This window comes from Amycolatopsis sp. NPDC005961 (assembly GCF_040629235.1).
GTDB classification, from domain to species: domain Bacteria; phylum Actinomycetota; class Actinomycetes; order Mycobacteriales; family Pseudonocardiaceae; genus Amycolatopsis; species Amycolatopsis camponoti.
Window position 1 is genome coordinate 1 of the sequence record NZ_JBEXVF010000070.1, and the last position, 49257, is coordinate 49257.

51 protein-coding genes are annotated in these 49257 nt (G+C 72.5%); 28 read left to right on the forward strand and 23 right to left on the reverse strand.

What is annotated here, in order from left to right; all coding sequences use genetic code 11:
- Positions 1–95: 95 nt before the first annotated feature.
- Positions 96–992 (reverse strand): SDR family oxidoreductase, encoded by an 897-nt coding sequence (locus tag ABZ342_RS39840; RefSeq protein WP_360484586.1) that lies wholly within the window; start codon positions 990–992, stop codon positions 96–98.
- A gap of 119 nt (positions 993–1111) precedes the next feature.
- Between ABZ342_RS39840 and ABZ342_RS39845 the strand changes: the two genes are divergently transcribed.
- Positions 1112–1699: a helix-turn-helix domain-containing protein gene (locus ABZ342_RS39845; RefSeq protein WP_360484589.1), complete on the forward strand. Its 588-nt coding sequence runs from the start codon at positions 1112–1114 to the stop codon at positions 1697–1699.
- Here the strand turns inward: ABZ342_RS39845 and ABZ342_RS39850 are convergent.
- A complete protein-coding gene (locus ABZ342_RS39850; protein WP_360484592.1) occupies positions 1675–2445 on the reverse strand; it encodes a methyltransferase in 771 nt (256 codons plus the stop codon). The two genes, ABZ342_RS39845 and ABZ342_RS39850, sit on opposite strands and share 25 nt — an antisense overlap.
- 169 nt (positions 2446–2614) lie before the next feature.
- Between ABZ342_RS39850 and ABZ342_RS39855 the strand changes: the two genes are divergently transcribed.
- Both ABZ342_RS39855 and ABZ342_RS39860 read left to right on the forward strand, forming a co-directional pair.
- The gene (locus ABZ342_RS39855; protein WP_155541639.1) at positions 2615–3004 is read left to right on the forward strand and encodes an STAS domain-containing protein; all 390 of its coding nucleotides are present in this window, start codon (positions 2615–2617) and stop codon (positions 3002–3004) included.
- Positions 2994–3782, forward strand: a complete 789-nt coding sequence (locus ABZ342_RS39860) for a GAF and ANTAR domain-containing protein (protein WP_360484595.1) — start codon at positions 2994–2996, stop codon at positions 3780–3782. The genes ABZ342_RS39855 and ABZ342_RS39860 overlap by 11 nt, the downstream gene beginning before the upstream one ends.
- Before the next feature lie 34 nt (positions 3783–3816).
- On the opposite strand, the gene ABZ342_RS39865 is transcribed toward ABZ342_RS39860, so the two are convergent.
- Positions 3817–4185, reverse strand: a complete 369-nt coding sequence (locus ABZ342_RS39865) for an STAS domain-containing protein (protein ID WP_360484598.1) — start codon at positions 4183–4185, stop codon at positions 3817–3819.
- A 117-nt stretch (positions 4186–4302) separates the two neighbouring features.
- Between ABZ342_RS39865 and ABZ342_RS39870 the strand changes: the two genes are divergently transcribed.
- From ABZ342_RS39870 to infA, 9 genes are all read left to right on the forward strand, one after another.
- Positions 4303–5112 carry a MerR family transcriptional regulator gene (locus ABZ342_RS39870; RefSeq protein ID WP_360484601.1) on the forward strand — a complete coding sequence of 270 codons (810 nt, stop codon included), beginning with the start codon at positions 4303–4305 and terminating at the stop codon, positions 5110–5112.
- Positions 5113–5216: 104 nt separating this feature from the next.
- Positions 5217–7199: an amino acid transporter gene (locus ABZ342_RS39875; RefSeq protein WP_360484604.1), complete on the forward strand. Its 1983-nt coding sequence runs from the start codon at positions 5217–5219 to the stop codon at positions 7197–7199.
- 150 nt (positions 7200–7349) lie between these two features.
- Positions 7350–8135: a hypothetical protein gene (locus tag ABZ342_RS39880; RefSeq protein ID WP_360484607.1), complete on the forward strand. Its 786-nt coding sequence runs from the start codon at positions 7350–7352 to the stop codon at positions 8133–8135.
- A complete protein-coding gene (locus ABZ342_RS39885; RefSeq protein WP_360484610.1) occupies positions 8135–8569 on the forward strand; it encodes a phage holin family protein in 435 nt (144 codons plus the stop codon). The genes ABZ342_RS39880 and ABZ342_RS39885 overlap by 1 nt, the downstream gene beginning before the upstream one ends.
- Positions 8566–9207, forward strand: a complete 642-nt coding sequence (locus ABZ342_RS39890; protein ID WP_360484613.1) for a DUF3618 domain-containing protein — start codon at positions 8566–8568, stop codon at positions 9205–9207. The genes ABZ342_RS39885 and ABZ342_RS39890 overlap by 4 nt, the downstream gene beginning before the upstream one ends.
- A gap of 97 nt (positions 9208–9304) precedes the next feature.
- Positions 9305–10807: a phosphodiester glycosidase family protein gene (locus ABZ342_RS39895; RefSeq protein ID WP_360484616.1), complete on the forward strand. Its 1503-nt coding sequence runs from the start codon at positions 9305–9307 to the stop codon at positions 10805–10807.
- 37 nt (positions 10808–10844) lie between these two features.
- The gene (locus ABZ342_RS39900; protein WP_360484619.1) at positions 10845–11456 is read left to right on the forward strand and encodes a TMEM175 family protein; all 612 of its coding nucleotides are present in this window, start codon (positions 10845–10847) and stop codon (positions 11454–11456) included.
- A 175-nt stretch (positions 11457–11631) separates the two neighbouring features.
- On the forward strand, positions 11632–12408 hold the full coding sequence (locus ABZ342_RS39905; protein WP_360484622.1) for a GNAT family N-acetyltransferase: 777 nt from the start codon (positions 11632–11634) through the stop codon (positions 12406–12408).
- Positions 12398–12619 carry a translation initiation factor IF-1 gene (gene infA / locus ABZ342_RS39910; protein WP_155541630.1) on the forward strand — a complete coding sequence of 74 codons (222 nt, stop codon included), beginning with the start codon at positions 12398–12400 and terminating at the stop codon, positions 12617–12619. Before ABZ342_RS39905 ends, infA begins: the two co-directional genes overlap by 11 nt.
- 74 nt (positions 12620–12693) lie before the next feature.
- Here the strand turns inward: infA and ABZ342_RS39915 are convergent, their stop codons facing one another.
- Together ABZ342_RS39915 and ABZ342_RS39920 are read right to left on the reverse strand one after the other, a co-directional pair.
- Entirely contained in the window at positions 12694–13056 is a 363-nt protein-coding gene (locus tag ABZ342_RS39915; RefSeq protein ID WP_360484625.1) for a VOC family protein, read from the reverse strand.
- A 76-nt stretch (positions 13057–13132) separates the two neighbouring features.
- Positions 13133–14020, reverse strand: coding sequence for a LysR family transcriptional regulator (locus ABZ342_RS39920; RefSeq protein ID WP_360484628.1), 888 nt, complete (start codon positions 14018–14020; stop codon positions 13133–13135).
- 73 nt (positions 14021–14093) lie between these two features.
- On the opposite strand from ABZ342_RS39920, the gene dapA reads away from it, so the two are divergent.
- Entirely contained in the window at positions 14094–14969 is an 876-nt protein-coding gene (gene dapA / locus ABZ342_RS39925; RefSeq protein ID WP_360484631.1) for a 4-hydroxy-tetrahydrodipicolinate synthase, read from the forward strand.
- On the opposite strand, the gene ABZ342_RS39930 is transcribed toward dapA, so the two are convergent.
- On the reverse strand, positions 14917–15645 hold the full coding sequence (locus ABZ342_RS39930; RefSeq protein WP_360484722.1) for a methyltransferase domain-containing protein: 729 nt from the start codon (positions 15643–15645) through the stop codon (positions 14917–14919). The two genes, dapA and ABZ342_RS39930, sit on opposite strands and share 53 nt — an antisense overlap.
- Before the next feature lie 96 nt (positions 15646–15741).
- On the opposite strand from ABZ342_RS39930, the gene ABZ342_RS39935 reads away from it, so the two are divergent.
- Positions 15742–16014: a hypothetical protein gene (locus ABZ342_RS39935; RefSeq protein ID WP_360484634.1), complete on the forward strand. Its 273-nt coding sequence runs from the start codon at positions 15742–15744 to the stop codon at positions 16012–16014.
- A 31-nt stretch (positions 16015–16045) separates the two neighbouring features.
- The gene (glmS, locus tag ABZ342_RS39940) at positions 16046–17869 is read left to right on the forward strand and encodes a glutamine--fructose-6-phosphate transaminase (isomerizing) (protein ID WP_360484637.1); all 1824 of its coding nucleotides are present in this window, start codon (positions 16046–16048) and stop codon (positions 17867–17869) included.
- Between the two features lie 355 nt (positions 17870–18224).
- Here glmS and ABZ342_RS39945 read toward each other — a convergent pair whose 3' ends face one another.
- The 7 genes from ABZ342_RS39945 to ABZ342_RS39975 form a co-directional block, all read right to left on the reverse strand.
- Positions 18225–19397, reverse strand: coding sequence for an FAD-dependent oxidoreductase (locus ABZ342_RS39945; protein ID WP_360484640.1), 1173 nt, complete (start codon positions 19395–19397; stop codon positions 18225–18227).
- On the reverse strand, positions 19394–19594 hold the full coding sequence (locus ABZ342_RS39950) for a ferredoxin (RefSeq protein ID WP_155541623.1): 201 nt from the start codon (positions 19592–19594) through the stop codon (positions 19394–19396). The genes ABZ342_RS39945 and ABZ342_RS39950 overlap by 4 nt, the downstream gene beginning before the upstream one ends.
- Positions 19591–20247, reverse strand: coding sequence for a TetR family transcriptional regulator (locus ABZ342_RS39955; protein WP_360484643.1), 657 nt, complete (start codon positions 20245–20247; stop codon positions 19591–19593). The genes ABZ342_RS39950 and ABZ342_RS39955 overlap by 4 nt, the downstream gene beginning before the upstream one ends.
- Positions 20248–20254: 7 nt before the next feature.
- Positions 20255–21454 (reverse strand): cytochrome P450, encoded by a 1200-nt coding sequence (locus tag ABZ342_RS39960; protein ID WP_360484646.1) that lies wholly within the window; start codon positions 21452–21454, stop codon positions 20255–20257.
- Positions 21455–21575: 121 nt separating this feature from the next.
- Positions 21576–22007, reverse strand: a complete 432-nt coding sequence (locus tag ABZ342_RS39965) for a pyridoxamine 5'-phosphate oxidase family protein (RefSeq protein ID WP_360484649.1) — start codon at positions 22005–22007, stop codon at positions 21576–21578.
- Positions 22008–22011: 4 nt separating this feature from the next.
- Positions 22012–23115 carry a cytochrome P450 gene (locus ABZ342_RS39970; protein WP_360484652.1) on the reverse strand — a complete coding sequence of 368 codons (1104 nt, stop codon included), beginning with the start codon at positions 23113–23115 and terminating at the stop codon, positions 22012–22014.
- The gene (locus ABZ342_RS39975; RefSeq protein WP_360484655.1) at positions 23112–23651 is read right to left on the reverse strand and encodes a TetR/AcrR family transcriptional regulator; all 540 of its coding nucleotides are present in this window, start codon (positions 23649–23651) and stop codon (positions 23112–23114) included. Before ABZ342_RS39975 ends, ABZ342_RS39970 begins: the two co-directional genes overlap by 4 nt.
- Before the next feature lie 90 nt (positions 23652–23741).
- Here ABZ342_RS39975 and ABZ342_RS39980 point away from each other — a divergent pair, with 90 nt between their 5' ends.
- A complete protein-coding gene (locus ABZ342_RS39980; RefSeq protein ID WP_360484658.1) occupies positions 23742–24761 on the forward strand; it encodes an aldo/keto reductase in 1020 nt (339 codons plus the stop codon).
- Positions 24761–25618 carry an LLM class flavin-dependent oxidoreductase gene (locus ABZ342_RS39985; RefSeq protein WP_360484661.1) on the forward strand — a complete coding sequence of 286 codons (858 nt, stop codon included), beginning with the start codon at positions 24761–24763 and terminating at the stop codon, positions 25616–25618. Before ABZ342_RS39980 ends, ABZ342_RS39985 begins: the two co-directional genes overlap by 1 nt.
- 28 nt (positions 25619–25646) lie before the next feature.
- Here ABZ342_RS39985 and ABZ342_RS39990 read toward each other — a convergent pair whose 3' ends face one another.
- On the reverse strand, positions 25647–26330 hold the full coding sequence (locus ABZ342_RS39990; RefSeq protein WP_360484664.1) for a class I SAM-dependent methyltransferase: 684 nt from the start codon (positions 26328–26330) through the stop codon (positions 25647–25649).
- Positions 26327–26749, reverse strand: a complete 423-nt coding sequence (locus ABZ342_RS39995; protein ID WP_360484667.1) for an SRPBCC family protein — start codon at positions 26747–26749, stop codon at positions 26327–26329. Before ABZ342_RS39995 ends, ABZ342_RS39990 begins: the two co-directional genes overlap by 4 nt.
- A 35-nt stretch (positions 26750–26784) precedes the next feature.
- Between ABZ342_RS39995 and ABZ342_RS40000 the strand changes: the two genes are divergently transcribed.
- Positions 26785–27201, forward strand: coding sequence for a MarR family transcriptional regulator (locus ABZ342_RS40000; protein ID WP_360484670.1), 417 nt, complete (start codon positions 26785–26787; stop codon positions 27199–27201).
- A 512-nt stretch (positions 27202–27713) separates the two neighbouring features.
- On the opposite strand, the gene ABZ342_RS40005 is transcribed toward ABZ342_RS40000, so the two are convergent.
- The 4 genes from ABZ342_RS40005 to ABZ342_RS40020 form a co-directional block, all read right to left on the reverse strand.
- Positions 27714–29684, reverse strand: a complete 1971-nt coding sequence (locus tag ABZ342_RS40005) for a cellulose binding domain-containing protein (protein WP_360484673.1) — start codon at positions 29682–29684, stop codon at positions 27714–27716.
- A gap of 81 nt (positions 29685–29765) precedes the next feature.
- Complete coding sequence (locus ABZ342_RS40010) at positions 29766–33071, reverse strand: error-prone DNA polymerase (protein ID WP_360484676.1); 3306 nt, start codon at positions 33069–33071, stop codon at positions 29766–29768.
- A 135-nt stretch (positions 33072–33206) separates the two neighbouring features.
- Positions 33207–34778 (reverse strand): DNA polymerase Y family protein, encoded by a 1572-nt coding sequence (locus ABZ342_RS40015; RefSeq protein ID WP_360484679.1) that lies wholly within the window; start codon positions 34776–34778, stop codon positions 33207–33209.
- A gap of 344 nt (positions 34779–35122) precedes the next feature.
- Entirely contained in the window at positions 35123–35818 is a 696-nt protein-coding gene (locus ABZ342_RS40020; RefSeq protein ID WP_360484682.1) for a hypothetical protein, read from the reverse strand.
- Between the two features lie 175 nt (positions 35819–35993).
- On the opposite strand from ABZ342_RS40020, the gene ABZ342_RS40025 reads away from it, so the two are divergent.
- Positions 35994–36485: a MarR family transcriptional regulator gene (locus ABZ342_RS40025; protein ID WP_360484685.1), complete on the forward strand. Its 492-nt coding sequence runs from the start codon at positions 35994–35996 to the stop codon at positions 36483–36485.
- Positions 36486–36632: 147 nt separating this feature from the next.
- Positions 36633–37799 (forward strand): glycosyltransferase, encoded by a 1167-nt coding sequence (locus ABZ342_RS40030; RefSeq protein ID WP_360484688.1) that lies wholly within the window; start codon positions 36633–36635, stop codon positions 37797–37799.
- A gap of 42 nt (positions 37800–37841) precedes the next feature.
- Here ABZ342_RS40030 and ABZ342_RS40035 read toward each other — a convergent pair whose 3' ends face one another.
- Entirely contained in the window at positions 37842–39347 is a 1506-nt protein-coding gene (locus tag ABZ342_RS40035) for an alpha/beta hydrolase (RefSeq protein ID WP_360484691.1), read from the reverse strand.
- A 244-nt stretch (positions 39348–39591) separates the two neighbouring features.
- On the opposite strand from ABZ342_RS40035, the gene ABZ342_RS40040 reads away from it, so the two are divergent.
- The 6 genes from ABZ342_RS40040 (at position 39592) to ABZ342_RS40065 (ending at position 45696) form a co-directional block, all read left to right on the forward strand.
- Positions 39592–39987 (forward strand): GntR family transcriptional regulator, encoded by a 396-nt coding sequence (locus tag ABZ342_RS40040; RefSeq protein WP_230862366.1) that lies wholly within the window; start codon positions 39592–39594, stop codon positions 39985–39987.
- Entirely contained in the window at positions 39984–40865 is an 882-nt protein-coding gene (locus tag ABZ342_RS40045) for an ABC transporter ATP-binding protein (protein WP_360484695.1), read from the forward strand. Before ABZ342_RS40040 ends, ABZ342_RS40045 begins: the two co-directional genes overlap by 4 nt.
- A complete protein-coding gene (locus ABZ342_RS40050) occupies positions 40862–41845 on the forward strand; it encodes a transporter (RefSeq protein ID WP_360484698.1) in 984 nt (327 codons plus the stop codon). The genes ABZ342_RS40045 and ABZ342_RS40050 overlap by 4 nt, the downstream gene beginning before the upstream one ends.
- 19 nt (positions 41846–41864) lie before the next feature.
- Positions 41865–42977, forward strand: coding sequence for an alpha/beta hydrolase (locus tag ABZ342_RS40055; protein WP_360484701.1), 1113 nt, complete (start codon positions 41865–41867; stop codon positions 42975–42977).
- The gene (locus tag ABZ342_RS40060) at positions 42974–45091 is read left to right on the forward strand and encodes an esterase (RefSeq protein ID WP_360484704.1); all 2118 of its coding nucleotides are present in this window, start codon (positions 42974–42976) and stop codon (positions 45089–45091) included. Before ABZ342_RS40055 ends, ABZ342_RS40060 begins: the two co-directional genes overlap by 4 nt.
- A 128-nt stretch (positions 45092–45219) precedes the next feature.
- On the forward strand, positions 45220–45696 hold the full coding sequence (locus ABZ342_RS40065) for a hypothetical protein (protein WP_360484707.1): 477 nt from the start codon (positions 45220–45222) through the stop codon (positions 45694–45696).
- Here ABZ342_RS40065 and ABZ342_RS40070 read toward each other — a convergent pair whose 3' ends face one another.
- Together ABZ342_RS40070 and ABZ342_RS40075 are read right to left on the reverse strand one after the other, a co-directional pair.
- A complete protein-coding gene (locus ABZ342_RS40070) occupies positions 45697–46239 on the reverse strand; it encodes a ferritin (protein ID WP_360484710.1) in 543 nt (180 codons plus the stop codon). It abuts the gene before it with no gap.
- Between the two features lie 38 nt (positions 46240–46277).
- Entirely contained in the window at positions 46278–46808 is a 531-nt protein-coding gene (locus ABZ342_RS40075; RefSeq protein ID WP_360484713.1) for a hypothetical protein, read from the reverse strand.
- Positions 46809–46875: 67 nt separating this feature from the next.
- Between ABZ342_RS40075 and ABZ342_RS40080 the strand changes: the two genes are divergently transcribed.
- On the forward strand, positions 46876–47637 hold the full coding sequence (locus tag ABZ342_RS40080) for an SDR family NAD(P)-dependent oxidoreductase (protein WP_360484716.1): 762 nt from the start codon (positions 46876–46878) through the stop codon (positions 47635–47637).
- Between the two features lie 30 nt (positions 47638–47667).
- The gene (locus tag ABZ342_RS40085) at positions 47668–48291 is read left to right on the forward strand and encodes a PaaI family thioesterase (RefSeq protein ID WP_360484719.1); all 624 of its coding nucleotides are present in this window, start codon (positions 47668–47670) and stop codon (positions 48289–48291) included.
- 41 nt (positions 48292–48332) lie between these two features.
- Here the strand turns inward: ABZ342_RS40085 and ABZ342_RS40090 are convergent, their stop codons facing one another.
- On the reverse strand, positions 48333–49115 hold the full coding sequence (locus ABZ342_RS40090) for an MHYT domain-containing protein (RefSeq protein ID WP_196425417.1): 783 nt from the start codon (positions 49113–49115) through the stop codon (positions 48333–48335).
- Between the last annotated feature and the right edge of the window lie 142 nt (positions 49116–49257).

Genomic DNA, 49257 nt, shown 5'->3' on the forward strand with positions numbered 1-49257 from the left:
GCCTTCGCCCTGCAGCACCTGGACGATCTCGCCGGAGAGCTCGTTGACGTCGTTCGGCGACAGCGCCTGGAACAGCGGCTTGAAGCCGTTGAACATCACGACCCCGAGTACGCGCCGGTGTCGAGGTCCTCGATCAGCGTCTTGCCGGTCGGGGTCCACCCGAGCAGCTCCTGCGTGGCGGTGCTCGTCGCCGCCAGGTCCATCGCGAAGAACCCGCCGATCCACCCCCAGTGCTTCTGCGCGTCGGCCGCCGGGATCGAGGCCACCGGCAGGTCGAACGCCCGCCCGATCGCCTCCGCGATCTCCTTCGTCGGCACGCCTTCCTCGGCCACCGCGTGCAGGCGGCTGCCCGCCGGTGCCTTCTCCAGACCCAGGACGGCCATGCGCGCCGCGTCCGTCACGTGGACCGCCGCCCAGCGGTTCGTGCCGTCGCCCGGGTAGCCGGACACCCCCTTCTCACGGGCGATCGCCGACAGGATCGCGATGAACCCGTGGTCGCCCGTGCCGTGCACGGTCGGCGAGAACCGCAGGCTCACCGGGTGGACGCCGCGGTCGGCGAACCCGAGCGCGAGGTTCTCCGCGCCGCCGCGCGGGGAGTCCGGGCCGTGGAACGGGGACGCATCGGCTTCGGTGACCGGCTGGCCCTGCACCAGGCCCGCCACCCCCGAGGCCAGCAGGAACGGGCGGCCGCTGCCCGCGAGCGCGTCGCCGATCGTCTGGACGGCGGCCCGCTCGGCCGCGTTCGACACGGCCTGGTTCGCGAAGTCGTGCTTGTTCGCCAGGTGGATGACCGCGTCGGCCGCTTCGGCGCCGGCGCGGAGGCCGGCCAGGTCGTCGAGGTCGCCGCGCCGGACCCGGACGCCCTTCGCCTCGAGCTTCGCGGCGGACCCGTCCGACCTGGCCAGCCCGGTGACCTCGTGGCCCGCGGCGAGCAGCTCGCCGACGACGGCGGTGCCGATCCAGCCGGAGGCTCCGGTGACGAAAACGCGCATGGCGTGAACTCCTTCGAGTGGCTGTGCTTCCCAAAACTGATGTCAGTGACCGACGTCAGTCGCTGACATCCACACCGTACGCCTTTATGTCAGCCGCTGCCATCACTAGACTCGGCCGCATGGTGCGCTGGGAACCCGGGACCGCGGAGCGGCTGCAGAAGGCCGCGCTCGAACTGTTCGCCACGCGCGGGTACGAGCAGACGACCGCCGCGGAGATCGCGCAGTCCGTCGGGCTGACCGAGCGCACCTTCTTCCGGCACTTCAGCGACAAGCGCGAGGTGCTCTTCCAGGGACAGGAACTGCTGGTCCAGGCGTTTCTCGACGGTATCGACGCCGCTCCGCCGGAAGCGTCGCCGCTCGAGGTCGTCGCCTCCGCGCTGGCGACGGCCGCGACGTTCTTCCCGGACGAGCGCCGCCCGCACTCCCGCGCGCGGCAGTCCGTCATCGACCGGAACCCGGCGCTGCAGGAACGGGAGCAGCACAAGCTGACCACCCTGGCGACGACAGTCGCTGACGCCCTGCGTGCCCGCGGCGTCGACGAACTCGCGGCCACGCTGGCGGCGGAGTCGGGCGCGACCGTGTTCGGGATCGCGTTCGCGCGGTGGTTGCGCGAGGAGAAGTCACTGGCTGACATCGCGGCGGACGTGCTGGCCGAGCTGCTGCTGCTGGCCGAAACGGCCGCTCAGGCCTTGCGCCCGACCAGGTGAAAGACGCGGCTGAGCCGGCGGTAGGGGTCTCGACGGCCGGCTTCGAGCTCGACGGCCGCCACGCGCTCCGCGTCGGCCGGATCCACCTCGGCGCCGCCGAACCCGAGCCAGTCGACGAACAGCCAGACCCCGTACCACCGCACGGGCTCCACGCCCCGGTCGCGAAGGAGCTCGCTCAGCTCCTCGACGGTGTCGGCCCGGGTCGGAACGCCCAGCACGCCGATCTCCGTGTCCGCGTCGAACGCCGCGAGGGCGTCCTCCCACCGCTGCTCCAAGGCCGGCCGCACCGCCATCGCGTGGGCGTTGCCGGTCATGATCGAGACGACGCCCCCGGCCGCGGCGCACCGGCACAGCCGGTCGAGCACCGGTTCCGGCCGCTCGAGGTAGCCGAGGACGCCGTGGCAGAGGACGGCGTCGAAGCGCCGCCCGCCGACCGCCTCCTCGGCGTGCTCCCCGTCGGCTTCCACGAACGTCACGCGGCCGCGGATCCCGGGTGACAGCCGCTGCCGCGCCTTGTCCAGCATCGCCGGGGACGGGTCCAGCAAGGTGACGTCGTACCCGGCCCCGGCCAGCGGAAAGGACTGGTGGCCGGCGCCGCCGCCGACGTCGAGCACGGTGGCCGGGGGCGCTGGGAGGTGCTCCAGCAGCTGGCGGTGCAGGACGTAGGTGCGCACGCGCCCCTTCACCGACGCGTAGGCGTCGTCGGCGAAGTGGCCGGCCAGCGCGGCCCAGGCGTCGTCACCCACGCGGACCACCGTACCGGCGCGGGCGTGGTGACTCGGGGCCCGCGCGCGGGGTAATGTCAGCGTCGCTGCGGTTGAGCACAGCAGCCGCCCCTGGAACCCATTCGCCGCGCGATTCCCCGCGCCGGCCGGGACGGCGGGCTCGACCCGCCTCACCGAGGTGAGGACGCTCATGCACGACACCATCACCCGCCCAGGCGTGGCCTTCCTGGTGGAAGCACCGCCCCGGATCGCCATCACGACGACGGCCGAGCGCACGGTCGTGGCCGTCACCGGCGAGCTCGACCTGTCGGCGACCGGCCGGCTCGCCGCCCGGCTCGGCGAAGAGCTCGACCTCGCGCCGCGAGCGCTGGTCATCGACCTGACGCGCCTCGACTTCTGCTCGGTGCGCGGGCTGAGCGTGGTGCTGGACGCGGTGGCCGCGGCCCGCGCGGCCGGGATCCCGGTGGCCGTCGCCGCCGACGGGCGGGCGGTGCGGCGTCCGGTCGAGGTCCTGGGCCTCGGCGACGCGCTGCCGCTGTACCGCACGCTCGCCGACGCGGAGGAGCACCGTGTCCGCTGAGCAGGAGTGGCAGCGCGCCAAGGAGACGTTCGTCGCCGGCGAAGACCGGCCCACGGCCGGCCCCCTGGCCGGGGAGTTCGCCCGGCTGACGAGCCGGCTGCTCACCGCCCTCAGCGTCGAAGACGTCCTGGAGCGGGTTCTCGAAGCGACCACGCTCATGGTGCCGTCGGCCGACCTGGCCAGCTTCACCCTGGTCGACGCGGACGGCCGGTTCCACACCCCCGCCGAGACCGACGCGGTCGCCATCGAGCTGGACCTGCTGCAGTACCGGTTCCGGGAAGGGCCGTGCGTCGAGGCCGCCGTGCCGGCCGGCCCGGCCGTGGCGATCGCCCCGAACCTGGCCGACGAGCCCCGCTGGCCGCAGTGGGCGCCGGCCGCCGTCGGGCTGGGCGTGGGCGCGGTCCTCTCCACCGCGCTCATCCCCGGCGCGCCGACCGGCCGGTCCGTCGGCGCGCTCAACGTCTACTCGCGCTCCGCGGGCGGGCTGGACGACGCCGACCGCGACGTCCTGCTGCTGCTGGCCACGCACGCGTCGCTGGCCATCGCCACCACCGACGCCGTGACGCGCAGCGAGCTGCAGGCGGCCCACCTGCGCACGGCGATCGAGAGCCGGGACGTGATCGGCCAGGCCAAGGGCATCATCATGGCGCGCCGGGGCGTTTCGGCGGAGGAGGCGTTCGACGTCCTGCGGCGCACCTCCCAGGACCTGAACGTCAAGCTGGCCGAGCTGGCGCGGACGCTGGCCGAACGGCACGCCGAGATCGACCTGCCCGGCTGACGCCGTCGCCTCGGCTGTCCACAGTGGAGCGAACTCAGCGCCCGGGCTGCCGCCGGATCCAGTCGCGGGCGTCCTCGACCGTCGCGTGCAGGGTGAACGCCTCGTCCAGGTGGCTGAGCCGCACCGCGCGCACCACCGCGCGGTGGCCGGCGACCACCGCGAGCGGCACGCCGCCGTCGGCCGTCTCCGCGACGAGCTCGGCCAGCACCTGCAGGCCCGCCGAACCGCAGAACCCGATCCCGGTCAGGTCGACGACGAGCGCCGCCGGCCGGTCGTCCAGCACGGCACGGGCCCGCTCCCGCAGCACCGGCGCCGACCCGAGGTCCAGGTCGCCGGAGGCCGCGACGACGACGGCTTCGGGCACGGTGCGCACCCGCACGCTCAACGTCCGCTCGCCGGTCACCGCGCCTCCCTTCGCCGGTGCCGACCTTAAGCCGCCCGCATCGTTTTGTCATCGATTCGCCGCGCGACCGGGGCGCGGAGCGCGGCGGCCCGCGCCCCGCGGGTCCATCATGGGGAGATGAACCAGCCGGTCACCGCCCCCGCCGTCACCTGGACGGCGGGAGCGGTCGCCCGGATGCTGGACCTGCCGCCGTCCACCCTGCGCGCGTGGCACCGGCGCTACGGCCTCACGCTGTCGGCGCCGCAGACCGGCACCCACCGCCGCTACGGACGCGCCGACGTCGACGCGCTGTTCCGGATGAAGCACCTGATCGAGCAGGGGCTCGGCACCGAGACCGCGGCCGCCCGCGCGTTCCACGCCGACGGCACCACCGACGCCGGGACGCTGCTGGCCGCGGTGCGCGGCCTCGAGCTCGACACCGCGACCGCGCTGCTGGACGCGTACCTCGTCGACCACGACGTCGTCGACACCTGGGAGCACCTGTGCCGGCCGGTGTTCGGCGCGCTGTGCGGCCCGGACGCCGACCACTGCGTCGACCTGGTGCACGGGCTCGCATGGGCCGTCGCCGCGGCCCTGCACCGCATCCCCGCTCCCCGCAGCGCCGCCCCGCCGGTACTGCTCGCGTGCGCCGACGGGGACCGGCACACCCTGCCGCTGGAGGCACTGCGCGCGGCGCTGGCCGAGCACGGCCGCGCGGCCCTGTTCCTCGGCGGGTCCATTCCGGACACCGCGCTGCGCGACGCCGTCGCCCGCACGCACCCGGCGGCGGTCGTCCTGTGGAGCAGCCGCCCGGCGGCTCCCCCGCGCCGGATCCGCGCGCCCCGGCTCGTCCTCGCCGGCCCCGGCTGGCCGCGCCGGACCGGACGCGCCCTGCGCCCGGCCTCCCTCGGCGAAGCCGTCGCACTGCTGAGCACCGGGACGCGGTAACTGGCGGAAAACGCCCAAATCGGCCAACGGTGAGCCCGCGGAAAAGGGCATCTCGCGCGTCCGGCATCCTGGGGACCGCTGTGTCCAGGGACGAGGGGACGACGATGGCTGCTTCACCCGAAGTGACCGTGCCGGCGAGTGTCGACAGCCCGGTACCGCCGAAGCCGCCGGCCTCCGGGCTCGCCCGCTGGCTGCTGGAACACCGGGTGGCCCCGGTCGGCCGCCAGGGCGGCGAGGACCACGGCACGCCGCAGGCCTGGTGGAAGGTCATGTGCCTGACCGGCGTCGACTACTTCTCCACCCTCTCCTACCTGCCCGGGATCGCCGCGCTCGCCGCCGGCGCGCTGTCCCCGCTGGCGACGCTGCTGATCGTCGCGCTGACCCTGCTCGGCATGCTGCCGATGTACCGCCGCGTCGCCCGCGAAAGCCCGCACGGGCAGGGCTCGGTGGCGATGCTGGAGGACCTGCTGCCGTTCTGGCGCGGGAAGCTCTTCGTCCTCACCCTGCTGGGCTTCGTCGCGACGTCGTGGATCATCACGATCACGCTGTCGTCGGCCGACGCCACCGTGCACATGCTGGAAAACCCGTACGTGCCCGGCTTCCTGCACGGCCACGCCGTGCTCATCACCGTCGTGCTGCTGCTGATCCTCGGCGGGGTGTTCCTGCTGGGCTTCAGCGAGGCGGTCGGCGTCGCCATCCCGCTCGTCGCGGTCTTCCTGCTGCTCAACGCCGTGGTCACCGTCGCCGGCGTGGTCGACCTGCTCGGCAACTCGGCCGACCTCTCCCGCTGGACCGACGCGCTGACCGCGGGCGGCGGCGGGTTCTTCGGCGTGGTCGGGCCCGCCGTGGTCGCGTTCCCGCTGCTGGTGCTGGGCCTTTCGGGCTTCGAAACCGGTGTCAGCATGATGCCGCTGGTCGCCGCGGACGGAAAGACCGCCGAGGAGCGGCTGGAGTCGCGCATCCGCAACACGCGCAAGCTCCTGACCGCCGCCGCGCTGATCATGTCGGTGTTCCTGATCGCGACGAGCTTCATCACGACGGTGCTGATCCCGGCGGACGCGTTCAAGGAGGGCGGCGAGGCGAACGGCCGGGCCATGGCCTACCTCGCCCACCGCGAGCTGGGCGAGATCTTCGGTACCGCCTACGACATCAGCAGCGTCCTGATCCTCTGGTTCGCCGGCGCGTCGGCGATGGCCGGGCTGATCAACATCGTCCCGCGGTACCTGCCCTCCTACGGCATGGCCCCGGAGTGGGGCCGCGCGGTGCGGCCGGTGGTGATCGTCTACACGGTGATCAGCATCCTGATCACCGTCGCGTTCGGCGCCGACGTCAACGCGCAGGCCGGGGCCTACGCGACCGGGATCCTCGCGATGATGGTGTCGGGCGCGGTCGCGGTGACCATCTCGGCGATCCGGCGTAGCCAGCGCGGCGCGGCGATCGGGTTCGGCGTCCTGACGCTGGTGCTGCTGTACGCGCTCGTCGAGAACGTCATCGAAAAGCCGGACGGCATCGCCATCTCGGCCCTGTTCATCCTCGGGATCATCGTCGTCTCCCTGGTTTCGCGGGTTTCGCGGACGACCGAGCTGCGGGCCGAGCGCATCGAGTTCGACGAGGAAGCGCGCCGGTTCATCGCCGATTCCCTGGCCCACGACGGCAACCTGCACATCATCGCCAACCGGCGCCAGGGCGGCGACGAAGCCGAGTACTCGGCCAAGGAAGCCGAACAGCGCTCGATGAACCCGGTCCCCGGCGCCGCCGACGTCATCTTCCTGGAGATCGACGTGGTCGACCCGTCGGAGTTCTCCAACGTGCTCGAGGTGCGCGGCGTGGAGATCGACGGGTACCGGATCCTGCGCGCGGACAGCCCCGCGGCGCCGAACGCGATCGCCGCGATCCTGCTGGCGCTGCGCGACGTCACCGGCGTCCGGCCGCAGTGCCACTTCGAGTGGGCCGAAGGAAACCCGCTCGGGCACCTGTTCCGCTACCTGATCCTCGGCCGCGGCGACACCGCGCCGGTGGTCCGCGAAATCATCCGCAGCGCGGAAAAGGACCCGGCCCGCCGGCCGGGCATCCACGTCGGCGGCTGACGGCCCCAGCTCGATCTCGACGGCACGCGCGCCGGGACTACCCCCGTTCGCGCCGGACACGCATGCCGGTTTATTGCCGGAATGCCCGGGTAGCCCGCCGCTCTACGCAGCCGTGGGCACCGGAAGTGCCTCGCCCGCAAGGAGGTCGAGATGACACAGGGATCCGGCGGTCAGTCACCGCCGTCGACGACGGACACCGCGAAGGACGAAGCCCGCGAGGTGGCCACCACGGCCGCCGACCGCGGGGGTGCGGTGGCCCAAACCGCCGCGCAGGAAGCGAAACACGTCGCGGAGCACGCCCAGCGCGAAGCGCGCGATCTGCTCCGCGAGGGCCGGGACCAGCTCGAGGCCCAGGCCAAGGACGGCCAGCGGAAGGCGGCGCAGAGCCTCCACCAGCTGGCCGGTCAGCTGGACCGGATGGCCGAGCAGACCGACTCCCCCGGCGTCGCCGCCGACGTCGCGCGGCAGGTGTCCGGCCGGACCAGGACGGTCGCGGACTGGCTGGAGCACCGCGAACCCGGGGACCTGCTCGACGAGGTGCGGCGCTTCGCACGCCGCCGTCCGGGCGCGTTCCTGGTCGGTGCGGCCGTGGCGGGCGCGGTCGTCGGACGGCTCACGCGGGGTGTCGTCGCGCAGCAGCAGGAGGATTCCGGGAGCTCGCCGAACGGGCGGGCGGCCGCGGCCGTCCCGCCGGCGCACCCCGGGCCGGCCGGGATCCCGCCGGTGCCGCCGGAACCCGGGCCGGGCGGGACGGGGTATCCGCCGCCGGTCGCCCCGGGCGGGTACAACGCACCGCAGCCCGGGTACGACGCGCCGCAGCCGGGCGGGCCGGCCGCTCCCGGCGGTACCGAAGCGCCGGTCCCGGGCGGTTACGCCGCGCCGGCGGAACCCCTTCCCCAGCCCACCCGCTACTCCACGCCGGGGCAGGTGCCGTGATGACGCAGACCCCCGGCCCCGCGCCCCGGCCGGCGGTACCCCCGCCGGTCGACGTCGCCGGCTCCTCCGTCGGCGAGCTGTTGTCCAACGTCATGAAGGACGTCTCCACGCTGCTGCGGCAGGAGGTGGCGCTGGCCAAGGCCGAAACGAAGGCCGAAGCCACCAAGGCCGCCAAGGGCGCGGGCCTGTTCGGCGGCGCCGGGTTCGCCGGCTACCTGGTCCTGCTGTTCCTGTCCGTCGCGCTCTGGCAAGGCCTGGAGAACGTGATGGACGGCGGCTGGGCCGCGCTCATCGTCGCGGCCCTGTGGGCGGTCATCGGCACGGTCCTGTACGCCACCGGGCGCAGCGAGTTCCGCCGGATCAACCCGAAACCCGAACGCACCGTCGAGACCCTGCAACGGGTTCCGGACGCACTGAAAGGCGAGCGCTCATGACCGACCCCGACCGGATCCGCCGGGAAATCGAAGGCACGCAACGGAACCTGAGCACCGACGTCAACGCGCTGACCGAAAAGGTGAGCCCCGGCCGCATCGTGGAGCGCCGCGTCGGCCGGCTGCGCACGGCGTTCGGCAGCGCGAAGGACCGCGTGATGGGCACCGCGAACGACCACGCGTCGACAGCGGGCGACAAGGTCGGCTCGGTTGCCTCCACCGCGCAGGACAAGGCGAGCTCGGTCGCGTCCACGGCCCAGGACAAGGTGAGCGCCGCGGCCGACGCGGTCTCCGACGCCCCGGAGCAGATCCGCCGCGGCACGCAGGGCAACCCCTTGGCCGCCGGGCTGATCGCGTTCGGCGCGGGCTGGCTCGTCTCGTCCCTGCTGCCGGCGAGCGAGCCCGAGCGCAAGCTCGCGGGCCAGGCGACCGACCTGGCGCGCGAGCAGCTGGCCCCGGTGGCCAAGCACGCGGCCGAGGAGCTCAAGGACAACCTGCGCGAGCCGGCCCAGCACGCGGCCGAGTCGGTGCGGTCCGAAGCCGCGGACAGCGCGTCGACCGTCAAGGACGAGGCGCGGTCCGCGGCCGGCGAGGTCACCGACCGGGCGCAGGAGGCCCGGCAGAACGTCCGTTCGTCGTGATACCCGGGGCACGGCGCGCACCGCGGGGTCGCGCCGTGCCCCGGAAGTTCAACCGGAACTCCCGCGCGGTCCACCCCGGCGGGGTAGCTTGCTCCGCGTGAAGACTCCGGCGCCGTTCGTCCTGGCCCTGTCCGCCGCGCTCACCCTGGCGCTGAGCACGCCGGCCTCGGCCGCCGGTGCCGTGCTCGCGCCGGGGCTGACCGTCTCCACGACCGTCACCGGGGAAGGCACCGGGCACAACACCTGGACCGTCACCGCGCAGGTACCCGGCGGGTCAAGCCCCGATCCGGACGCGCCGCCGTCCGCGCTCGGGAGCCGTGACCACGCCGAGGCGCTCGTAACCTCCTTGCGAGGCAAGGGTTTCGCCGCGCGCGCCGAGCAGGTCGACTGGCCCGCGTTCGCCGACACGCCCCGGGGCGCCCTGGGCTGGCGGGTGCGGGTCGGCTCGTTCGCCGACCGCGCGCAGGCCGCGGCCACCGCGAGCGCCATGACCGCGAACGGCTTCACCGGCGCCGTCGAATGGACCGGGCAGGACGGCCCGGAAGCACAAGGCCCGCAACGCGTTCGCGTCGCGGTCGTCGACCCGCGGCGGTTCCGCGGCGAGGTCGTCGCGTCCCACGGCGATTCGGTGGCGGGGCGGCGCACGACGTCGGCGCTGTCGGCCGCCGCGGGGGCGCTCGTCGGGACCAACGGTGGCTTCTTCGTCATCGACCCGCGCGACGGCATCCCCGGCGAACCGGCGGGCATCGGTGTCTACCAGGGCCTCCTGCAGAGCGAAGCCACCACCGGGCGGCCCGCGCTGCTGCTCGGGGACCGGCCGTCGATCGGCGTGCCGCGGACGGCGCTCACCGTCGGCGGCCACGACGTCAACGGGGTCAACCGCAAGCCCGGCCTCGTCCGCAACTGCGGCGAGCCCGGCGACGTCCCGACGGACCGGCCGCTGCACGACACGACCTGCACCCACGCAGGAGAGCTGGTGCTCTTCACGCCGCAGCTCGGCACGCCGACTCCGGCCGGTACCGGCGTCGAAGCCGTGCTGGACGCCCACGACGTCGTCACGGCGGTGCGTCCCGCGGGCGGCGACGTGCCGGCGGGCGGGCACACCGTGCAGGGCATCGGCGCGGCGGCGACCTGGCTGAGCGACCACGCACGGCCGGGCACGAGGCTGCCGGTCGGGACGCGGATCTTCGAAGCGGGCCGGCCGATCCACCCGGCCGGCGTCGTCAACGGCGGCCCGTGGCTGGTCCGCGGCGGGCGGGGCGCGGTGAACGCGGCGGCGGACGGCATCGTGCACCCGGGCGACCCGTCGTTCGTGTACGGCTGGGGCGTCAAGCGCAACCCGCGCACGATGGTCGGCCTCGACCGCCAGGGGCGGCTGCTGATCGTCACCGCCGACGGCCGCCAGCCGGGCTTCGCCGAGGGCCTGTCCCTGATCGAGGGCGCGCAGCTGATGGCCCGGCTGGGCGCGGTGACCGCGATCAACCTCGACGGCGGCGGCTCGACGGCGATGGCGATCGACGGCGAGCTCGTCAGCTCCCCTTCGGACGCGACGGGAGAACGCCCGGTCGGCGACGCGCTGCTGGTGCTGCCGCGGCGCTGATCCGGGAGCGCGCGGCACGGGTGGTTTGATGTTGCCCGTGGAGCAGAAGAAATCATCCGAGCGGCTGGTGTTCTTCACCGACGCCGTGGTCGCGATCGCGCTGACGTTGCTGGTCCTGCCGCTCACCGAGCTGGTGCCCGAGCTGATCGCGGAGCACCGGCCCGCGCTGGAGGCCGTGAGCGACAACTGGCCGAAGATCTTCAGCTTCCTGCTGAGCTTCGTCGTCATCGGCCGGTTCTGGTCCGTTCACCACACCATTTTCGAGCACGTGCGCTCGTACAGCCCCGCGCTCGTGCGCGTGAACTTCTGCTGGCTGCTGACGATCGCCGTGCTGCCCTTCCCGACCGAGCTGATCGGCGCGTACCAGACCGAGCGCTTCACCGCGGTGTTCTACCTGGGGACGCTGCTGGCCAGCGGGTTGGCCAGCACCGCGCTGGTGGTCATCGTCCGCCGTGACCCGCAGGTCCGCGGGGACGCCGAGCCGGTGACGGACGCGTCGTTCTGGAACTACGTGGTGAGCACGGCCGTGTTCGCGCTCGCGGTCGTGGTGGCGCTCATCAAGCCCGGTTTCGGCTATTACGTGCTGTTGCTGCTGCTGTTCCCGTGGAGGCTCGTCCTCCGGGGGCGGGGCCGCCGCACCGCCCGGTAAATCGGTGGGCGGGACCGCCGCGGCCCGCTATCGTGCCGGTGACCGTGACTCGACGCCGGGAGGTGAGACCCATGAACGCTGTTTCGATGTGGGTGCTCCCCTCGTCGTCACGGTCGGGCGACTGACGTAGGGGTCGCCGGGAGCGCTTCGAGCACTCCCGAAAGGTACGAACCTCATGGAAACTTTTCTCTCGGGCGAACCCGCGGTGGTGATCACGCGGATCGCGCCGGGGCGTTGGCACGCGCTGGACGACGACCGGGTGGCCGGCCGCAGCGAAGCCACGACGCGGCCCGACGGGCGGATCTTCGTCAGCATCGACGCGTGGCACCGCTCGGTCTTCGACCAGCTCGCCGACGCGATGGTGGCGGAGCTTCGGGGCCCGCTCCACACGATCGTCGACGAGCCCGACGCCGAGCTGACGGCCGGCTGGCAACGAGCCGGCTTCACCCTCCGGCGTCGCGAGTGGGAGTACTCGGTGCCCACCGGCGCCGGCCCGGTGCTCGCGCCGCCGGGCGTGACGATCGTCCCCCGCGGCTCGGCTTCGGAGGGCCCGCTGCGCGCGTTGGACCGCGTGGTGCGCGCCGAGGTCGAGGCGACGGTCGGCTGGCAGGAGATGCCGGCCGAGGTCCTGCCGCACCCGCCCGGGGACACCGTCGTGGACCCGGCGTTGTACGCGGCCGCGGCCGACGCCGGCGAGTACGTCGGCCTGGTCCGGGTGGTCCAGGTGCCGCGGCTGCCCCGGATCGGCCTGATCGCGGTCCGCGCGGACCACCGGCGCCGCGGCATCGCCCGGGCGCTGCTGGCCGAGGTGCTGGGCTCGTTGCACGCGGCGGGGATTCCGGCGGCGTCGGCGGAAGTCAACGAGGCCAACCCGGCGGCGACGGCGTTGTTCGAGGGCGTCGGCGCCCACCGGGTGAGCAGCAACCTGGAGCTGGTGCGCCATGGCGAATAAGGGCGGCATCGAAGTCGAGGGCACCGTGCTCGAGTGCCTGCGCAACGCCATGTTCAAGGTGGAGCTGCCGAACGGGCACCAGGTGCTGGCGCACATCAGCGGCAAGATCCGGAAGAACTACATCAAGATCATGCCGTACGACCGGGTCCTGGTGGAGCTGAGCCCGTACGACCTGACCCGAGGCCGGATCCTGTTCCGCTACCGGAACTAGTCCGGGCGCGATCCGGGAGCCCGCGCTCCCGGATCGCGCTCACCCCGGCCGGCTTCCGTGGCGTGGCAAGGAGATCAGCCGCGCGGGCTCCGGTCGGCGAACTCGACCGTGAAGCCGTCCGGGTCCCGCAGCTGCAGCTGCCGTTCGAAGCCGCGGTCCCGCGGCGGCCCGGTGACCGGCACCCCGCGGGCGACGAAGTCGGCGTACAGCTCGTCGAGGTCGTCGGCGAGCAACTCGACCTGCACGAACCGGCGCAACCGGTCGGCCTCGCGTAACACGACGGCGCCGAGTTCCAGCAGCCCGAGCGTGCCGCTTTCCAGGCGCAGCAACACGAACCGGCCGTTGCGGACTTCGGTCGTGAACCCGAGTGACTCGTAGAACGGGACCGAACGGCCCAAGTCGGTGACGGGCAGGCTCATCCCGGCGAACGTGATCAAGGCGCACTCCTTCGGCTCAGTGCGCCAAAGGGAGTCGCGGGCGGGCGTTCCGACGCTGCACCCACTCGCGGCCAGCCTAGCCGAACTCGGCCAGCACTGCCCGGATCGCCGGGCTCGCGTCCGCGCTCCGCCGCCATGCCGCGTACACCTCGCGCTTCGGCTGCCGACGCAGTGGGCGCGCGATCAGGTCCTCCCCCAGCGGCGGCCGGGCCAGCCGGGGGATCAGCGCGATCACCTCGCCGGACGCGACCAGCGACAGCTGCGTCGCGAAGTCGTCGACCAGGTGACGCACGTCCGGCTCCTCCGGTGCCTCCGCGAACAAGCGCCGGAACCATTGGTGGCACACGGTTCCCGGCGGGCTGGTCACCCACGCGTGGCCCGCGAGATCGGCCCGGCCGAGCGGTTCGGTGGCCGAGGCCAGGGGGTGCGACCGGCTCAGCACCACGTCGCCGACGTCGGTGTGGACGAGCCGCTGCGTCAACGACGGCGGTTGCGCGGCCGGGAGCCCGTCGGCGTCGTGGACGAGCGCGAAGTCGGCCGTTCCGGCGTCGACGCTGTGCAGCGCTTCCTCGGGGTCCTGCTCGGTGATGTGGACGCGCAAGCCGGGACAGCGCACCGACAAGCCGCGCAGCAGCGGCGCGAGCAAGCCGCGGATGGCGGTCGAGAACGCCACCACCCGGAGCGTGCCGCGCGGTGCGCCCTCCGAGACCGACCGCGCCGCTTCGCCGCACCGCTCCAGCGCCTGGAACACCTCCGGCGCCGCGTCGACGATGGCCTGCCCGGCCGGCGTCAGCACGACCCCGCGGCCCGCCGGCGCGAGCACCGGCACCCCGACCTGCCGCTCCAGCCGCTTGATCTGCTGCGACACCGCGGACGCCGTGAACCCCAGCTCCTCGGCCGCCCGCGCGAGCGTCCCGAGTGCGGCCACCGACCGCAGCGCCCGCAGCGCACCGACCTCGATCATCAAGCCAGATTACGCAGTATCGGCAAAAAAGCATCGCTGGACCGCATCAGTCACCCTCCGGCAAGGTCGAGGCATGACCGACTTCGGCGCCAACCTCGTCGCGATGGTGACCCCCATGCAGCCCGGTGGGACGCTCAGCGAACCCGGCCTCGCGGGCCTCGTCGACCACCTGCTGGCCACCGGGTGCGACGGCCTCGTCGTCGGCGGGACCACCGGCGAGTCCCCCACCCTGACCGAGCCCGAAGCCGCCGGGCTCGTCCGTGCCGTGGTGGCGCGGGCCGGGAGCCGGGCCCGCGTGATCGCCGGCGTCGGCACCTACGACACGGCCGCGAGCGTCCGCCGCGCCCGCGAAGCCGAGGCGGCCGGCGCGGACGGACTGCTGCTCGTCTGCCCGTACTACTCCCGGCCGACGCAGGCCGGGGTGATCGCCCACTGCCTCGCGGTGGCCGACGCGACCGAGCTGCCGGTGATGCTCTACGACGTCCCGGCGCGGGCCGGCATCGCGATGACGACGGAGACGGTGGTCGAGCTGGCCGCCCACCCGCGGATCCGGGCGGTCAAGGACGCCAAGGGCGACCTGTTCGAGGCGATGACGGTCATGTCCCGCACGTCGCTGGCGTACTACTGCGGCATCGACGAGCTGAACCTGCCGTACCTCGCGTGCGGCGCGGCGGGCGTGGTGAGCGTCGTGGCCAACGTGGCGGCCGAGCGCACCGCCGCCCTCATCGACGCCGTCCGCCGCGGTGACCTGGAATCGGCTCGGTCGATCAACGACTCGCTGCTCCCGCTGACGGACGCGATCATGCGGTCCGGCCCCGGCGTGACGGCGGCCAAGGCCGCGCTGGCCGAGCTGGGCGTCATCCCGCACGCAACGGTCAGGCTGCCGCTGGTCGAGGTCAGCTCGGAGGCAGCCGGTACACCGATACGTGCGACCGCGATCGCGTCGTGAACTCCCCGCCAGTCCAGTCCTCGTGCCGGGACTCCAGCTCGAAGCCGGCCAGCCGGCCCATCAGGTCCAGCTCGGCCGGCCAGATGTAGCGCTGCGGGCACCGGCCGAGCCGGGCTTCGCGGCCCTCGCCGAACTTGAAATGGTGCGAAACCAGGTGCTGGTTCACCGTGTCGTAGGTGTCCACGCCGACGTACCCCTGCTCGGCCGTGAACACCAGCGCGTCCTGCCCCGGCGGGAGGCGGCGCAGTTCGGGGACGCCCAGCTCGATCACGAACCGGCCGCCGGGGTCCAGGTGCCGGGCCGCGTTGCGGAAGCACTCGACCTGCTCGTCCTGGGTGAGCAGGTTCCCGATCGTGTTGAACACCAGGTAGACCAGCGAAAAGCGGCCCGGAGCCGTGGCCGTCGCCATGTCGCCGACGACCACCGGGAGGTCCGCCTTCTTCCGCAATCGGCCGAGCATCGGCTCGGACAGTTCGATGCCGGTGACGGACACTCCGCGCGCGGCCAGCGGGACGGCGATGCGTCCGGTGCCGATGGCGAACTCGAGCACCCGCCCGCCGCCGGCCAGCGCGGCGAGGCGGTCCACCGCCGGGTCCACGACCTCGGGCGCGAACATGCCGCGGCCCGGGGTGTCGTAGCGTTCGGCGGTCTCGACGTCCCAGATGTCTTCCTGCAGCACACTCCCACCCTGGTCGGAACCCCTATGGTCGTCCAACGATTAAAGCTTGCCCGATTTCGGGCAGGAATTTGAAGTTCACGACGTCGGCAGGGCATGATGGCCGGCGTGGAAGACACCGACATCGTCGAGCGCGTCGCCGCGTCCACCGGGTTGCCACCCGGGGTCGCCGCCCGCGTCGTCGACGACGTCCTGGCCTTCTACCGGATACCCACCGAGCAGTACGTGCGCCGCAGGCACGCCGAGCTGCAGGCCGAAGGCCGGAAGAACCCCGAAATCTTCCCGCTGGTCGCCGCCGAGCTCCGGGGCCGGCTCGTGGCCGCCCCCGACCTGTCCGAGCGCCAGCTGCGCCGCATCGTCTACGGCTGAGACCCAGCCCCTACCGAAGAAGAGGTCCGCCATGTGCGGGATCGTCGGCTACATCGGCGGCCAGAACGCCGCCCCCATCCTCCTCGAAGGCCTGACCCGGCTCGAGTACCGCGGGTACGACTCCGCGGGCATCGCCGTCCTCGGCCCGAAGGACACCACGCAGGTCCACCGCGTCGTCGGCCGGGTCCGCAACCTCACCGCCGCGCTGCCCAAGCGCCTCACCGGGAAGGTCGGCATCGGCCACACGCGCTGGGCCACGCACGGGCCCGCGTCGGAGGACAACGCGCACCCGCACACCTCGGAGGACGGCCGGATCTCCGTCGTCCACAACGGCATCATCGACAACGCCGACGCCCTGCGCGCCCAGCTCGCCGACGCGGGCGTGAAGCTCACCTCCGAGACCGACACCGAGGTCCTCGCCCACCTGATCGCGCGGTCCGGCGCGGACACCCTGGAAGACGCCGTCGTCGAGGCGGTTTCGCGGATCACCGGCACGTACGCGATCGCCGTCACCGACTCCGCGCACCCGGACCGTCTCGTCATCGCGCGCAACGGCTCGCCGCTGATCATCGGCGTCGGCGAGCGCGAGATGTTCGTCGCCAGCGACCTCGCCGCGCTGGTCCGGCACACCTCGCAGGTCGCGCACCTCGACGACGGCGAGTTCGCGACGGTCTTCGCGACCGGCTACCGGACGTTCACCGTCGACGAGAGCGACACGACCAAGCCCACCACCGAGATCGACATCGCCGCCGAAGACCTCGACCTCGGCGGGTTCCCGCACTACATGGCCAAGGAGATCCAGGAGCAGCCCGAGTCGATCGAGCGGATCATCCGCGGCCGGCTGGACCACCGGTTCGGCGTCGCCCGCCTCGACGGGCTCAACCTGACACCCCGCGAGCTGCGCGGGTTCAGCCGCGTGAAGATCCTCGGCTGCGGCTCGGCGTACTACGTCGGCCAGATCGGCGCGACGATGATCGAGGAGCTGGCCCGCATCCCGGCCGACGCCGAAGCCGCGTCGGAGTTCCGCTACCGCAACCCGATCATCGAGGCGGACACGCTCTACATCGCGGTCAGCCAGTCCGGCGAGACGATCGACACCGCTTTCGCCGTCGAGGAGATCAAGCGCAAGGGCGGCCGGGTCGTCGGCCTGGTCAACGTCGTCGGCTCGACGATCGCCCGCGCCTGCGACGGCGGCGTCTACCTGCACGCCGGCCCCGAGATCGCGGTCGCCTCGACCAAGGCGCTGACGAACATGGCGGTCGGGTTCGCCCTGATCGCGCTGTCGCTCGGCCGGGTGCGGGATCTGTCCAATGCGGACGGTCAGCGGATCATCGCCGCGATCCGCGCGCTGCCCGACCAGATCCGCACGATCCTGGCCGCGGAAGCGGAGATCGCCGAGCACGCGAAGGTCGCCGCGGCCGCGAACAGCCTGTTCTTCATCGGCCGCGTCCGCGGGTTCCCGGTGGCCCGGGAGGGCGCGCAGAAGTTCAAGGAGATCTCCTACCGCCACGCGGAGGCGTACCAGACGTCCGAGCTGAAGCACGGCCCGCTCGCCCTGATCGACGAGTCCCTCCCGACGGTGGCGATCGTGCCCGCCGACGAGCTGGCCGACCGCAACCTGGCGGCGATGCAGCAGATCCGCGCCCGCGGAGGCGCGGTCTTGGCGGTGACGCACGAGGACGTCGACTTCGGCGAGCTGGACGTCCCGCGGATCGTGGTGCCGCGGACTGAGCCGGAACTCGACCCGATCCTGCTGACCATCCCGCTGCAGCTGCTGGCCTACCACGCCGCGCTGACGCTGGGCTACGACATCGACAAGCCGCGCAACCTGGCCAAGTCCGTCACGGTGGAGTGAGGCTCAGCCAGCTGAAGCAGAGGCCGACGCCGCCGTGGGCGGGATCGCCGGGCGCTCAGGATCGGGAATCGAGCCGGGCCGCCGCGCTCGGCGGCCCGCTTTCAGTCATCCGGGACTGCGGGGGCCCCGGCAAAGTCGGGGGGCGGAGCCGAAGGGGGCGGTTTCGGCGGCGCCGGTGTGGCTGCGATGTCTTGGCGGAGCTGCGGGCGAGCGAGCCACTGCGACTTTGCCGGGACCGCAGCGGAAGGTCGCGCGCGTTGCACTGGCGAGCGACCAGGTCCGCGACCTGCCACCGGCGCGGGGCGTCGCGGATCGCGGCCGCCCCGCCGCTCCAGCGGGGCGCAGGCGCCCGGCGTTACGCGCGTCCCACCGGCACGGCGGCGCCGGCGATGGCCTGCCGGTGAAGCCGGGCCTGCTTGGGCATGTTCCAGCCCAGCACCCCGGTCACCCGGCCGCCCTCGCGGTACTCGGCCACGAACCGGCGCGTCGTCACCTCGCCTTCCACAATGGACACTTCGGCGTCGGCGGACAGCTTTCCGTGCACGTGGATCCGCGCGTCGAACTGGTGGGTCCAGAAGTACGGCACCGGCGCATACGGGCGGTCGTCGCCGAGGATGGTTCCCGCGACGGCGATCGCCTGCTCGGTCGCGTTCGTCCGGTTCTCCAGGCGCAGCAGCACGTCCAGCCCCTCGTGGTGCCACCGGGCGACGTCGCCCGCGGCGTAGATCCCGTCCGCGGCGCGGCACCGGGAGTCGCACACGATGCCGTTGTCGCACAGCACCCCGCTGCCCGCCAGCCAGTCCGTCGCCGGGGCCGCGCCGAACGCCACCACCACGACTTCCGCCGGCAGCTCTTCCCCCGTCGCCAAGCACACGCCGCTGACTCGTCCATCCGATGAGGACAGTCCGGTCACCGGCGCACCGAGTCGCAAGTGGACACCGCGGTCGGCGTGCAGCGTCGCGAGCAGACCCGACACCAGAGGACCGAACTGGTACGCGAGCGGCGCGGGCTGCGGCCCGGCCAGCGTCACCGGGACGCCCAGCCCGCACACGGTCGCCGCGATCTCCGCGCCGAGGACGCCGTCGCCGACGACCACCACACGCTTGTCCGGCGCCAGCTCCGCGCGCAAAGCCAGCGCGTCGTCGAGGGTGCGCAGGACGTGGACGCCCGCGAGGCCGTCCTGGCCCAGCAGGGTGCGTGGACGCAGGCCCGTGGCGAGCACGATCGCGTCCGCGGTCAACGCCCGGCCACCGGCCGTGCGAACGGTCCGCGTCCCGGCATCCAACGCCACCGCGGGGTCGCCGAGCACGAACTCGACGTCCAATGCGGACAGTGCCTCCGGCGTGCGCAGGCTCGCCCGGGAAGGCGTCCAGCTCCCGGCGAGCACCTGCTTGGACAGCGGCGGCCGGTCGTACGGCAGGTGCGCCTCGGCGCCCAGCACGGTCACGCGCTCGTCGTACCCCTTGCGGCGCAACGCTTCCACCGTGGCCAGCCCGGCGGCCGAGGCGCCGACGACGAGGACCGTCACGCGTCCTCGCTCACCGAGATCGCGACACCCGGGCACACGCTCGCCGCCTCCCGGACGATCGCGTGGTGCGCTTCCGCCGGGGTCTCGTCGAGCAGGATGACGATGCCGTCGTCGTCGCGCTGGTCGAACACGTCCGGCGCGAGCATCACGCAGGTGCCGGCGCCGCAGCACTTGCCTTCGTCCACGGTGACCTTCATGGTCGTTCCTCTCCTTCGTCGGTGTGGGTCACGGGGGCGAGCCAGAGCCCGACCAGTGCGTCGGTCAGGCCGGTGGCGGCTTCGCGCCAGCCGGCTCGCGGGGTGTCGCCGCCTTCGGCCACCGCGCGTTCGCGCTCGGCCATCGTGTGGATCAGCAGCTGACGGGTCATGGCGCTGCGCTCGGCGCGGACCTCGGCGGGCAGCTCCGGCAGGCACCGGCTCAGCCCGTCGACGGTCCGCGCCAGCGCGGGCGACGACAGCGTCTCCTCGGCGACGGCGAGCCGCAGCGACGGCTCGGTCATCACCTGCGCGGTGAACCGGGCGAACCAGCTCGGCCGGCCCGCCGCGGCGAGGTACTCGGTGGAGGGGTGGACCAGGCACCGGACCCAGTCCCGCAGGTCCGCGCACGCGCCGACGTCGGCGAGCATGCGTTCGCGCAGCTCTTCGACGGCCGCGGAGTGCCGGCGGGCGATGGCCCGGACGAGGTCGGCGCGAGTGCCGAAGTGGTAGCCGACGGCGGTGTTGTTGCCCTGCCCGGCGGCTTCGCTGATCTGCCGGTTCGACACGGCGAGCACGCCGTGTTCGGCGTAGAGCCGTTCCGCTGCCGTCAGGATCGCCTCGCGCGTCGCGTGCGCCCGATCCACCGTGGTCACAGCGGGGTCACCAGCGGACGGGCAGTTCCCGCAGCCCGCCGACGGCGAGCCCCTCGACGCGGCGCAGCTCGTCCGCCGGGACGGCCAGCTCCAGCGTCGGCAGCTTGCGCAGCAGGACTTCCAGGACGACCTGCAGCTCGGTGCGGGCGAGCGGCTGCCCGAGGCACGCGTGCGCGCCGGCACCGAAGGACAGGTGCGGGTTCGGGCTGCGGCCCAGGTCCATTTCGGACGCGTTCTCGAACGCGCCTTCGTCGCGGTTGGCCGCGGCCATGCTGCACATCGCGGTCGTCCCGCCGGGCAGGACGGTGCCGGCGACCTCGAAGTCGTCGGTGAAGTAGCGCATCATCCCGACGCCCGCGTTGGCGTCCAGCCGCAGCGACTCCTCGACGGCGGTGCGCACCAGCGCCGGGTCGGCCAGCAGCCGCTCCCACCGGCTCCGGTCGGCGAGCAGCATCGCGACCATCTTGGCGATCATGTTGGCGGTGGTCTCGTGGCCGGCGATCAGCAGGCCGATGCCGGTGGCGATCAGCATCGGGTCGGGCCAGCCCTCGGGCAGCAGCGCGCTGAGGATGTCCTCGCCGGGTTCGGCGCGCTTGGCGGCGATGAGCCCGCCCATGTACCGCCCGAAGTCCTGCTGCGCGGCGTCGAACTCGGCTTGGGTGTAGCGGGTCATGCTGAGCATGACGTCCGACCAGTGCGCGAACCGGTCGCGGTCGGAGTCCGGCACGCCGAGCATGTCGCAGATGACCCAGACGGGCAGCGGGAAGGCGACGCCGGCCTTGAGATCCCCGGGCGCGCCCTTGGCGACGAGGTCGTCGATGAGCTGCTCGGCCATCGCCGCCATACCGGGGCGCAGGGCGTTCATCCGCTTGGCGGTGAACCACTTGCCGATCGTGCGGCGCCAGGTGAGGTGGGCTTCGCCGTGCTGCGGGAGGACGGTCGCCATCTCGCTGTTGAACACCCCGCCGGACTCGGTGTCGGCGACCCGCGCGGCGTTGTCGGCGGGCGTCGGCCGGGTCCACCGCGGGTCGGAGAGCACGCTCTTGACGTCGGCGTAGCGGGTGATCAGGGCGGCTTCGTCGCCGCTGGCCAGCCGAACGTGCGCAACGGGGCACTTCTCCCGGAACTCCGCCCATTCGGACGGCGGCTCGAGCGCGGTGCCGGCTTCGAACGGGAACCGCGGCAGCTCGGTGTGGCTTTGCGTCATGACGGACTCCTCGTCGGTGAATGACCCCTACGACGAGCATGGCGACGATCGCCAATTACGTCAAGCGCTTGACTTAAGTCTCGCTTCCGAAGACGCCGTGAACGGCCCGCTCCCGCTCAGCTCACTCGCGCTCGACCTTGCGGAGCCCGCCCTCGGGCGTCCACCACTCGACGACCAGCAGCGTCGCCTCCGGGTTCAGGTGCGTGTGGACGACCTCGGCGACGTCCACCCGGAAGCCGTCGCCCGTGTCGATTCCCCGGCCGGAGATCTTCGCCTCTCCCGGCCACTTCGCCTCTTCGCCGTCGACCGGGTCGACCGTCGCGCTGTGCAGCGCCAGCCGCGGGTCCCGCTTCAGGTCCGCGCCCTTGCGCGCGTCGGGCATCGAGCCGAACGTCAGCTCGCCGTCCGCGAACTTCGTCTCGATGCCGGAGATCCGCGGTGACCCGTCGGCCCGCAGCGTCGCCATCGTCTTGTGCTTGTGCGCGTCGAACAACGTCCGCACGCGCCGAGCGAACTCCGGTTCCGCCTCTTCGAACTCACGCCACGCCGTCATGCGGTCATGATGGCAGCCAGCGCACGTGGACCGCCGCGGGTTTGCGGAACACCAGCCCCGACGCCGTGGCCGGCTCCGCCAGCGCGATGCCCGGCAGCCGGTCGAGCACGGTTTCCACGGCGATCCGCGCCTCCAGCCGGGCGAGGTCGGCGCCGAGGCAGAAGTGCGGGCCGTGGGCGAACGCCAGCTGCTTGCGCAGGTTCGGCCGGTGCGGGTCGAACACGTGGGGCTCCGGGAACACCGCGGGGTCGCGGTTGGCCGCGGTGAGCGACACCGTGACGAGGTCACCCCGCGCGATCGACGCTCCCCCGAGCGCGACGTCGCGGGTCGCGTACCGGTCGACCACCGCCGCCGCCGGTTCCAGCCGGAGCGACTCCTCGATCGCTTCCGGGACGAGCGCGCGGTCCAGGTGCTCCGGGTTCCGCAGCAGGTGCACCAGGAGGTTGGCGATCATGCCCTCGGTGGTCTCGATGCCCCCGAACATCAGCACCGCGGCGTTCGACACCACCTCCGGCAGGTCCAGCACCGAAGCCGCCTCGGTCACCAGCGAGCGCCGGCCGACCGAGCCCTCGATGTGCGAGCGCAGCTCACCGAACGCTTCCGCACCGCGAGGACCCGGTTCCCGGCCGGCCGAAATGTCGTCCACTGTGGACACGATCGCGTCGTACCAGGCCAGCACCCGCGCGGTGTCGGCGTCGTCCAGGCCCAGCGCGTCGGCCACCACCGCGACGGACAGCGGCCCGGCCAGCGCCCGGCGCAGCTCCGCCCGCCCGGCCGCGGCGAACCCGTCGACCAGCCGGGCGCACTCGGCGCGCACGAACCCGTCGAACCGGTCCGAGATCTCGCGGGGCCGGAAGTGCCGGGCGAACGGCGTCCGGTGCCGGGTGTGCTCGGCCGCGTCCAGCGAGAGCATCGACGGGCCGACGACCCGGGCCGTCGAAAACCGGGGGTCGTCCACGGTGAAGGTCGCCGCGTCGCGCATCACCTGCAGCGCCAGATCGTGCCGAGTGACCAGCCAGCCGTTCAACGATGGCACCCAGGCGACCGGCTCGGTCGCCCGGAGCCGCGCCAGCAGCGCGTACGGGTCGCTCGTGAGCTGCTCGATCACGCCCGCAGCCCCGCGATCAGGAGCTTGACCAGGCGGCGCGCGTCGTAGTCCGGGTTGCCGTCCTCCGCGCCGACGCACAGGTTGCCCACCCCGCGCATCAGCTCCAGCGGCCGCACCTTCGCGGTCAGCCCGGCGGCTTCGAGCAGCTGGGCGCACACCGGGACCAGGCGATCGAGGAAGTACGCGTGCAGCGAGGCGAACCCGTCGCCCTGCAGCACCCCCGCGAGCCCGTGCTTGGTCACCAGGAAGTCGACGAACAGGTCGATCCACTGGCTCAGCGCCTCGTGCGGCGAGGACGCCGCTGCCAGTAGCGCCGGCCCCGCGTCGGCACAGGCTTCCACCTGGTGCCGGTAGACCGCGACGATCAGGTCCGCCCGGGTCGGGAAGTGGCGGTAGATCGTGCCCATCCCGACGCCGGCCTTCGCCGCGATGTCGCGCACCGGCGCGTCCACCCCCGACGCGACGAAGACGGCGGCCGCCGCGTCGAGCAACGTCTTCTCGTTGCGCCGGGCGTCCGCGCGCTTGGGTTTGCTCACCACACCTCCCGGGTTGCTAACCGGAACAATGCTCCGTATGGTTAACGGAGCAACGTTCCGCTTGTCATCATCTCACGGAGGAGTCCCCTCATGCAGTACCGCACCCTGGGCCGCACCGGTGTCCAGGTCAGCAGCCTCGCCCTCGGCGCGATGAACTTCGGCGCGATCGGGCGCACCACCCAGGACGAGGCCACCGCCATCGTCGACGCCGCCCTCGACGGCGGGATCAACCTCGTCGACACCGCCGACATGTACGGCCAGGGCGAGTCGGAGGTCATGGTCGGCAAGGCGATCAAGAACCGCCGCGACGACCTCGTGCTCGCGACCAAGGCCGCCATGCCGATGGGCGACGAGCGCAACCACCGCGGCACCTCGCGCCGCTGGATCTTCAAGGCCCTCGAAGACAGCCTGCGCCGGCTCGACGTCGACCACGTCGACCTCTACCAGATGCACCGCTGGGACCCCGCCACGAGCGACGAGGAAGCGCTTTCCGCGCTGACCGACCTGCAGCGCGCGGGCAAGATCCGCTACTTCGGCTCGTCGACGTTCCCCGCCTACCGGATCGTGCAGGCCCAGTGGGCCGCGCGGGAAAACCACCTGAGCCGGTACGTCACCGAGCAGCCCAGCTACTCGATCCTGCAACGCGGCATCGAGACCCACGTGCTCCCGGTGACCCAGGAGTACGGCCTCGGCGTGCTGGCCTGGAGCCCGCTCGCGTCGGGCTGGCTCTCGGGTGCGGCTCGCGCCGGGCAGGAGATCAAGACGAACCGCGCCGGCGTCCTGCCGCAGCGCTTCGACCTCACCGACCCGGCCAACCAGGCCCGGCTGGACGCCGTCGAGAAGCTCGTCAAGATCGCCGACCAGGCGGATCTTTCCCTGATTCAGCTGTCGCTCGGCTTCGTGACCGCGCACCCCGGCGTGACCAGTGCGCTCATCGGTCCCCGCACGCTCGGCCACCTGGAGTCGCAGCTCGCGGCGGCCGACACCGTGCTGCCGGCCGACGTGCTCGACGAGATCGACGCCGTCGTCGCTCCCGGCGTCGACCTGGCCGCCCACGAAAAGTTCGACACCCCGCCCGCCCTGCTCGACCCGTCCCTCCGGAGGCGTTGATGTCCCCTCGTTTCGGCATCCTGACCGCACCGATGAACGTCGGCTACGACGAGGTCCTGCGCGTCTGGCGCGAAGCCGACACCGTGCCCGAAATCGAGCACGCGTGGCTGTTCGACCACCTCATGCCGATCGGCGGCGACCCGGACGGCCCGATCTTCGAAGGCTGGACGCTGCTTTCGGCGCTGGCCGCGCAGACCGAGCGGCTGCGCGTCGGGCTCTTGGTCACCAGCAACCGCTTCCGGCCGCCGGCGGTGCTGGCGAAGATCGCGACCACGGTCGACATCGTGTCCGGCGGTCGGCTCGACTTCGGCATCGGCGCGGGGTCGCGCCCGAGCCACCCCCTGGCGCGGCGCGAATACGACGGCCACGGCCTGCCCTACCACAGCCAGGACGACGCCGTCGCCGCGCTGGCCGAGGCGTGCACGGTCATCCGTCGCTTGTGGACGGACGACGAGCCGTTCGACTTCGACGGCGAGTACGTCAAGCTGAAGGGCGCGTTCGGCAACCCCAAGCCGGTGCAGCGGCCGCACCCGCCGATCATGATCGGCGGCCGGGCGAGCGCGACGCTGCGCGTGGTCGCCGAGCACGCCGACCTGTGGAACATCCCGGGCGGCGGCGACATCGAAGACCTCGCGGGCCGCAGCAGGCTGCTCGACCACTACTGCACGGAGATCGGCCGCGACCCCGCGTCGATCACCCGCTCGATCTTCCTGCCGGTCGACTACGACAAGCCCGCCGCGACGCGTGAGAAGATCGAAGAGGCCGTCAGCGCAGGGTTCGGGCACATCGTCCTCGGCCTGGCGAACCCGTACCCCGACGGCGTCGTGCGGTGGGTCGCCGACGAGCTGATCCGCTGAGGCACTTGTCGACACGCGGCTCGGGTTTTCAGTTCTTGCGGAACAGCCCGGCGAGCAGGAAGGGCACACCGAACTGGCCGGTGTTCGCCCGCATCGGGCGCAGTTCGACCTCGGTGTAGCCGTCGAACAGCCGGCGCAGTTCGTCCGGCGTGTACGCGAGGCCGCCGTGGAGACTGCGGTCGCGGTAGAGCTGCGCGTCCGGGACCTCGGTGCCGGAGCCGGCATCGCCGGTACCGGCGGCGAAGCACACGAGGCCGAAATGGCCGCCCGGTTTCAGGTGGCGGTCGAGCAGGGCCAGGTAGCTGATCCGCCGGTGCGGTGCGAGGTGGTGCAGGCAGCCCGAGTCGTAGACCAGGTCGTAGGTCTCGTGCGGCAGGTCCACGGCGAAGATGTCGGCGTGGTGGAACCGGGCGCCACCACCGCGTTCGGCCGCCCAGGCGATCGCGGTTCGCGACCGGTCGACCGCATCCACCTCGTACCCCGCGGCGGCGAGCCTCCGCGCGTTGCGGCCGGGCCCGCAGCCCAGCTCCAGCGCGCGGCCCTTCCGGAGTGACCCGGCGCGGAGCCAGGCGTCGAGGTTTTCGTCGGGCTGGTCGGCGAAGAACGGGACGGGCCGATCGCGGTCCTCGTAGAAGCCGTCCCACGGGATGTCTTCGAAGAGGCCGTCCAGCATCCGCAGGAGGTCCTCGACCGAGCGGATGTCCCGGTTCACGCTTCGACGCGCTCTCGCACGGCCTCGAGTTCCTGGGCGAGGACCGCCATCTGCGCGTCGACGGCCGACGGTTCGGTTCCCTCGGGGAAGAAAAGGCTGAAGATCAGCTCGGCGCCGGCCAGGTTGGGGAGCACGCGGGCGAAGAGGCCTTGGTTCGGAGCGTCGGCACTGACGAAGTCGACAACGCCATGGCCCTTCGCGGCGCGCACGACCACCCTGCGCGGCTCGCCCGCACCGGGAATGCGCCAGACGTCGCCCTGTTCGTGTTCGACGGCGGGCGCGAAGCCGGGCGCCCATTCGGGCAGGTGGCGCCCGTCGGAGAGGTAGTCGACGACCCGCGCGGGCGCCGCGGCGATGGTGATCGTGCGGGTCTCGGCGCGTCCTGTCTCGATTGATGTCATGCCAGAAACGATACGCATCTGCTTATGATTTGTCCACGCGTAAGATTCCCCGCGTGACGGAGGACGACGACCTGGCGGCCCTCTGCGCGGCAGCCGGCCGCGCACTGGCCGAGGCCGAGCGCCCGATCCTGGAGGAGCACGGGCTCTCGATGTGGCAGTACGTGGTGCTGTCGGCCCTGTCCCCGGGGGCGGCGCCGAGCCAGCTGGTGCTGGCCCAGCAGATCCACTACGACAAGACGCGGCTGATCGCATTGCTGGACGGACTGGTCGCGGAGGGTCTGGTGAGCCGTTCGCCGGACCCGTCCGACCGGCGCGCCCGGGTGGTGCGGTTGACGGCCGCCGGCGTTCGGCGACACCGGGCGGTGCGGGACGCGATCCGCGTGGCGGAGGAGCGGATGCTGACGGGGCTGAATGCCGAGGAGCGGCGAGTGCTGCGGTCGGCCTTGGCTCGGCTGGCCCGGTCGGACTGAACCGCCGTCATCGACAGGTGCCCACGAAAGCGCACAGTCGGCGGTGTGCTGGCCCGATCCCGCTCGCTAGCTTCGATTTTCGTGGAAGTTCTGGTGGGCGGCTTCGTTGACCTACCTGACCACGCGCTCGAAGTTGAAGCTCGAGCTAGCCCATGCGTACGACCAGGCGGTGCGCGAGAAGAGGCTTGCCCGGTACCAGTGCCTTTCCCTCTCTCCCAGGCCATTCCGCGTTATTGGATACCGGGCGAAGAGCCGTCCCGAGATCGGCTCCTCGAGATGCGCATCCGGCCCAGGCGCGGAAGTGTCCCTGTCGCCGGAGGAGTCGCGGGAGATCAGGGACTTGGCCGATACGTTGAGACATCAGCTCGCGCAAGACGTCGGCACCTCCAGCCCGCCGCGGCTGAAGCTGACTCTTCTCGGTCCGGCGCCGCCGCCTCCTCGCGATCTGTAGGCCGATGAATCGAACGCCCGGCGAGGGGCGAGCGCCGTCCGGCGCCCGCCCCGGACGCCGGTCAGCCCACCGCGCACAGGGTTCCGTTCACCCGGAACGCCGTCGGCAGAATGTTCGGCCCGCCGTAGTCCGCGACGAACCCCACATCAGCCCCCGGCTTCAACGATGCCGACGACGTCACCTTCACCGCCGCCCCCTCCTGGGTCCACGTTCCGTTCCAGCCGCTCGTCACCCGCTGGCGTGCGGTCGGCCACGTGAACGTCAACGTCCAGTCGCCCACCGCGGCCGACGACACCACGTGGATTCCGCCCACGAAACCGCTCGCCCAGTCGTTCACGTCCGTCAACGTCACCGTGCAGCTGCTGGACGAAGGCGCACCCGTCGTCAACGTCGACGGTGGTGACGCCCACGACACGTTCCCCGCCGCGTCGCGGGCCAGGACGTTCACCGTGTAGCGCGTTCCCGGGACCAGGTTCCCGACGGACAACGATGTCCCCGTCGTCTCGCCCCACTGCTCGCTCACCGCGCCCGCCTGCCGGTACACCTCGTACTTCACGCCGGGCGCCGACGCCGGCCAGCTGATCGTCGCCGTCGTGTCGGTCGTCGTCGCCGTCGGCTGGCCTGGTGCCGCCAACCGGACGGAAGCGGCGGGGTGCAGGACCACGGTCGTCAGCGAGTACGGCGGCACCGTCCGGTCCCACGAAGACGCGTGAGCGATCGACGTCGCGCCGTTCGTGAAGGTGAAGACATCCGTGACGGACCCTGGGTAGTCCAGGTTCACCGCCCGCGCCGCGGAAGGATCCTTGTTCACCAGCAGCACCGCGAGGTCCCCGTTCGGACGGCGAACCGCGTGGACGTCCAAGAGCGGGTCGTCCGCGCCGGCCCGGACGAACTGATCACCCGGACGCGCGAACGTGCTCAGCATCTTCAGTCCGTAATACGGTGCGAACGGCGTGTTGAGCGCGGGCTCGCACCCGCCGTCGAGACAGGTCGCGCTGGAGAGCAGGCCGGAGTCGCCGTAGTCCGGGTAACCGGCCACTGTGGACAGTGCGGTCCCGCCGTTGTGCGTGTCCCACCAGTCCACCGTGAAGACGCCGTTCTCCAGCAGGGACGCGTACGCTTCGGCCGCGAACAGCGCCCCGGGCTGGGTGTCCATGCCGACCGGCGTGTTCGTCTCGGTCAGTGCGATGCCGAGCGACCGGCCCGCGTACCGCGTGATCTGCTCCCGCGCCAGGTAGATCATGTCGTCCACCTGCTCGGTCCTGGTCAGCGCTTCCGCGGCCGTCGAAGCGCTCGGATACCAGTGCAGCACGGCGAAGTCGATGTGCGGCCCCGCGATCGACAGCACCGTCCGGTTCCACGTTCCGGTGTCCCCCGCGCCGACGATGCCGTCCGGCCAGTTCGCCGGCGTCGTCAGCACCGCGCCGATCTTCACCGACGGGTCGGCGGCCTTCATCGCGTCGGCGTAGGCCACGACGCCCGCGGCGTACGCGGCCGGGCTCTTGTCCTCGTGGTCGTCGGCCTCCCAGTTCGCGCCGTAGTGGCCGTTGCCGTAGAGCTCGTTGCCGATTTCCCAGTACTTGACGCCGTAGCCCTTCGTGACGTTCGCGTACCGCACCCAGTCGGCGGCCTCCTGCGGCGTCCCGGTGCCGTAGTTGGCGATGACGATCGGCTGCGCGCCGGCCCGCCGGACGCCGCCCATGAACGTGTCGAAATCGGTGCCGGGTGCCACGTACCCGCCCGGCGCGGTGTTGTCCTTCCAGTGGTAGATGTCGCCGTAGGAGCCGCCGGGGTAGCGCATCGTGCGAACCCCCGCGGCGCCGAACAGGTCGGCCACGGTGTCGGTGCCGAGCTGGCTGTCCCACACCGCGTGGTTGATGCCGAGCGCGGTGTCCGGCACGGTGGCCAGGCCCGCTTTCGCGTTGACCGTCACGGTCGCTTCGGGCGGGGTCGCCGCGGCCGCCGCCGGCACGGCCGCCACGAGCAGGGCGGCCACCGGCCACGCTGCCCAGCGCAGACGTCGAGCTGTCATGGATCGTCCATCCTCACTCGTCGAGACGCACGGATGGCTGAGAGCGCTCTCAGAGCAGAGAACCAGTGCGCGGCCCGGAAGTCAACGGAAGTCTCGCGACGGCCCGGCCCGCATCGACAGGTCGAGGCGTTCGAGGCGGTCGGCGACGAGCGTGACGACGCCCTCCGCGACCTGCGCCCGCCCGCGGATCAGCAGCGCCGCACTGGTGCGGGCGACCAGGCGCTGCCGCTGCCACAGGCCGGGCGAGACGAGGACGTTGGCCATGCCGGTCTCGTCCTCGAGGTTGAGGAACGTGATCCCGCCGGCGGTGGCCGGGCGCTGCCGGTGCGTCACGGCGCCGCCGACCCACACCCGCGTCCCGTCCTCGACCCGCATGAGCTCGGCGACCGGCAAAGCGCCGCGCGCGGTGAGCAGCTCGCGCAGGTACTCGACGGGGTGGCTGTCCGGGGAGACGCCGGTCGCCCACAGGTCCGCGGCCGTCACCTCCAGTCGCGTCATGCCCGGCAGCGCGGGCGCGTCGAGGCCCGGGGCGAGGCCGGGCAGGTGCCCGGGGCGGGTGGTCGCCGCGGCACCGGCGGCCCAGAGGTCCTGACGCCGGTCGCCACCGAACGCGCCCGCGGTGGCCAGGGCTTCGACGGCGTTCTTCTTCAGCCGGACGCGGCGGGTGAGGTCGCCGGCCCCGGCGTACGGGCCGTTCGCGTCGCGCTCGGCGACGATCGAGTCGGCGACGTCGTCACCGAGGTGCCGGACCCCGGCGAGGCCGAGGCGGAGCGCGACGCCGCCGGTGCTCTCGGCGTCGGGTTCGAGGGTGGCGTGGGCGAGGCTGGCGTTGAGGTCCGGTTCGCGGACGCGGACGCCGTGGCGGCGCGCGTCGGCGACCAGCGACTGCGGGCTGTAGAAGCCCATCGGCTGCGCGCGCAGCAGCCCGGCGCAGAACGCGGCCGGGTAGTAGCGCTTGAACCACGCGCTCGCGTACACCAGCAGCGCGAACGACATCGAGTGCGCTTCGGGGAAGCCGTAACCGGAAAAGGCGTGGATCTGCTCGAAGATCCGCGTCGCCAGCTCGCGGTCGAGGCCGTTGGCTTCGCAGCCGGCGAAGAACCGCGCCATCAGCGCTTTCATCTTCGCGCTGGAGCGCTTGGCGCCCATGGCGCGGCGCAGCTGGTCGGCTTCGGAGCCGCTGAAGCTCGCGACGTCGACCGCCATCTGCATCACCTGTTCCTGGAACAGCGGCACGCCGAGCGTCCGGTCCAAGCTGGACGCCAGCAGCGGGTGGGCGTGCTGCCACTTCTCTTCCCCGCGGCGCCGCCGGATGTACGGGTGCACCGAGCCGCCCTGGATCGGGCCGGGCCGGATCAGCGCGACTTCGACGACGAGGTCGTAGAACTCGCGCGGCCGCAACCGCGGCAGCGTCGCCAGCTGCGCGCGTGACTCCACCTGGAACACTCCGATGGCGTCGGCTTCGCAGAGCATGTCGTAGACGTTGGGGTCGGCGAGGTCGAGCTCGCCCAGGTCCACAGTGGATCCGTGGTGTTCGGCGACGAGGTCGATCGTGTAGTGCAGCGCGGACAGCATGCCGAGGCCGAGCAGGTCGAACTTGACCAGGCCGACGGTCGCGCAGTCGTCCTTGTCCCACTGCAGCACGCTCCGGTCGGCCATGGTCGCCCATTCGACCGGGACCACTTCGGACACCGGCTGCTTCGAGATGACCATGCCCCCGGAGTGGATGCCGAGGTGGCGCGGGAAGTCCTCGATCCGGGCGGCCAGGTCGAGGACGTCGGCCGGGATGTCGCCGGCCGTCTGCTGCCTGGTCCCGCCCCAGCGGTCCACGAGCTTGCTGTAGGCGTCCTGCCGGCCGGGGCTGTGGCCGAGGGCTTTCGCGGCGTCGCGGATCGCGGACGGCGCGCGGTAGGTGATGACGTTGGCGACCTGCGCGGCGTGGAAGCGGCCGTGTTTTTCGTAGACGTACTGGATGGCTTCCTCGCGGCGGCCGGACTCGATGTCGACGTCGATGTCCGGCGGCCCGTCGCGTTCCGGGGCGAGGAAGCGTTCGAAGAGCAGGTTCCACTTCACCGGGTCGGCGTGGCAGATCTCCAGGGCGTAGCAGACCGCGGAGTTCGCCGCGGAACCGCGGCCCTGGCAGAGGATGCCGGATTCCCTGCAGAACCGGACGATGTCCCACACCACGAGGAAGTAGCCCGGGAAATCGAGTTTCCCGATGATGGCGAGCTCGTGGTCGAGCTGGGCGTAGGCCTTCGGGTTCTCCTCCCGCGACCCGTAGCGTTTCGCCGCGCCGAGCCGGGTCAGCTCGCTCAGGAACGACATCTCGTCGTGGCCGGGCGGCACCGGGAAGGGCGGGAGATCGGGGGCGACGAGGTTCAGGTCGAACGCGACCTCGACGCCGAGGACGGCGGCCCGCCCGACCGCGCCGGGGTAGCGGCGCTCGAAACGGCGGCGTTGCTCCATCCCGGACCGCAGGAACGCCTGCCCCGACGGCGGCCGCCAGCCTTCGAGGTCCTCGGCCGACCGGCGGGCCCGGACGGCGGCGACCGCGTCGGCCACGACGGCGTCCTCCGGGCGGGCGTAGTGCGCGTTGTTCGAGACGACGGTCGGCAGCCGCAGCTCCCTCGCCATCCCGGCGAGGTGGTCGTTGGCCGCGTCGTCGAGGGGCTGGCGGTGGTCGATCAGCTCGACGGCGACGTGCCGGGGCCCGAACCAGTCCGCGAGCCGGCCCAGCTCGGCCCGCGCGGCGGCGGGCCCGTGCTCGGCGAGCGCCCGGCGGACCGGCCCCTTGCGGCAGCCGGTGAGCACGACGACGTGCCCGGCCAGCTCGTCGACCAGCTCCTCGACGTCGTAGACGGGCCGGCCCTTCTCCCCGCCGGCGAGCTGGGCGCGGGAGATGACCTTGCAGAGCCGGTGGTACCCGGCCTGCTGCCGCGCGATCACCAGCAGGTGCGAGCCGTTCGGATCGGGTTCGCCGGCCTGCGGCGCGGGCAGGTCGAGCGAGAGCTCGGCCCCGAACCCGACCCGGACGCCGAGCTCGCGGGCGGCGTCGTTGAACCGGACGGCGCCGTACATGCCGTCGTGGTCGGTGAGGACGAGGGCGTCGAGCTCGAGCCGCGCGGCCTCCTCGACGAGCGTCTCGGGGTGGCTCGCGCCGTCGAGGAAGCTGAAGTTGGAGTGGACGTGCAGCTCGGCGTAGGGGGCGCGGATGCGGTCGCCACCGTGGTCCCGGCTCTTGCGGTCCTGAAGATCTTTCGGCGCCCCGGCATACCCTTCGCGTTTGCGCGACCACGCCGGGGCGTCGTTGCCGTCGCCTCCCGGAGGCCGTCCGGAAGCGATCCGCTCCACTTCGGACCACGGCACATTCGGATTGTTGAACGCCAAGACTCCGCTCCCCACAAGGAGTTCGCTGTGGGGAAGCCAGCGACTACTGTTCGAACACACGTACGACTACGACGTCTCGATCCTGAGCCGGGGAGCGTCCGGTGTCAACCGCTCCGTCGCATCGGTCACAAAGGACTAGTCGTAGACGCCCTCGACTGTCCACTGTGGATCAACGCCGACGGTGGCTTCGAGCAGCAGCGCGAGGTCGTCGTCCTCGCCTTCCAGGACCACCTGCATCCGGGCCGTCGGCCGCGCGCCGCGCTTCGCCGGCAGCGACGGGTGCACCATCCACGGCCCCGCCGAGCCGAGGACCCGGCGCGACGGCCCGTCGCCGATCGTGACCGTGGCCGGCGGGTAGCTGAGCTCGCCGCGCTCGGTGCAGCGGACCGCGTCGCCGATCGCGTCGAGCACCCGGGCCGCCGGTGGCCGGGGCGGCACCCAGGCCGGGGAGGGCGCGGGCAGGCGCCCCGGCCACGGCCGGTCCTCGGTCACCACGCGCCGCGGCTCGCCCCACGGGACCAGGCGGACGCGCTCGGCCGGGCCGCGGCCGCCGTCGAGGAGCGGGGTGACGACGGCGTCCGGCCCGAGCAGGCCCTGGATGCGCACCAGGGCGCGGCCGGCGCGCTCGGCGGCGTCGGCGTCGTGGCCCATCGAGCCGAGCTGCAGCTGCAAGGCTTCCCCGCCGACGACCTCTTCGGGGTCCAGGCCCAGCCGGACGATCCCGGCGCTGGGCCGGTCGCGGGTGGTGAGCCAGCCTTCGCACTGCCAGCGCACGCGGTCGGCCGTCGCGCGGGCGGTCAGGGGTTCGGCGCAGCGCCAGACGCGTACGCGCTCTTCGCCGGCTTCGGTGACGGCGACGATGGCCAGGCGGGTGCAGGCGAGGCCGTGGTTCGCGAGGCCGGCGAAGAAGCGTTCGCCGAGGGTCTTCGCGACGAAGGCGGCTTCGTCGACGCGTCTGAGGGGGTCGTCGAAGGTTTCGGTGACGGTCAGGTCCGGCGGGAGGGCGCGCCGCAGCGGCGGGCGTTCGGCGAGGCCGCGGGCGAGGCGGTGGGCGGTGATGGCGTCCTTGGCGAAGCGGCCGGCGACGTCGCGTTCGGCGAGGGCGGCGAACGCGCCGAGGGTGCGCAGGCCGAGGCGGCGGAGGGTGCCGACGAGCTCGCCGCGGTCGTCGCCCGGCTGGTCCAGCTCGGTGATCGGGAGAGGAGCGAGGAAGGCTTCGGTGCCCCCGGGCGCGACGAGGACCGAGCGGCGGGCGGCGAGGGTCGCGGCGAAGAGGCCCTCGGCGATCCCGACCTGGCACTCGACGCCGGCGCGGGCGGCGACCTCGTCGACGAGGAGCTCGGCCAGGGCTTCTTCGCCGCCGAAGTACCCGGCGGCACCGGTGACGGGCACGGCGACGATGCCCGGCCGCACGACCTCGACCCCGACGGCCTGCGCTTCGACAGCGGCGGCGACGGGTTCGAAGAGCCGGGCGTCGCGGTCCGGATCGTGCTGGTGCACCACGAGTTCCGGGCACCGCGACTGGGCATCGCGCCGGCGCATGCCCCGTCCGACGCCACCACGGCGCGCTTCGGCGGAGCAGGCGACAACCCGGCTACCGGAGAAGACGGCAGCGGGAGCGAGGGGCGAGGTACCGGCAGCGGCCCCGGCGGCGACGACCGGCCAGTCCGGGCACCACAGCACGAGCAGCCGTGGCGGACCGTTCATCCCGCGGCCGCGCCGGGGATGGTGCGGTGGCGGCAAAACACCTGGCCGCTGTCGGCGCGAGGGGCCTCTGTTGCCCGCCCATCGCGCGGAACTACGCAGAGGCGGAACACTGTGGCCCGCCGGTCCTCACGCGACCGCGGCACGGCTCCCGGTTCGCCGGGCCCCACCTCGCGCGATCGATGCGAGGCGCCCGATCCGCCGCACTTCCCCGCGCCGAAACAACACCCGGCACGACCCGCCTCATCGCCCAGTCCTAGGCCGCGGCGAAACACCGTGGCCCGCCGGTCATCGTGCGGATCCGGTGCGTCCGCGTGCTCCGGCACCGACTTCTCCGGCACCACCGCTCACCCGGCCACCTCGGCCAAGCGCCGCTCTCGCGGCTCCCCCGCCGCCACCATCCCGCCCGGTCCCGGCAGCTGCAACCGCACCGATGACGGTCTCGCCGCCGATCCTCGGCCGTAGCTGGTCGCCGTCACCTCGCGGGTTCGCAGGTGGCCGTGGCCGTCCGGGGTCAGGCCGTGCCATCGGCGGCCCGATACGCGCAGCTCCAAGTCCGCTCCCGGCCACGGCCCCACCTTCAGCAACACCGTTCCCCGGTTGCGCACCCGGCCCGCCAAGCGGCGGGCGAGCTGGGGCTGGACCGCGACCGGTCCGAGGACCACCACGTCGAACCCGTCCACCAGCGCCGACAACACACCCGTCAGCTCCGCGCCGGGGTGGGGCACCAGCGCGATCCGCTCCAGGTCGACGCCCAGCTCCGCCGCCGCGGCCAGGCCCAGCTCGGGAAGGGCCGTCACCGCCGCCCACGAACCGTCGCGCGTGGCCGCCGCGAGCAGGGCCGGTACCAGGGACGTCGCGCCGGCCAGTGAGATCGTGCTGCCGCGGCGCAACCCGCCGCCCGGCAGCAACCGCGCCAGCGGGGGCAGCACCGTCAACAACCCGGCCGAAGCCGGCGACACGGCCGCGGCCGGGCTCAGCTCCGCCGCCGTGCGGACCCCCGGGATCGCCGTGAGCCCGGCCAGCGCCTCCGGCACCGCCACCACCGCTCACCTCCAGCACCACGTACTCGCACCGGAGACACCCGCACCGCGAAGCCGCGGGCGAACCCAGGAGAAAGTTATCGAACACTTGTTCGCATAGTGCGAGACGAGCGGGCCCGCTGTCAAGCCGGGGGTCACCCCGGCGGGGCATGGCCGCTCCGGCACACTGGGCGGCATGACCCGCACGAACCCGGGCCTCGACGCCGCGAGCGTCGACAAGCTGACCGACGCGGTCCTCACCGCGTCGCGGCTGCTCGTGGCGGTGTCCGTCCGATCGATCGCCGCGGCCGAAGACAGCCTGACCCTGCCGCAGTTCCGACTCCTCGTCGTCCTGCACACGCGCGGGCCGCTCAAGCACGCGACGCTCGCCGAACACCTCGGGGTCACGCCGTCCACCGCCAGCCGCATGGTCGACAGGCTGGTCGCCGGCGAGCTGGTCGACCGCCGGCACAGTCCCGTGTCACGGCGCGAGATCGTGCTGGAGATCACCCGCGAGGGCGCGCGGATCGTCCGGCAGGTGACGACCCGCCGCCGCCGGGAGATCGCCAAGATCGTCGCGCGGATGCCCGGGGAAAGCCGGCAGGGGCTCGTCGACGCGCTCACCGCGTTCGCCGAAGCCGGCGGGGAACCCCCGTCCGGCGCGGCACCCGAAGCCCTCTGGGGCTGACGCTCGACCGTTCGCCACTACAAGTATTGCCGCTGCGATACGAGCACTCCCCGCCCCCTTCAAGGTATAGCCGAACCCGGGGCTTGCCGCAAGGCCGGGGTCGTCCTCCACAATGGCCGCGCAACCAGCGGAAACAGGGGGAAAGCAATGCGGGTTTTGCTGACGACGTGGGGTTCGCGCGGGGACGTCGAACCGCTCGCGGGACTGGCCGTGGCCCTGCGGGGGCTCGGCGTGGACTCGGTGGTGTGCGGGCCGCCGGACGAAGATTTCGTGACGCTGCTGGAGCGCGCCGGGGTGGCGCACGTGCCGCTCGGCCCGTCGGTGCGCTCGGTGGTGACCCGCGAGCGGCCGGACCCGTTCGCGCTCGCGGACGAGCTGGTCACCGCGCGGTTCGACGCGCTCGGCGCGGTCGCCGGGGACTGCGATGTGGTGGTGGCGCAGGGATTGCTGCCCGCCGGCGCGCGCGACGTCGCCGAGCGGGCCGGGATCCCGTACGTGTACGCGTGCTACCACCTGCACGGGCTGCCGTCGCCGCACGTCCCGCCGGGGATGCGGCCGGGTACGCCGTCGCCGGCGGGCGAGACCGACAACGAGGTGCTGTGGCGCCACGACGCCGAGCGCGTCGACGCCTTGTACGGCCCGGCGCTCGACCGCAACCGGGCGGCGATCGGCCTGCCGCCGGTGACGAACGTCCGCGACCACGTCTTCACCGATCGGCCGTGGCTGGCCGCCGATCCGGTGCTGTGCCCGACGGACCTCGACGTCCGGCGGACCGGGGCGTGGCTCCTGCCCGACGACCGTCCGCTGCCGGACGAGCTGGAGAAGTTCCTCGACGCCGGCGAGCCGCCGGTGTACGTCGGCTTCGGCAGCATGGCCGCGTACGCGCCGGAGGGCATCGCGCGGATCGCGACCGAGGCGGTCCGGGCGCACGGCCTCCGGATCGTGCTGGGCAGCGGCTGGGCCGGCTTGACGGCGGTCGACGACGCCGAGGACAGCTTCGTCGCCGGCGAGGTCAACCACCAGGCGCTCTTCCGCCGAGTGGCGGCGGTCGTGCACCACGGCGGCGCCGGCACCACCACGACGGCCGCCCGGGCCGGCGCGCCCCAGGTGGTGGTGCCGCGGATCGCGGACCAGCCCTACTGGGCCGGACGGGTGGCCGAGCTGGGCATCGGCGCGGCCCACCCGGATCCGGTGCCGACCGCGGAGTCGTTGTCGGCCGCGCTGGCCACGGCGTTCGCCTCGGCGGGCCGGACCGTCGAGATCCGCACCGACGGCGCGATGGTCGCCGCGAAACAGCTCGTCGACCTGGTCTGAGCGACGGGCCTCGCCGGAACTCCCGGCGAGGCCCGTCCCGCCTCAGCCCGCGAACGGGCTCGCGTCGATCGCGCAGGTCTTGCCCGCGGCGGGGAACGTCCCCGAAATCAGGTAGTCCCGCTTGACCTGCTCGGTGCACGTGCTCGGCACGTACATCGACGAGTGCCCGTACCCCTCGGTGACGAACACGCGGGCACGCGCCAGCTCCGCGGCACCGTCGCGAGCGCCGGCCAGCGGTGTCGACGGGTCGAAGCGGTTGTTCAGCACCAGGATCTCCGCCGACGTCCGGCGGTTCCACGGGCCGGTGTACCGGTCGGCGGCCTTCGCCGGCCAGAACGCGCAGCTCATCATGTCCAGCACCGCGATACGGCCGAAGTACGGGACCCGCTGGTCCTCGGATTCCGCGTACCGGCTGTATATCGCCGGATCGGTCGGCACATCGCTGTCACTGCACTGGATCGCGTTGAAGGCCTCCGTGCGGTTGGACGTGTACGGCTCGCCCGCCTTGAGCGCGGCAGCCGTGCGAGGAGCGTCGTACAGGCGTTGCAGCAGCGACGCGATGTCCGGCCAGCCCCGCGAGTCGGAGAGGTCCGCCGCCGCGTTGATGATCCCGGAGTACGTCCAGGTCTCGCCGTCGGTGGTGATCGGGGCCTGCTTGGCGCGCGCCGTGATCGACGCCCACTTCGCCTTCGGGTCACCCGAGGAGAACGCGCACTTCGGACCGGCTTCGGTGCACAGGCGCAGGAACTGGTCGAACGTCTGCGAGATGCCGGTGGCGACGTCCTGGCGGGTGTCCAGCGGGACGCTCGTGCCGCTGCCGTCGTGCCCGGTGGCGTTGCCGGCGAAGTCCATCGTGCCGTCGAAGGCCATCGCGCGGATGCGGTTCGGGAACAGGTTGGCGTAGGTGGCGCCGAGCTGCGTCCCGTAGGAAATGCCGTGGTAGGTCAGCTTCGCGTCGCCGACCGCGCGGCGCAGCAGTTCCAGGTCCCGCGCGGTGTCGGCCGTCGAGACGTGCTCGAGGATCGGGCCGGCCTTCGCCGAGCACCGGTCCGCGAGCTCCTTCGACTTGGCGTAGAAGGCCGCGTTGCCGCTCGGGTCGCCGGGCATCTCCGGGAACGAGCCGAAGAACGACTCCTGCTCCGCGAGGGAGTCGAAGCACCGGACGGCGGTGCTGCTGCCGATCCCGCGCGGGTCCCACGACACGACGTCGAACCGCGCGCGCAGCTCGGCGGAGAACAGCCACGGCCACTTCCCGCGCTCCCGCAGCCGTTGCAGGCCGGACGCGCCCGGGCCGCCGAAGTTGACGAACAGCGTGCCGATCTTGTGCGCGGGATCGGTGGCGGGCTCTTTGATGAGCGCGAGGTCGATCTTCGCGCCGGACGGCCGGTCGTAGTCCAGCGGCACCTCGGCGGTGGCGCACTGGAAGCCGTCGTCGCAGCCGGTCCAGGTCAGTTTCGGTGCCGGGACGGTATCGACGGAGGCCGAAGCCACGGCCGGTCCGGCCACGACGGCCATCGAGACGCCGAGCGCGACGACCAGGCCGCGCACGATGCCTCCCCCAGGAGAACGACGCACAGAAAGTCCTTTCGACGGAACGAAACGATCACCCCTCCAGACGGGCGAGGGGGTGGGGAGGTTGGCAGCCCGGCGAAAAAGATCACCGGCGCCGCCGTCCACCAGTCATTCGCGGAAACCCCGGCGAAGGTTCCGGACCGCTCTCCCGGAAGAACCTCTGGCGCAGACTTGTGCTGCATGTCTATAGTGCTAGTCACCTAGTTAAATGGAGTTGCCGATGATCGAATTCCACCTCGACGCCCGCTCGGGGCTGTCGCCGTACCAGCAGCTGGTCCAGCAGGTACGGCACGCGCTGCGACTGGGCCTGCTCGACAAGGGAGACCAGCTCCCGAAGGTCAAGGACGTGGTCGCCGGCCTGGCGATCAACCCGAACACCGTGCTCAAGGCCTACCGCGAACTGGAGCACGACGGCCTCGTCTCGGCGCGGCCCGGCGTCGGCACGTTCGTGACCGCGACGCTCAACGGCGGCACCTCCTTCGCCGTGCTCGGGCCGTTGCGGCAGGACCTGCGCCGCTGGCTGGGCAAGGCCCGCCAGGCCGGTCTCGACGAAGAGAGCATCGAGGCCCTGCTGATGTCCACGTTTCGCGACTCCGCCAGAGAGGACATAGCGTGACCGTCCTGCGTGCCCAGGGACTGGGCAAGAAGTACAAGCGCAAGTGGGCGCTGACCGGCTGCACGCTCGAGATCGAGGCCGGCCACGTGACCGGGCTCGTCGGCCCCAACGGCGCCGGCAAGTCCACCCTGCTGAACATCGCGTCCGGCATGCTGGAGCCGACGACCGGCACCATCGAGGTCTGCGGTGGAACCCCCGGCAGCGGCCCGGACCAGCTGGCGAAGGTCGGCTACGTCGCCCAGAGCACGCCCGTCTACACCGGGCTCACCATCGAAGAGCACCTGCGGCTCGGCGCGCACCTCAACCCGCGGTGGGACGAGTCGCTGGCCACCAAGCGGGTCGAGCGGCTCGGGCTCGACCCGAAGCAGCACGCCGGGAAGCTGTCCGGCGGCCAGCGCGCGCAGCTCGCGCTCACCCTCGGCATCGCCAAGCGCCCCGAGCTGCTGCTGCTCGACGAGCCGGTCGCCGCGCTGGACCCGTTGGCGCGCCGGGAGTTCCTGCAGGACCTCATGGAAGCCGTCGCCGAGCACGGGCTGTCCGTCGTGATGTCCTCGCACCTGGTCAACGACCTGGAACGGGTCTGCGACCACCTCGTCGTGCTGGTGGACTCCCAGGTCCGGGTGATCGGCGACGTCGAAGAGCTGCTCGCCACGCACCACCGGCTCTCCGGGCCGCGGCGCGAGGTCGACTCGCTGCCGGCCGAGCAGCACGTCGTCTCCGCGAAGCACACCGACCGCCAGACGACCGTGCTCGTCCGCACCGAGGCGCCGATCCTCGATCCCGCGTGGACGGTCGCGCAGATCGGCCTCGAAGACCTCGTCCTCGAGTACATGAGCAACCCCGCCGCCGCCCGCCCCGCCCTGGAGGTCCTGAGATGACCTGGCTGACCTGGCGCCAGTTCCGCCTGCCCGCGTTGTCCGTGTTCGCCGCGCTGGTCCTGATCGGCGTCGTGCTCGCGATCACCGGGCCGGAGCTGGTCGGGCGCACGAACTTCTCCGACGAGGACACCCTCTTCGGCGGCACGATCCTGGTGCTCTACCTGCTGCCAGCGGTGATCGGCGTGTTCTGGGGCGTCCCGATGATCACGCGCGAGCTGGAGAGCGGCACGCACAGCCTGGTGTGGAACCAGACCGTCACGCGCAAGCGGTGGCTCACCACCAAGCTCGGGTTCGGCCTGCTCACCGCGATGGTCGCGGCCGGCCTGCTCGGCTGGGCGGTGTCGTGGTGGGCGAGCCCGATCGACGCGCTCTCCGCGACGCAGACCGACCGCGGGATGCTCTCGCGCATCATGCCGGTGGTGTTCGGCGCGCGCGGCATCGTGCCGATCGGCTACGTGGCCTTCGCCCTCGCGCTCGGCGTCGCGGTCGGGATGCTGGTGAAGCGGACGGTGGCCGCCATGGCCGTCACGCTCGCCGTGCTCGCCGCCGTGCTGATCGTGGTCCCGACCTTCGTGCGGCCCTACCTCATTCCGCCGGCGCAGATGACGACGGCGATCGTCCCCGAGGACATCACGAACATCACCGGCGACGACACCCACGGGATCCTGGAGATCGGCATGCGGAACCCGGCCGGCGCGTGGGTGCTGGCGAACGAAACCGTGGACCCGGCCGGCACCGTGGTCTACCCGCTGCCGGACTTCGTGCAGAGCTGCGCCCCGAGGCCGGGCCAGGGCCCGCCGGAGCGCGGCAGCATGCAACAGTGCATGTCCCAGCTGGGCGCGCACGGCTACCAGCAGCGCCTGACCTACCAGCCCGGCTCGCGGTTCTGGCCGCTGCAGTGGCTCGAACTCGCGCTCTTCCTCGCGATGGCCGCCCTGCTCACCTGGTTCTCCTTCCGCCGCGTCCGTCACCTGTCCTGAACCGATTCCTGGGGGAATCATGCGCACTCTCGCGGTAGCCACCGCCTTGACACTCACCCTGTCCGCAGCGCCCGCCGCTTCGGCGGCCACGACGCCTTCCCTGCCCGGCCCGACCGGTCACGCGCCGGTCGGCGTCACCTCACTGTCTCTAAAGGACACTTCGCGTCCCGACCCGTGGGTGCCGACGGTGCCCTACCGGGAGCTGATGGTCTCCGTCTTCTACCCGGCGACTTCGGCGAACGGGCCGAAGAAGCAGTACATGACGCCGCTCGAGTCCGAACGCAACCTCGAACGGCAGGACATCCCGGGGCTGTCCCTGGACGTCCTGAGCACGGTCCGCACGAACGCCGTCGTCGACGCGAAACCGGCCGGGCGGTGGCACGACCTGCCGCTGGTCGTGCTGTCACCGGGCTGGACGCAGCCGCGGGCCGTCCTCACGGCGCTGGCCGAGGACCTCGCCAGCCGCGGCTACGCGGTGGCGGCGATCGACCACACCTACGAAAACCGTGCGACGACGTTCCCCGACGGGCACGTCACCGGCTGCGCCGCCTGCGAAGTCGACGAGCAGCCCGGGATCTGGGAGAAGGTCGCGCAGGTGCGGTCGAAGGACACGTCGTTCGTGCTCGACCAGCTGCTGCATTCGAAGAAGTGGGGCGCGCTGATCGACCCGGGGCGGATCGGCATGACCGGGCACTCCGCGGGTGGCGCGGTCACGACGCAGGCGATGCTGGCCGACCCGCGCATCCGGGCCGGGGCCGACATCGACGGGAGCATCCACGTCCCGCTCCCGGCGTCCGGGCTGTCGAGGCCGTTCCTGTTCCTGGGCAGCATGGACAACTACGTGCCGGGCCAGGAAGGTCCGTACGACGACTGGGAAACCGACTGGACGCACCTCACCGGGTGGAAGCGCTGGCTCATGGTGTCCGGCACGGTGCACAGCTCGTTCACCGACCTCGGCGTGCTCGCCGACCAGCTGGGCGTCGACATCGGCGCGTCGATCGACGGGGCCCGCGCGCTGGCGATCACGCGGAACTACGTAAGCGCTTTCTTCGACCAGAACCTGCGCTGCCGTCCGCAGCCGCTGCTGGCCGCGCCGTCGCCCGCCTACCCGGAAGTGACGTTCATCGGATGAAGATCATCCTGATGGTGACCGCGCTGGCGCTGGCACTGCCCGTGCCGGCGTCGGCGTCACCGGCGCTGTCGCTGGCCGTGCCGACCGGCGACCGGCCGGTGGGCATCACTTCGCTGTACCTGAAGGACACCTCGCGGCCGGATCCCTGGGTCGCGACGGTGCCCTACCGCGAGCTGATGGTGTCGCTCTTCTACCCGGCGGTTTCCGTGCAGGGGCAGAAGAAGCAGTTCATGACCGAGGCCGAGGCGCAGGCGGTGTTCGACGAGGCCGGGATCACCGGCATCCCGGCTTCGGTCATGACCACCGTCCGCACCGACGCCGCGGTCGACGCCCGGCCGGCCGGGCACCACCTGCCGCTGGTCGTCCTTTCGCCCGGGTTCAAGCGGCCGCGCGCCGAGCTGACGTCGCTGGCCGAAGACCTGGCCAGCCACGGCACCGCGGTCGTCGTGGTCGACCACACCTACGAGAACGTCGCCACGACGTTCCCCGACGGGCGGGTCACCGGCTGCGCGGCGTGCGGCAACTACGACGAGGCGTTCTGGAAGAAGCTGGAACGCGGGCGTGCGGCGGACGTCTCGTTCGTACTGGACTCCCTGACGCACTCTCGCTGGGCGTCGCTGATCGACCCCGCCCGGATCGGCATGGCCGGGCATTCCGTCGGCGGCGCGAGCGCGCTCGGCGCGATGGTGGCCGACCCGCGGATCAAGGCCGGCATCGACATCGACGGCACGACGGACGACCCGCTGCTCGCGCCGGGACTCGACCGGCCGTTCCTGTTCCTGGGCCGCGCGAACACGTACACCCCCGGCACGGGCGTCGAATCGGGCAGCTGGCAACGGGACTGGGCGCAGCTGACGGGGTGGAAGCGCTGGCTCGTCGTGGCCGGCGTGGCACACCCGTCCTTCACCGACATCGGCCTGGTGGGCGAGCAGCTCGGCCTCGACTTCGGCGCGACGACGCCGGCAGCGCGCGGCCAGGCCGTCACGGCGGCCTACGTTCGGGCATTCTTCGAAGAGCACCTGGACGGCCGGGCCCAGCCACTGCTCGACCGGCCGTCGTCGCGCTACCCGGAGGTCAGCTTCGCCATGACGTCGACGCCCTACCTGCCCGCGCCGACCGGGGACCGGCCGGTGGGCAGCACGCAGGTGTACCTGAAGGACACCTCGCGGCCGGACCCGTGGGTGCCGTCGGTGCCCTACCGCGAGCTGATGGTGTCGCTCTTCTACCCGGCGGCTTCACCGCACGGGCCGAAGACGCGGTACGTGACCGCGGCCGAGTCGGCGGCGCTGCTGTCCGGCAGCGGCCTGGACGTGCCGCCGGACCTGCTCACCCGGCTGGTGACCAATTCGGTGGCCGACGCCCGGCCGGCCGGGTCCCGGCTGCCGTTGGTGGTGCTTTCGCCCGGCTACACGAAACCCCGGGCCACGCTCAGCGCGCTGGCCGAGGACCTGGCGAGCCACGGGTACGCCGTCGCGCTGGTCGGCCACACCTACGAGAACACCGGCACGAGCTTCCCCGACGGACGGTTCGCGGGCTGCGCCTCGTGCGAGGTGCCGCACGACGCGGCGTTCTCGGAGAAGCTGCAGCGGGGCCGGGCGGCCGACGTGTCGTTCGTGCTGGATTCGCTGACGCACTCGAAGAAGTGGGCACCGCTGATCGACGCGTCGCGGATCGGCATGGCGGGGCACTCGGCCGGCGGCGCGAGCACGCTGCCCACGATGGTCGCCGACGCGCGGGTGCGCGCCGGGATGGACATCGACGGCACCACGGCGGTTCCGCTGACCCCGCCCGGGCTGGCGCGGCCGTTCATGTTCGTGAGCCACCAGCTCGCGGCCACGGCGTGCGCACCGAACGTCCCGTGGGAGCGGGACTGGGCGCAGCTGACGGGCTGGCGGCGCTGGATCGAGGTGGCGGGCACGCAGCACGCGTCGTTCACCGACGTGGGCCTGGTGGGCGAAGAGCTCGGCGTCGGCATCGGCGCGACCACCACCGCCCTGCGCACCCAGGAGATCATCCGGACGTACGTGAACGCGTTCTTCGACCGGCACCTGCGGGGCGAAGCCCGGCCGGTGCTGGACGAGCCGGGCTATCCGGAAGTCTCGTTCTGCCGCTGAGCACGGCGGAAGCGGCACTCGTGGGGGTGTGCCGCTTCCGCCGGTCCCGTGCTCGGCGGCAGGCCCGCCTCAACCCCGACAAACCGCGTAGATCAGATGTTCGGCGCGATCAAGCCGATACTGGACCGGTGTATGAAGCGCTCTCGCTGCTCGCCGCCCTCGTCAGCGCGGTCGCCGCCGTGGTCGCCAGCTGGATCGCCGTCGCGCAGTGGCGTTTGTCGCGGCCGGGTCCTCCCGTCATCGCGCCGCGACGGTCTTCGCCCGCCGCTCCGCCGCAGCTACCCGCCGCCCGGCCCGCCGGACGCGGACTCGCCCGCGCGGCCGCGGTCGCCGTCGCGCTGGGGGCCGTCACCGCGGTGTTCTCCGCGCTGGGCGACCTCGTGTTCTACGCCCAGCAGCAGGAGTCATCGCCCGGTCAGGAAACCTGGCTCTCGATCCTGCTGGGCACCGCCATCCTGGCCGGTGCGGGCGCGTTGCTGCTCGGGCTGTTCGTGCTCCTCGCGGGCCTGGTCAAGCGCCACGGACGCAGCACCCGGCTGGGCCTGCTCGCGATCGTGCTGAGCCAGACGTTCTGGCTGGCGACCTGGCTGACCACCTTCATGTAGTCAGAGCTTCCCGCCCGCGACCGGCGGCATGTCCGCAGCCTCCGCGGCCTCCGTGGCCGCCTCGCGGAACAGGTGGTTCTCGACCTCGAAGAGGTTGTCGGCGGCGCGCTCGACGACCGTGAGCAGCGTGGACATCCGGGCCACCTCCTCCACCTGCTCCTTGAGGAACCAGGCCACGAACTGCTCGCCGAGGTAGTCCTCCTCCAGCCGCGCGGCCTTCGCCATCGCCTCGATGTCGGCGGTCACCGCCCGTTCCTGCTCCAGCGCCAGCTCGATGGCCTCGTGCGCGCTCGAGAAGTCGTTCCGGACGTCGCCGCTGCCCGGGATCGCCACCGGCTGGCTCCGGTCGAGCAGGTACCGGACCATCGCCAGCGCGTGGTTGCGTTCCTCGATCGACTGCCGGTAGAAGCGCTTCGCCAGCCTCGGCAGGTCACGCGCGTCGAACCAGACGGCGAGGGCGACGTACTGCTGCGCGGCGGTGAACTCGTGCCGGATCTGCTCCCGCAGGAGCTCGGAGAACTTCGAACGCTGGGTGTCGGCCATGCCCCACAAGGTACGGCGCCGTGCACCGGCCGGCCACGTCACGTGCGGGGCTGGTACTGCTCCACCCGGATGCTGTCCTTCACCGCGTCCAGGAACTCGTTGCGGGCCGTGTGCAGGGCCCGGTACTCGGGCTTCCCGGGGTTGATCAGCTCGTGCCACAGCGAAACGACCACGCCGGTGCGGTCTTCCAGCTCGTGGGCCTTGGCGATCAACGCCGGCGTCCCGATCACCTCCAGCATCGCGACCTGTTCCCGCATGCCCGCCAGCGCGTAGGCGCCGGCCTGGTACCGCAGCTGGCGTTCGTCCTCGTCGGTGAGCACCTGGTACCGGAAGGCGGTGATCCGGGCGAGGTGCCGGGTGATCTCGAGGTAGGTGTCGCGGATCTCCCGGTCCCACCGGCGGCGGTCTTCCCGGTTCAGCTTCCGGCGGTCGCTCAACGCGATCGCGAGGAGCGCGAGCACCGCGCCCGCGAGCAGGAAGGCCCCCGCGATCACGGGAACGCCCCACCAGGGCGCGGGGCCCGTAACCGGTGCGGCTGGGTCGAGTGCGCTCGGCACCGGCGAGATCATGCGGGCACGATACTCGCGAAATCCGGTGAAAACGCCCGTCAATTCTCCCCTGGCTACGATCGGGCACGTGGCGAGCCCCCTCCCTGACCTCTCCGGCACGATCACCTGCGTCACCGGCGCGGCCGGCACCATCGGCCGCGGGATCGCGCTGCGGTTCGCCGAAGCGGGCAGCGCGGTGGCCGTGCACCACCGGCGCCCCGGCGCGGGCGACGACGTCGTCGCGGCGATCGAGGCCGCGGGCGGGCGGGCCCGCGCGTTCGCCGCCGAGCTGACCGACGACAACGCTTGCCACGCCCTGCTGGCAGCCGTCGCGGACTGGGGCGGCGGGCTCGACGCGCTCGTGAACAACGCCGGCGTCCAGCCGGTCGAACCGCTCGCGGGCCTGACGGCCGGACAGTGGCGGGCGATGCTGGACGCCACCCTGACCAGCGCGTTCTCCTGCACCCAAGCGGCGAGCCGGCTGCTGCGCGACGGCGGCAGCGTCACGCACATCGCGTCGATCGAGGCCCGGCAGCCCGCGCCCGGGCACGTCCACTACAGCGCGGCCAAGGCGGCTTTGGTGATGCACGCCCGCGGCGCCGCGCTGGAGTACGGGCCGCGCGGGATCCGCGTCAACACCGTGTCACCGGGCCTGATTTCGCGGCCGGGCCTGGAAGAGGACTGGCCGGAGGGCGTCGAACGGTGGCGGCGGGCCGCCCCGCTGGGCCGTCCGGGGACACCGGAGGACGTCGGCAACGCGTGCGTCTTCCTGGCGTCCCCGCTGGCTTCCTGGATCACCGGGCACGACCTCGTCGTCGACGGCGGGGTCACGGCCCGGCCGACCTGGTAGACTGGAACGTGTTCTAGTTCTGGGGGTGCCATGTCCTTCCCGATCGTCGACGGCGTGCCGCCGGGACGCGCGCTGCTGGGGTCCCGGATCCGGGAGCTGATCGAAGCTTCCGTGCGCACGGGCGACGACGCCGACTTCGCCGCCGCCGCCCGGCAGGTCGAAGCGGTCACCGCCGCCCTGCGCGCCACCGGCGGATCGCCTCCCCTGCTGCTGGCCGCCCTCGACGGCGGCGGCCACCTCAGCATCAACAACCCGCTGGAAGGACCCGGGAACCCGCTGGCGCCGCCGCTGTCCTGGACGCACATCGGACCGGCGGAGGTCCGGGCCGAGGTCCTGCTGGGCGCGGCCCACGAGGGACCACCGAACCGCGTCCACGGCGGCTGGGTCGCGGCGATCCTGGACCACGTCCTGGGCCGCGCGACCGCGGCGGCCGGCTACCCCGGGATGACGGCGTCCTTGACGGTCGACTACCTCCGCGGCACGCCGTACGCCGAGCCGCTCGTCGCGGAAGGCCGACTGGAACGCCGTGACGGGCGGAAGCTCCACGCGACCGGGACGCTGCGCGCCGGGGACACGGTCTGCGCCACCGCGAAGGCGATCCTGGTGCACTTCAGCGCCGACCGCTTCCCGGTCCCGGTGTCCACATCGGACTGACGACGGCCTGCCGCGGCCGGTCGTGAGCGGGAAACCGGGTTCTAACCCTGTTTCTCACTCACGACCTCACGCGCCACCGTCGTGTGGCGAGGCGACTCCGAGCTCGACGACGCCATCAGCACCGCGCAGATCGGCACCGCCATCGCCAGCGCCGCCAGGACGAACACCGGGAACAGGAACGAGAACACCTCCGCGCCCGACGGGTCCGGTGCCGCCGGGTCCAGGTGCAGCCGGACCGCCGCCATGCCCGTGTAGTGCATGCCCGTCACCGCCGCCGCCATCACCAGGCCCGCCGCCAGCCGGGGCAGCAGCTTGTCCAGACCGACCGTGAACCACAGCGCCGCCGTCGCCGCGACCACCGCGATCACCACCGACAGCACCACCAGCGTCGGGTCGTAGCCGATCGTCCCCTTGATCTCGACCGCCCACATCCCCGTGTAGTGCATGACGTTCACCGCGAGCCCGGTCAGCAGCCCGCCGAGCAGCAGCCGCTTCCAGGCGAACCGGTTGCGGACGCCGAACACCAGCAGGCCGCAGAACACCGCCACCACCGACAGGATCGCCGACAGCGCCGTGCGCGTGATGTCGTAGCGCACCGGCAACCCGGGCGTCGAAAAGCCGAGCATCGCGATGAAGTGCATGACCCAGATGCCGACGCCGCCGATCGACAGCGCCGCGAGCCCGAGCCAGGTCAGCCGGGTGCGCGCGTTGTCCGTGGTCCGCGCCTGCAGCGTGCAGGCGAGCCCGAGCGCGCAGCCCACCACCGAAGTCAGGTACGCGAGCACGACGAGCCAGTGGCCCATCGCGAAGTCGTCGTGGTCCATGTGCATTTCCGTGCTCCTGTCAGGCTTGCTCTGTCATCCGGGGTCAAACCCCGGACCCCGGCCGGGGGGCACGACGGAGTCGAGCACCTCGCGCAGGCTCTGCGCGGTGGCTTCCGCCCGGGTCGTGACGGCGCGGTAGTGG

Bases quoted from the DNA above. Each gene is read 5' to 3' on its own strand.
- dapA (WP_360484631.1), top strand. From the start codon at position 14,094: ATGACCGACTTCGGCGCCAACCTCGTCGCGATGGTGACCCCCATGCAG.
- ABZ342_RS39840 (WP_360484586.1), bottom strand. From the start codon at position 992: ATGCGCGTTTTCGTCACCGGAGCCTCCGGCTGGATCGGCACCGCCGTC.
- ABZ342_RS39935 (WP_360484634.1), top strand. From the start codon at position 15,742: ATGATGGCCGGCGTGGAAGACACCGACATCGTCGAGCGCGTCGCCGCG.
- ABZ342_RS39965 (WP_360484649.1), bottom strand. From the start codon at position 22,007: ATGACGGCGTGGCGTGAGTTCGAAGAGGCGGAACCGGAGTTCGCTCGG.
- ABZ342_RS39980 (WP_360484658.1), top strand. From the start codon at position 23,742: ATGCAGTACCGCACCCTGGGCCGCACCGGTGTCCAGGTCAGCAGCCTC.
- ABZ342_RS39870 (WP_360484601.1), top strand. From the start codon at position 4,303: ATGAACCAGCCGGTCACCGCCCCCGCCGTCACCTGGACGGCGGGAGCG.
- ABZ342_RS40040 (WP_230862366.1), top strand. From the start codon at position 39,592: ATGATCGAATTCCACCTCGACGCCCGCTCGGGGCTGTCGCCGTACCAG.
- ABZ342_RS40015 (WP_360484679.1), bottom strand. From the start codon at position 34,778: ATGAACGGTCCGCCACGGCTGCTCGTGCTGTGGTGCCCGGACTGGCCG.
- ABZ342_RS39985 (WP_360484661.1), top strand. From the start codon at position 24,761: ATGTCCCCTCGTTTCGGCATCCTGACCGCACCGATGAACGTCGGCTAC.
- ABZ342_RS40090 (WP_196425417.1), bottom strand. From the start codon at position 49,115: ATGGACCACGACGACTTCGCGATGGGCCACTGGCTCGTCGTGCTCGCG.
- ABZ342_RS39960 (WP_360484646.1), bottom strand. From the start codon at position 21,454: ATGACGCAAAGCCACACCGAGCTGCCGCGGTTCCCGTTCGAAGCCGGC.
- ABZ342_RS40055 (WP_360484701.1), top strand. From the start codon at position 41,865: ATGCGCACTCTCGCGGTAGCCACCGCCTTGACACTCACCCTGTCCGCA.
- ABZ342_RS40070 (WP_360484710.1), bottom strand. From the start codon at position 46,239: ATGGCCGACACCCAGCGTTCGAAGTTCTCCGAGCTCCTGCGGGAGCAG.
- ABZ342_RS40030 (WP_360484688.1), top strand. From the start codon at position 36,633: ATGCGGGTTTTGCTGACGACGTGGGGTTCGCGCGGGGACGTCGAACCG.
- ABZ342_RS40005 (WP_360484673.1), bottom strand. From the start codon at position 29,684: ATGACAGCTCGACGTCTGCGCTGGGCAGCGTGGCCGGTGGCCGCCCTG.
- ABZ342_RS39920 (WP_360484628.1), bottom strand. From the start codon at position 14,020: ATGATCGAGGTCGGTGCGCTGCGGGCGCTGCGGTCGGTGGCCGCACTC.
- ABZ342_RS40075 (WP_360484713.1), bottom strand. From the start codon at position 46,808: ATGATCTCGCCGGTGCCGAGCGCACTCGACCCAGCCGCACCGGTTACG.
- ABZ342_RS40050 (WP_360484698.1), top strand. From the start codon at position 40,862: ATGACCTGGCTGACCTGGCGCCAGTTCCGCCTGCCCGCGTTGTCCGTG.
- ABZ342_RS40085 (WP_360484719.1), top strand. From the start codon at position 47,668: ATGTCCTTCCCGATCGTCGACGGCGTGCCGCCGGGACGCGCGCTGCTG.
- infA (WP_155541630.1), top strand. From the start codon at position 12,398: ATGGCGAATAAGGGCGGCATCGAAGTCGAGGGCACCGTGCTCGAGTGC.
- ABZ342_RS39995 (WP_360484667.1), bottom strand. From the start codon at position 26,749: ATGCGTATCGTTTCTGGCATGACATCAATCGAGACAGGACGCGCCGAG.
- ABZ342_RS40060 (WP_360484704.1), top strand. From the start codon at position 42,974: ATGAAGATCATCCTGATGGTGACCGCGCTGGCGCTGGCACTGCCCGTG.
- ABZ342_RS39880 (WP_360484607.1), top strand. From the start codon at position 7,350: ATGACACAGGGATCCGGCGGTCAGTCACCGCCGTCGACGACGGACACC.
- ABZ342_RS39885 (WP_360484610.1), top strand. From the start codon at position 8,135: ATGACGCAGACCCCCGGCCCCGCGCCCCGGCCGGCGGTACCCCCGCCG.
- ABZ342_RS39855 (WP_155541639.1), top strand. From the start codon at position 2,615: ATGCACGACACCATCACCCGCCCAGGCGTGGCCTTCCTGGTGGAAGCA.
- ABZ342_RS39905 (WP_360484622.1), top strand. From the start codon at position 11,632: ATGGAAACTTTTCTCTCGGGCGAACCCGCGGTGGTGATCACGCGGATC.
- glmS (WP_360484637.1), top strand. From the start codon at position 16,046: ATGTGCGGGATCGTCGGCTACATCGGCGGCCAGAACGCCGCCCCCATC.
- ABZ342_RS39890 (WP_360484613.1), top strand. From the start codon at position 8,566: ATGACCGACCCCGACCGGATCCGCCGGGAAATCGAAGGCACGCAACGG.
- ABZ342_RS39950 (WP_155541623.1), bottom strand. From the start codon at position 19,594: ATGAAGGTCACCGTGGACGAAGGCAAGTGCTGCGGCGCCGGCACCTGC.
- ABZ342_RS39875 (WP_360484604.1), top strand. From the start codon at position 5,217: ATGGCTGCTTCACCCGAAGTGACCGTGCCGGCGAGTGTCGACAGCCCG.
- ABZ342_RS39845 (WP_360484589.1), top strand. From the start codon at position 1,112: ATGGTGCGCTGGGAACCCGGGACCGCGGAGCGGCTGCAGAAGGCCGCG.
- ABZ342_RS40025 (WP_360484685.1), top strand. From the start codon at position 35,994: ATGACCCGCACGAACCCGGGCCTCGACGCCGCGAGCGTCGACAAGCTG.